54 protein-coding genes and 3 pseudogenes (2 of these 57 cut by a window edge) are annotated in these 57,671 nt (G+C 56.6%); 23 read left to right on the top strand and 34 right to left on the bottom strand.

Annotation, left to right across the window (positions count from 1 at the left end):
* On the top strand, positions 1–274 hold the 3' portion of the coding sequence (locus tag T9A_RS11820) for a hypothetical protein (protein WP_035248643.1). Its footprint begins 170 nt before the window's first position; only the last 274 of its 444 coding nucleotides appear in the window; its start codon lies beyond the left edge, outside the window; its stop codon occupies positions 272–274.
* Here the strand turns inward: T9A_RS11820 and T9A_RS11825 are convergent.
* Positions 265–714, bottom strand: a complete 450-nt coding sequence (locus tag T9A_RS11825) for a YaiI/YqxD family protein (protein ID WP_198030666.1) — start codon at positions 712–714, stop codon at positions 265–267. The genes T9A_RS11820 and T9A_RS11825 overlap by 10 nt on opposite strands.
* A gap of 170 nt (positions 715–884) precedes the next feature.
* Here T9A_RS11825 and hemW point away from each other — a divergent pair, with 170 nt between their 5' ends.
* Positions 885–2,033, top strand: a complete 1,149-nt coding sequence (gene hemW, locus T9A_RS11830; protein ID WP_035248649.1) for a radical SAM family heme chaperone HemW — start codon at positions 885–887, stop codon at positions 2,031–2,033.
* Between the two features lie 66 nt (positions 2,034–2,099).
* A complete protein-coding gene (locus T9A_RS11835; protein WP_035248651.1) occupies positions 2,100–2,855 on the top strand; it encodes a TetR/AcrR family transcriptional regulator in 756 nt (251 codons plus the stop codon).
* 184 nt (positions 2,856–3,039) lie between these two features.
* Here T9A_RS11835 and T9A_RS11840 read toward each other — a convergent pair whose 3' ends face one another.
* From T9A_RS11840 to mutM, 4 genes are all read right to left on the bottom strand, one after another.
* Positions 3,040–5,970, bottom strand: a complete 2,931-nt coding sequence (locus T9A_RS11840) for an Ig-like domain-containing protein (RefSeq protein WP_156964896.1) — start codon at positions 5,968–5,970, stop codon at positions 3,040–3,042.
* Between the two features lie 14 nt (positions 5,971–5,984).
* Complete coding sequence (locus T9A_RS11845) at positions 5,985–6,500, bottom strand: outer membrane beta-barrel protein (protein WP_035248657.1); 516 nt, start codon at positions 6,498–6,500, stop codon at positions 5,985–5,987.
* Positions 6,501–6,567: 67 nt separating this feature from the next.
* Positions 6,568–6,903 (bottom strand): hypothetical protein, encoded by a 336-nt coding sequence (locus T9A_RS11850; RefSeq protein WP_035248658.1) that lies wholly within the window; start codon positions 6,901–6,903, stop codon positions 6,568–6,570.
* A 176-nt stretch (positions 6,904–7,079) separates the two neighbouring features.
* Complete coding sequence (gene mutM, locus T9A_RS11855) at positions 7,080–7,889, bottom strand: bifunctional DNA-formamidopyrimidine glycosylase/DNA-(apurinic or apyrimidinic site) lyase (RefSeq protein ID WP_035248661.1); 810 nt, start codon at positions 7,887–7,889, stop codon at positions 7,080–7,082.
* A gap of 128 nt (positions 7,890–8,017) precedes the next feature.
* Between mutM and T9A_RS11860 the strand changes: the two genes are divergently transcribed.
* Together T9A_RS11860 and T9A_RS11865 are read left to right on the top strand one after the other, a co-directional pair.
* Positions 8,018–9,997, top strand: coding sequence for a hydantoinase/oxoprolinase family protein (locus T9A_RS11860; RefSeq protein ID WP_035248664.1), 1,980 nt, complete (start codon positions 8,018–8,020; stop codon positions 9,995–9,997).
* A 207-nt stretch (positions 9,998–10,204) separates the two neighbouring features.
* Entirely contained in the window at positions 10,205–11,398 is a 1,194-nt protein-coding gene (locus T9A_RS11865) for a DesA family fatty acid desaturase (RefSeq protein WP_035248666.1), read from the top strand.
* Between the two features lie 195 nt (positions 11,399–11,593).
* On the opposite strand, the gene T9A_RS11870 is transcribed toward T9A_RS11865, so the two are convergent.
* The 15 genes from T9A_RS11870 to T9A_RS16665 form a co-directional block, all read right to left on the bottom strand.
* Positions 11,594–13,351: a Tad domain-containing protein gene (locus tag T9A_RS11870; protein ID WP_035248669.1), complete on the bottom strand. Its 1,758-nt coding sequence runs from the start codon at positions 13,349–13,351 to the stop codon at positions 11,594–11,596.
* 22 nt (positions 13,352–13,373) lie between these two features.
* Positions 13,374–13,646: a hypothetical protein gene (locus tag T9A_RS11875; protein ID WP_035248672.1), complete on the bottom strand. Its 273-nt coding sequence runs from the start codon at positions 13,644–13,646 to the stop codon at positions 13,374–13,376.
* Entirely contained in the window at positions 13,643–14,314 is a 672-nt protein-coding gene (locus tag T9A_RS11880; protein ID WP_035248674.1) for a tetratricopeptide repeat protein, read from the bottom strand. The genes T9A_RS11875 and T9A_RS11880 overlap by 4 nt, the downstream gene beginning before the upstream one ends.
* 15 nt (positions 14,315–14,329) lie before the next feature.
* A complete protein-coding gene (locus T9A_RS11885; protein WP_035248676.1) occupies positions 14,330–15,199 on the bottom strand; it encodes a type II secretion system F family protein in 870 nt (289 codons plus the stop codon).
* Entirely contained in the window at positions 15,192–16,112 is a 921-nt protein-coding gene (locus tag T9A_RS11890) for a type II secretion system F family protein (RefSeq protein WP_035248678.1), read from the bottom strand. The genes T9A_RS11885 and T9A_RS11890 overlap by 8 nt, the downstream gene beginning before the upstream one ends.
* Positions 16,109–17,269 (bottom strand): TadA family conjugal transfer-associated ATPase, encoded by a 1,161-nt coding sequence (locus tag T9A_RS11895; RefSeq protein ID WP_035248681.1) that lies wholly within the window; start codon positions 17,267–17,269, stop codon positions 16,109–16,111. The genes T9A_RS11890 and T9A_RS11895 overlap by 4 nt, the downstream gene beginning before the upstream one ends.
* An 11-nt stretch (positions 17,270–17,280) precedes the next feature.
* A complete protein-coding gene (locus T9A_RS11900; protein WP_035248683.1) occupies positions 17,281–18,471 on the bottom strand; it encodes a CpaE/TadZ family protein in 1,191 nt (396 codons plus the stop codon).
* 4 nt (positions 18,472–18,475) lie between these two features.
* Positions 18,476–19,648, bottom strand: coding sequence for a type II and III secretion system protein family protein (locus T9A_RS11905; RefSeq protein WP_232222095.1), 1,173 nt, complete (start codon positions 19,646–19,648; stop codon positions 18,476–18,478).
* Entirely contained in the window at positions 19,638–20,480 is an 843-nt protein-coding gene (cpaB, locus tag T9A_RS11910) for a Flp pilus assembly protein CpaB (protein ID WP_035248685.1), read from the bottom strand. The genes T9A_RS11905 and cpaB overlap by 11 nt, the downstream gene beginning before the upstream one ends.
* A gap of 57 nt (positions 20,481–20,537) precedes the next feature.
* Positions 20,538–21,005 (bottom strand): TadE/TadG family type IV pilus assembly protein, encoded by a 468-nt coding sequence (locus T9A_RS11915; RefSeq protein WP_035248687.1) that lies wholly within the window; start codon positions 21,003–21,005, stop codon positions 20,538–20,540.
* Positions 21,006–21,023: 18 nt separating this feature from the next.
* Positions 21,024–21,251 carry a Flp family type IVb pilin gene (locus T9A_RS11920; protein ID WP_035248689.1) on the bottom strand — a complete coding sequence of 76 codons (228 nt, stop codon included), beginning with the start codon at positions 21,249–21,251 and terminating at the stop codon, positions 21,024–21,026.
* Between the two features lie 452 nt (positions 21,252–21,703).
* Positions 21,704–21,871: a 50S ribosomal protein L33 gene (gene rpmG / locus T9A_RS11925; protein WP_007151127.1), complete on the bottom strand. Its 168-nt coding sequence runs from the start codon at positions 21,869–21,871 to the stop codon at positions 21,704–21,706.
* Positions 21,872–21,892: 21 nt separating this feature from the next.
* Positions 21,893–22,129 carry a 50S ribosomal protein L28 gene (gene rpmB, locus T9A_RS11930; protein ID WP_035248690.1) on the bottom strand — a complete coding sequence of 79 codons (237 nt, stop codon included), beginning with the start codon at positions 22,127–22,129 and terminating at the stop codon, positions 21,893–21,895.
* Positions 22,130–22,323: 194 nt separating this feature from the next.
* The gene (gene radC / locus T9A_RS11935; protein ID WP_035248692.1) at positions 22,324–22,998 is read right to left on the bottom strand and encodes a RadC family protein; all 675 of its coding nucleotides are present in this window, start codon (positions 22,996–22,998) and stop codon (positions 22,324–22,326) included.
* Complete coding sequence (locus T9A_RS16665; RefSeq protein WP_052042915.1) at positions 22,989–23,291, bottom strand: four helix bundle protein; 303 nt, start codon at positions 23,289–23,291, stop codon at positions 22,989–22,991. The genes radC and T9A_RS16665 overlap by 10 nt, the downstream gene beginning before the upstream one ends.
* Positions 23,292–23,409: 118 nt before the next feature.
* On the opposite strand from T9A_RS16665, the gene coaBC reads away from it, so the two are divergent.
* The 5 genes from coaBC (at position 23,410) to slmA (ending at position 29,557) form a co-directional block, all read left to right on the top strand.
* Entirely contained in the window at positions 23,410–24,609 is a 1,200-nt protein-coding gene (gene coaBC / locus T9A_RS11945) for a bifunctional phosphopantothenoylcysteine decarboxylase/phosphopantothenate--cysteine ligase CoaBC (protein WP_035248694.1), read from the top strand.
* 87 nt (positions 24,610–24,696) lie between these two features.
* Positions 24,697–25,149 (top strand): dUTP diphosphatase, encoded by a 453-nt coding sequence (gene dut, locus T9A_RS11950; protein WP_035248696.1) that lies wholly within the window; start codon positions 24,697–24,699, stop codon positions 25,147–25,149.
* A 198-nt stretch (positions 25,150–25,347) separates the two neighbouring features.
* Positions 25,348–27,744 carry a phosphomannomutase/phosphoglucomutase gene (locus T9A_RS17370; protein WP_035248698.1) on the top strand — a complete coding sequence of 799 codons (2,397 nt, stop codon included), beginning with the start codon at positions 25,348–25,350 and terminating at the stop codon, positions 27,742–27,744.
* 215 nt (positions 27,745–27,959) lie between these two features.
* Positions 27,960–28,859, top strand: coding sequence for an acetylglutamate kinase (gene argB, locus T9A_RS11960; RefSeq protein ID WP_035248699.1), 900 nt, complete (start codon positions 27,960–27,962; stop codon positions 28,857–28,859).
* A gap of 110 nt (positions 28,860–28,969) precedes the next feature.
* Positions 28,970–29,557, top strand: a complete 588-nt coding sequence (gene slmA / locus T9A_RS11965) for a nucleoid occlusion factor SlmA (RefSeq protein ID WP_035248701.1) — start codon at positions 28,970–28,972, stop codon at positions 29,555–29,557.
* 49 nt (positions 29,558–29,606) lie between these two features.
* Here the strand turns inward: slmA and T9A_RS11970 are convergent, their stop codons facing one another.
* The 3 genes from T9A_RS11970 to rph are packed head-to-tail and all read right to left on the bottom strand — an operon-like array spanning position 29,607 to position 31,618.
* On the bottom strand, positions 29,607–30,227 hold the full coding sequence (locus T9A_RS11970) for a hypothetical protein (RefSeq protein WP_035248703.1): 621 nt from the start codon (positions 30,225–30,227) through the stop codon (positions 29,607–29,609).
* A 2-nt stretch (positions 30,228–30,229) separates the two neighbouring features.
* Positions 30,230–30,892, bottom strand: coding sequence for an orotate phosphoribosyltransferase (pyrE, locus tag T9A_RS11975; RefSeq protein ID WP_035248706.1), 663 nt, complete (start codon positions 30,890–30,892; stop codon positions 30,230–30,232).
* Between the two features lie 9 nt (positions 30,893–30,901).
* Entirely contained in the window at positions 30,902–31,618 is a 717-nt protein-coding gene (gene rph, locus T9A_RS11980) for a ribonuclease PH (RefSeq protein ID WP_035248709.1), read from the bottom strand.
* A gap of 158 nt (positions 31,619–31,776) precedes the next feature.
* Here rph and T9A_RS11985 point away from each other — a divergent pair, with 158 nt between their 5' ends.
* From T9A_RS11985 to T9A_RS12000, 5 genes and pseudogenes are all read left to right on the top strand, one after another.
* Positions 31,777–32,628 carry a YicC/YloC family endoribonuclease gene (locus T9A_RS11985; protein WP_232222096.1) on the top strand — a complete coding sequence of 284 codons (852 nt, stop codon included), beginning with the start codon at positions 31,777–31,779 and terminating at the stop codon, positions 32,626–32,628.
* A 292-nt stretch (positions 32,629–32,920) separates the two neighbouring features.
* A complete protein-coding gene (locus tag T9A_RS17430) occupies positions 32,921–33,670 on the top strand; it encodes a tyrosine-type recombinase/integrase (RefSeq protein ID WP_232222097.1) in 750 nt (249 codons plus the stop codon).
* Between the two features lie 15 nt (positions 33,671–33,685).
* Positions 33,686–34,138: pseudogene (locus T9A_RS17435) on the top strand (tyrosine-type recombinase/integrase); the annotation flags it as partial.
* Positions 34,139–34,587: 449 nt separating this feature from the next.
* Positions 34,588–34,902 (top strand): helix-turn-helix domain-containing protein, encoded by a 315-nt coding sequence (locus T9A_RS11995; protein ID WP_052042919.1) that lies wholly within the window; start codon positions 34,588–34,590, stop codon positions 34,900–34,902.
* 233 nt (positions 34,903–35,135) lie between these two features.
* Positions 35,136–36,059 carry an alpha/beta hydrolase gene (locus T9A_RS12000; protein ID WP_035248713.1) on the top strand — a complete coding sequence of 308 codons (924 nt, stop codon included), beginning with the start codon at positions 35,136–35,138 and terminating at the stop codon, positions 36,057–36,059.
* Positions 36,060–36,133: 74 nt separating this feature from the next.
* On the opposite strand, the gene T9A_RS12005 is transcribed toward T9A_RS12000, so the two are convergent.
* The 6 genes and pseudogenes from T9A_RS12005 to T9A_RS12025 all read right to left on the bottom strand — a co-directional run bounded on the left by T9A_RS12005 (position 36,134) and on the right by T9A_RS12025 (position 43,342).
* A complete protein-coding gene (locus T9A_RS12005) occupies positions 36,134–37,021 on the bottom strand; it encodes a LysR family transcriptional regulator (protein ID WP_035248714.1) in 888 nt (295 codons plus the stop codon).
* Between the two features lie 194 nt (positions 37,022–37,215).
* Positions 37,216–37,377, bottom strand: a pseudogene (locus T9A_RS16895) (integrase core domain-containing protein); the annotation flags it as partial.
* Positions 37,378–37,396: 19 nt separating this feature from the next.
* Positions 37,397–37,771: pseudogene (locus tag T9A_RS12010) on the bottom strand (hypothetical protein); the annotation flags it as partial.
* Between the two features lie 148 nt (positions 37,772–37,919).
* Entirely contained in the window at positions 37,920–39,101 is a 1,182-nt protein-coding gene (locus T9A_RS12015; RefSeq protein ID WP_035248717.1) for a lipid-transfer protein, read from the bottom strand.
* Positions 39,102–39,124: 23 nt separating this feature from the next.
* Positions 39,125–42,112: a peroxisomal multifunctional enzyme type 2 gene (locus T9A_RS12020; RefSeq protein WP_052042931.1), complete on the bottom strand. Its 2,988-nt coding sequence runs from the start codon at positions 42,110–42,112 to the stop codon at positions 39,125–39,127.
* Positions 42,113–42,166: 54 nt separating this feature from the next.
* Positions 42,167–43,342, bottom strand: a complete 1,176-nt coding sequence (locus T9A_RS12025) for an acyl-CoA dehydrogenase family protein (RefSeq protein WP_052042934.1) — start codon at positions 43,340–43,342, stop codon at positions 42,167–42,169.
* A gap of 162 nt (positions 43,343–43,504) precedes the next feature.
* Between T9A_RS12025 and T9A_RS12030 the strand changes: the two genes are divergently transcribed.
* Positions 43,505–44,170, top strand: coding sequence for a TetR/AcrR family transcriptional regulator (locus T9A_RS12030; RefSeq protein ID WP_035248720.1), 666 nt, complete (start codon positions 43,505–43,507; stop codon positions 44,168–44,170).
* A gap of 681 nt (positions 44,171–44,851) precedes the next feature.
* On the opposite strand, the gene T9A_RS12035 is transcribed toward T9A_RS12030, so the two are convergent.
* The 4 genes from T9A_RS12035 to T9A_RS12050 form a co-directional block, all read right to left on the bottom strand.
* Positions 44,852–46,084, bottom strand: coding sequence for an NAD(P)/FAD-dependent oxidoreductase (locus tag T9A_RS12035; RefSeq protein ID WP_035248721.1), 1,233 nt, complete (start codon positions 46,082–46,084; stop codon positions 44,852–44,854).
* Positions 46,085–46,181: 97 nt separating this feature from the next.
* Positions 46,182–47,837, bottom strand: a complete 1,656-nt coding sequence (locus T9A_RS12040; RefSeq protein ID WP_035248722.1) for a GMC family oxidoreductase — start codon at positions 47,835–47,837, stop codon at positions 46,182–46,184.
* The gene (locus tag T9A_RS12045; RefSeq protein WP_035248723.1) at positions 47,837–49,249 is read right to left on the bottom strand and encodes a cytochrome P450; all 1,413 of its coding nucleotides are present in this window, start codon (positions 49,247–49,249) and stop codon (positions 47,837–47,839) included. Before T9A_RS12045 ends, T9A_RS12040 begins: the two co-directional genes overlap by 1 nt.
* A gap of 14 nt (positions 49,250–49,263) precedes the next feature.
* On the bottom strand, positions 49,264–49,584 hold the full coding sequence (locus T9A_RS12050) for a 2Fe-2S iron-sulfur cluster-binding protein (protein WP_008930234.1): 321 nt from the start codon (positions 49,582–49,584) through the stop codon (positions 49,264–49,266).
* Between the two features lie 122 nt (positions 49,585–49,706).
* Between T9A_RS12050 and T9A_RS12055 the strand changes: the two genes are divergently transcribed.
* Positions 49,707–50,750, top strand: coding sequence for a transcriptional regulator CypR (locus T9A_RS12055; protein ID WP_035248724.1), 1,044 nt, complete (start codon positions 49,707–49,709; stop codon positions 50,748–50,750).
* 69 nt (positions 50,751–50,819) lie between these two features.
* Here the strand turns inward: T9A_RS12055 and T9A_RS12060 are convergent, their stop codons facing one another.
* Positions 50,820–51,425 carry a TetR/AcrR family transcriptional regulator gene (locus tag T9A_RS12060; RefSeq protein ID WP_007151233.1) on the bottom strand — a complete coding sequence of 202 codons (606 nt, stop codon included), beginning with the start codon at positions 51,423–51,425 and terminating at the stop codon, positions 50,820–50,822.
* Between the two features lie 181 nt (positions 51,426–51,606).
* Here T9A_RS12060 and T9A_RS12065 point away from each other — a divergent pair, with 181 nt between their 5' ends.
* The 6 genes from T9A_RS12065 to T9A_RS12090 all read left to right on the top strand — a co-directional run.
* Positions 51,607–52,551, top strand: a complete 945-nt coding sequence (locus T9A_RS12065; RefSeq protein ID WP_035248725.1) for a metal-dependent hydrolase — start codon at positions 51,607–51,609, stop codon at positions 52,549–52,551.
* Positions 52,548–53,375: an SDR family NAD(P)-dependent oxidoreductase gene (locus tag T9A_RS12070; protein WP_156964897.1), complete on the top strand. Its 828-nt coding sequence runs from the start codon at positions 52,548–52,550 to the stop codon at positions 53,373–53,375. The genes T9A_RS12065 and T9A_RS12070 overlap by 4 nt, the downstream gene beginning before the upstream one ends.
* A gap of 38 nt (positions 53,376–53,413) precedes the next feature.
* Positions 53,414–54,373: an alpha/beta hydrolase gene (locus T9A_RS12075; RefSeq protein ID WP_035248729.1), complete on the top strand. Its 960-nt coding sequence runs from the start codon at positions 53,414–53,416 to the stop codon at positions 54,371–54,373.
* Positions 54,370–55,992 carry a flavin-containing monooxygenase gene (locus tag T9A_RS12080; RefSeq protein ID WP_052042936.1) on the top strand — a complete coding sequence of 541 codons (1,623 nt, stop codon included), beginning with the start codon at positions 54,370–54,372 and terminating at the stop codon, positions 55,990–55,992. Before T9A_RS12075 ends, T9A_RS12080 begins: the two co-directional genes overlap by 4 nt.
* 255 nt (positions 55,993–56,247) lie before the next feature.
* Positions 56,248–57,606: an OmpP1/FadL family transporter gene (locus tag T9A_RS12085; protein ID WP_035248732.1), complete on the top strand. Its 1,359-nt coding sequence runs from the start codon at positions 56,248–56,250 to the stop codon at positions 57,604–57,606.
* Positions 57,607–57,640: 34 nt separating this feature from the next.
* Positions 57,641–57,671 carry the 5' end (the start) of an Ig-like domain-containing domain gene (locus tag T9A_RS12090; RefSeq protein WP_052042939.1) on the top strand. Its footprint extends 3,050 nt past the window's final position, so the window shows 31 of its 3,081 coding nt (coding positions 1–31); its start codon is at positions 57,641–57,643; its stop codon lies beyond the right edge, outside the window.

The raw sequence follows: 57,671 nt of genomic DNA on the forward strand, positions 1-57,671 counted from the left end.
CGCTTTCTATGCTCTGACACTGCACGCCCGGAGAGAACTGGCCCCCGATTGGACCGGTAAACTTCATATCACCCAGACCTACGATGACGGCTATGCCAGTGAGGATTACAACGGCCCGAATCACAGGGAGGTGGGCGCTCATTTACTCTGGGACGTACTGCCGGCACTGGAACTGCATGCGGGCTGGCAACATAGCTGGGCCGGGGAAGACGTACGCCGGGACGGCGGTAATGACCTCAGCTGGGGCCAGATCGGCCTGACCAGCTATTTCTGAACACGAGCCAGCCAGCGATCCAGGGCATTGGCGAATCTCGCCTTGTCCTGACCCGAATAACTGCTGGGGCCGCCGGTCTGCATACCGGCCGAGCGCATCTCTTCCATGAAATCGCGCATATTCAACCGCTCGCGCACGGTATCCTTGTCCAACCAATGCCCGTGTGGCGTTACCGCCTCCGCCCCCTTGGCGACCACCTCTGCCGCCAGCGGGATATCCTGGGTCACCACCAGGTCCCCCGGCTCGCAGCGGCGCACAATCTCGTTATCGGCCACGTCAAAGCCCTGTCTCACCTGAATGGCACGGATCAACGCAGAGCGCGGCACTGCCACCGGTTGATTGGCCACCAGAGTGCACGGAACCTGCACCCGCTGAGCCGCCCGAAACAACACCTCTTTCACCGGCCGCGGACACGCGTCGGCATCTACCCAGATATGCACCATATAAACCAGTTGATAATTGACAGTGAACAGTTGACAGCGAAAACCCTGGAAGCCCCATAGCTCGACGCAACTCTTTGTTTTTCCCTGTCAATTGTCAACTATCAACTGTCAACTATTCTGCTACCATGCCCACACTTTCCCATTGCTACAGCGCTCCTCCAACTCTCATGCCCCTCAAGAACCCACCCCTCTCCCTGTACATCCACACTCCCTGGTGTGTGCGCAAATGCCCCTATTGCGATTTCAATTCCCATGAGCGGGGTGAATTGCCAGAGGCGGCTTATCTGCAGGCATTGCTGAAGGATCTGGATCAGGATCTATCGCTGATCGGGGATCGGCCAGTGGAAACCGTGTTTATTGGTGGCGGCACGCCGAGTTTGCTGTCCGGGGATTTTTATCAACAATTGTTTCAGGGTATCCGGCAACGGCTATGCCTGACCGATCAGGCTGAAATCACTCTAGAGGCCAATCCTGGCACGGTGGAAGCGGGTCGCTTTGCCGGCTTTCGGGAGGCTGGCATCAACCGGCTGTCTATCGGGGTGCAGAGCTTTAACAATGCGCACCTTCAAGCCCTGGGCCGCATCCATGATGCCAGTACCGCCATTGATGCCGCCCGCCAGGCCCGGGAGGCCGGCTTCACCACCTTCAACCTGGATATCATGCATGCCCTGCCCGGCCAGAGCCGGGCCCAGGCCCTGGATGACCTGCAACAGGCCATTGCGCTGCAGCCGACACATCTGAGCTGGTACGAGCTAACCATCGAGCCGAACACCGTCTTCTACCGCTCCCCCCCCGACCAGCCCGCACCCGACAGCATGGCCGATACCGAAGAGGCCGGCTTTGCCCTGCTGGCCAGCGAGGGGTTTCAGCGCTATGAGGTTTCTGCCTTTTCCCTGGACGGCCATGCCTGTCGGCATAACCTGAATTACTGGCAATTCGGCGATTACCTGGGTATCGGCGCAGGCGCCCACGGCAAGATCACCGATGCCGCCCGGGGCACCATCCACCGCTACCAGAAAACCCGTAAGCCGGAAGACTATCTGGCCCACCCGGAACAGGCCCGCCGCCAGTTCCAGCCAGTGACAGAAGATGACCGCTTGTTCGAATCCCTGATGAACGGCCTGCGACTCGTGGAGGGTATCCGGTTACAGACTGTAGAGGACAACACCGGCCTTCCTGCGGCACAATGGATAAAGAATCTGGGGGAACTCCGGCAACAGGGACTGCTGGAGGTCACCGCTCAGCGACTGCATTGCACCGACAAGGGCATGCACCACCTGAACGGGGTATTGGCGAAGCTGGCAGAGGCGCTATGACAAAGCGCTTGAACCACTCCCCAATGCTATCCACACTGTTTCCATGCATCACAACAGATACCGACTATGATCAAGACACGGAGCGGGCGCGAACAGGCGCTGGCAGAGCGCGAACAACTGTTTATCGAAGCCACCCGCCAGCAATTGTGCAACGAAGGCCTGCTCGGCATCCAGATGGCTGCCATTGCCCGGAGATGTAATTTCGCTACCGGCACGCTGTACCACCACTTTGCCTCGAAAGAGGATCTGCTTATCGCGGTCTGCACGGAGTTGACCACGACTCGCCGGGACTACTTCCAGCGCGTCGCCGACTCCGAGCTCAGCACCCGTGACAAGATGCTGGCCTTCGCCGTGGCCTATGCCCTGTTTGCCCAGCACTACCCGGAACACTTCCGGCTGGAACAATATGTAATGACCGAAGTGGTCTGGCACGCAGCGTCTGCCAATCGCCGCGAACAAATGCTGGAAGCAACCCAACCCATCGGCCGCATGGTGGAGCAGGTAGTCAAGGACGCCATGGAAAATGGCGAACTGGAAACCCACGGCCTGGCGCCGCTGGCTTTCAGCATCGGCCAATGGTCCATGAGCATGGGCATGCACACCCTGATCCATGCGGAAGGGATTCTGGACATGTATGACCTGAAAGACCCCTACCGGATGCTGCTGCGCAATATCCAGCTACAGCTCAATGCCATGAAGTGGCAGCCGCTGGCTGGCGATCCCTTTGACGATGCTGAACTCGACCAGAAAGTGGATGACTTGTGCAGAACGCTCTTCAGTGATCTGTGCAGTGAAAAGAAGCATTGCCTGGCTCTGGGATAATTCACCTACCCACTACTAGTGGCAGACTCTCCCCCACAGGCCCAAGCGACCAGTTTGGGCTGCATACTATATGTTACAACAAGCACAGACCCCAACCCGCCCTCGCAATCTGAATACTTGAACCCATAAAAAACGGCCTAGGCACTTAGACACCTAGACCGTTTCAAAAACCGCAACTATTGAATCAGTTTACTGGCACGATCCGGCTTATTGCGCGACCAGTAGGCGGATCCACCGTAATCACCAGCGGCAAGAAATTTTGCCCCTCGGGGTTTTTGGTGAATGCGAATGAGCAGAATTCTGGCTCGGAAGTCGAACCAATCGTACATTCTGTTGCACCTGCCGATAGCAGCATATCCCCAGGATCGACCGAAATGGTTGTGCCCTCCTCAGGAGCGTTACCGTTCAGATCTGCCACCATTGGAGAAATGGTAAAACCACCCACATCGGCATAAGTGACGCTTTGAATAAACCCTTCTGAGGATACGGTTACCCCGCTCACTGGGCTGCCTGCTACAGAATCAACAAAAAGCGCGTCAGCCCACCCTTGCGGGGAATCGTTACTTCCACTGGCAAGCCAGGCCTGCTCAGAAACCCATTCGGCGCTGCTCAAATCCGCATTGGCCATAAAAGGATACAGCTGAACATTTGCGGTAGAAGATACGATCACCAGCTGTCGTCTTACGTAGATCCGGCAATCCCCTCCCTGAGCACAATCGCCATTGATGCCGTTATACTCACCATTACGCTGCTGGTAGCTTCCTGCATTTTCAATATTGAAGAAAACATTATTAGGCGGAGCACCATACAACCCGGTTTCATTGGCATCCACGAATGGGTCTGGCAAATCCACATAGACCCGATCACTATTATCCGCCGCCGTTCCCCAGATTGAATCACCATTGGTGTCGATAAAAGATTCGACGCCAGGCGTATAAGCGAGAACCGTACTACGACCAAAACGATCATGGAAACCACACCCAAATCGGGCCACACCATACTGAGAGACAAACTCTCCAGGCTGCGCAGTCACACAGGTCCGCCCTTTCTTAGAGGCATCGAACTTTTCTTCTCGCAAACCCTGGCTGGTCCAGGTTACCGAACAGGTACCATCTACTGTCTGACAACTGGATCCAATTTTTCCCAACTCGGACACAAACTGAACATTAGTGCCATCCGGCACAGGGTTGCCGAATTGATCAGCCGCACTGGCGATCACCTGAGTCGGTGTATTTAGAATACTGCCACCAGCAGGAGATGGGTTTTGTGAACCAACAGCAATTCGAAAGTTCTCCTGTACCGGCAGCCCGGCACTGATTGATAGCGCATTTGTACTAGTGGTGACTGCAGGGAGAGCGGTGAGCGTCGCCTGGACTGCCAACGAGGTGGGCACAGTACCGGAGTTCACCTGTACACTGACCTCACCCTGGGAATTGCTCTGACGGACAATTTCCGTCTGGCCACCGGCAAATACAATACCGCCGATGGTCGTGGAGAGGGTAAACGTCACATCCGCAGGGGAGGTGAGCGGCGTACCGTTCTCGTCTTTCAGCAGGAATAGCAAGGTAGCACTTTCCTGGCCACCCACAGATGCAGAGCCCTTGATGCTCAGCTGACCGTCAGCCGGATCCGAACCAAGATATTCGATGGAAGACGGCGCCGCATTCTCGATGGCGATTGTGCCGGACTGGGCTTGAAGCTGCTCGCCGTTCACGGTTGCAAACGCACGGATACTGTCAGAATCACAACCCGCACCGGCAGTATAGGTCACCGTGACGACGCCGCTGCGAGCAATCTTGCTGGCCTCCACCTGAGAGGTACCACAATTTACGCTCTGGAAAGTCACTTCCGTTTCGTCGGTGTAGGCTGTACCCGCAGTCACATTACGAAGGTTACCGGTGACGGTAATCGTGCTACCGGCAGCAATGTCATCGTTGCTGAGGCCCAATACCCCTTCCTGAAAGCTGGCGCCATCATCGAAACCAAATTGCACTTCATCCTGAACCGCATTGAAAACCCGCTCTTCGACCACGGTCTGGTTATCAAAATCAGTGGTTGCCTGAAGCGTACCCGCACCAGAATCATTGCCGATATCCAGTGACACCGTTGCCTGTCCTGACGCATTGGTCAGCACTTTACCGGTAGAGGGCGACAGAGTGCCCAGATCGGTGGAGAAAACCACGATCTTGTTCTGCTGGGTCGCCCCCGAGGAATTCCTCACCTCAACCGTAATATTTTCGGGCTGAGAAGAATTGATCTCCGTGGGCATCTGCACAAACGAAATGGTGCCAACCTGCACATCACTGCCGGAACCATCGGTAACGAAATTGACCGTAGCGTTCAAATTGCCATAGGAGGCGGCGGCGGCGGCGGCACCCGCGGAAGAACCCGCCGAGAGATTCGCGCTGGCACAGCCATTATTCTGTGTAAGGGCGGTACCGGAGGCTGGAGAAATCACCCCCAGGGAAGTCTGGAAGAAGATGACTTCACCCGGTACCGGGTCACCCTCCGAGTCCACCAGGCAGGCTTTTAACAACCCTAATTGATCACGACTGACTTCGGAGATGTTCACCGTATCATTCTGGTCACGCAGCACCAGGGACAACGCATTACTATTATCCACCGTTCCACCGCCGCCAGTCGCATCGCCCAGGGTTTCAAAGTTCACAATGCCCAGCGAGTCGGTGTTCGGAATACCTGCCACCAGTTGACCGGCGCCTTCTACATCACCAGCGCGAAGAACAATGGTCGCGACACCACTGGCATTCGTCAAAGCTGTACCGCCTTCTGGCGACAGCTCGCCCAGTGATGCCTGGAACTCGACAATGACACCTTCCTGGGGCACCCCATTTTGCGCAACAAATGCTCTTGCCCTTGCCGGGTTATCCGCTGAAATAGGGTTCATCGCGCTGCCAATGGCACCACCAGAAAGATCATTCAGACTAACGGATATGGAGAACCCGGACCCATCATCACTACCGGGGGTTCCTCCGTTTCCGGGGATCAGATCCTGGCTACTACCACCACCGCCACAGGCGGCCAGCATTAGCACCAACAGGCCCATCATAAAGCCTGGCAACAACCGCAAGGACGCCGCCTTATTCATCTCAGACATTTCCTTCCCCCACTTCAGAACTGATGAACCAGGCCTACTGATGGGCCTTTATAAGTTACATCCCCGATATCGTAATACTGGGTATATTCCACATTGACACCGAGACGTTCACCAAATATAAAATCGGCCCCTACACCATAGGAGACATCCTCAATGGTATTCTTGAAAGACCAGGATGCTCCTTCAAACTCTTCCTCCCCTGCGGTGAAACCGACTAATGCATAGGGACGAACCAAACCAAGCTGATAACCAAGAGACAGATACCCGCCGGCATGGTAGTTAAAGCGATATTCCGCATTGTTTTCAGAATGATCCGACAGGGTTGTGCCGAGCCGCATTTCAGCACTGACATACTCGTTAATATGTGCACCCAAACGAACAAAGATCTCACCGGTGTCGAAACGGTCACCCCGGAAGAAACGGTCATCCTGCTCCAGCTGGGTATAATTGATCCCGATAAAACCATCATCCGCTACTGACAAAGATGGCATCAGTACCAGCAAGGCGGCGGCCCCCGCAAATACTCTCATTGTTCTCTCCTTGGCGTCCAAACCAGGATCTGGACGTTTCTTTTTTTAAGGTCTGTCAGGTCGCTAGCTAGCGATCCATAGCGTTCTGTGCCGGAGTGCAACCCAGGCAGCGCAGGAATGTAGAGCGAGCCGGGGTTTTCACCAACACTTCAGCGGCTTCGTCTTCATTTTTTCCCAAAAGCGTGAAAGGCAAAGACACCGTGTAAACAGCGGTACCAACAATCGTCGCTCCCAGCATCAACGGACGCACCAGCAAAGTATCGGCGATCATGGCGATTTCACCTGGCCGGTTCCCTTCAATGTCGTCCATCTGACGAGCCTGTGCAGCAAGCGGAGACAGCGCCCCAAAGGCCATGCTGATCGCGAGTGCGGATGCCACTACCGGGCGCTTTGCTCGCTTCATGGTGATTCCCTCTTCGAGTCTTGATTCTTGTAGTTAAAGTATCGCTGACATTGTTCCAGCTAAGTCGTTAATATTCCGACAATTGCATCACAATCTACACCTTTGTTCGTAGCCCAGCAATAGGCTGAATGATCAATTCATGACCAGCGGCACCCGACTGCGGACCAGGTCTCATACTAGCGTTGGCATTGCGGGCAATAGCTGGTGCTGCGCTGGCCATGACGATCTGCCTTGAGCAACGCCTCGCATTGCGGGCAGGGCTGGCCGGCCCGACCATAGACATTCAGGGACTGGGCAAAATAGCCTGGCTGACCATCTGCACTGGTAAAGTCTTTCAGGGTCGTGCCGCCCGCCTCGATTGCCCTGGCCAGCACCACCCGGATGGCATTCGCCAACCGCTTGTAACGCTCCCGGGAAATCCGACCTGCCGCCCGGGAAGGATGGATTCCAGCAATAAACAGACTTTCCTGCGCGTAGATATTACCCACCCCGACCACCGTGGCGTTATCCATGATGAAGCTCTTCACCGCCACCTTGCGCCCCCGCGAGCGGGCAAACAGCCAGTCACCATGGAAGTCCTCACCCAAGGGTTCCGGGCCAAGTGCCGCCAGTAACGCATGGGGCTCGCCTCCAGGCTGATACAACACGCTGCCGAAACGTCGCGGATCGTTAAACCGCAGCACCTTGCCACTGTCGAGCAGCAGATCCACATGATCATGCTTGCGCAGAGGCAGAGCGGCCTCCACCACTCGCAAAGTCCCAGACATGCCGAGATGAATCATTACCTGGCCCGCCTCGAGCTCAATCAGCAGGTATTTAGCCCGTCGCCGCAGGGCAATGACCGGGCAATCCTTCAGCGCATACAGGGCGTCACTGACCGGCCATCGTAACCGTGACTCACGCACGGTAACGGCTTTCAGGGTGCGCCCTTCCAGGTGGGGGCGAATGCCTCTGAGGGTGGTTTCCACTTCGGGTAATTCGGGCATAGGAAAGTCAGTTGACAGTTGATAGTGGACAATTGACAGCTAAGGGCGTGCTGGCGCCAGCTATGTTACCTTGCTGCCAGTTTTTTTGTCTTTCGCTGTCAACTTTCAACTGTTAACTGTCAACTGATATGTCCGTTTCCTACTGGCTCGGCGTCGACACCGGCGGCACGTTTACCGATTTTGTGCTGCTCGGGGACGGCGAGCCGCGTATTCACAAGGTACTGTCCACTCCAACAGCTCCCGAACAGGCGATCCTGCAAGGCATTGGTGAGCTTGGGCTCGATGACGCCATGGCCGCGGGCCAGCTGGCCATCGTCCATGGCACTACGGTGGCTACCAACGCGGCGCTGGAAGGCAAAGGCGTCCACACGGTGCTGGTCACCAACCAGGGGCTGGAAGACATTCTGCGCATCGGCCGGCAGAACCGGGCAGAGCTTTATAACCTGACACCGACACCGCCCCCCTCAGTGCTGGAGACCTTGCCCGTTGCCGGCACATCTTGCCGGCTTGATGCCCAGGGCCAGGAAGTGACACCACTCAGTGAAGCGAGCCTGTCACAACTGGTGGAGGAGGTGCTTGCCCACCAGCCGCAATCTGTGGCCCTGTGTCTGCTGTTTTCCTATCTGAATCCGGCCCATGAGCAACGGATCCGCGAGGCCCTGGAAGTCACCGGCCTGCCGGTCAGTGCCTCCCACACCATTCTGCCCACCCGGGGTGAGTACGAACGTGGCATAGCCACTTGGCTGAATGCCTGGCTGGCCCCCAAGGTAGCCAACTATCTGCAGCGCCTTCAGCAGGCGACAAGCCCCGCGCCACTGGCAATTATGCAATCCCACGGCGGCACCATTGCCTCCGAGCAGGCCGCCGATCTGGCGGTAAACCTGCTGCTATCCGGCCCTGCCGGCGGCCTTGCCGCCGCCAAGCGACTGGGCGAACAGCTCCAGCAGCCGCAACTGATGACCTTTGATATGGGCGGCACCTCCACGGACGTTGCCCTGCTGGACGGCGACCTGCGACTCACCCAGCAGGGCCACATAGGCCCCTATCCAGTGGCGGTTCCCATGGTGGACATGCATACCATCGGCGCCGGTGGCGGCTCACTGGCCTATGTGGATGATGCGGGCCTGCTCCACGTGGGGCCGCATTCCGCTGGCGCCGACCCTGGGCCAGCCTGTTATGGACGTGGCGGTGACAGGGTCACGGTCACCGACGCCAATGTAGTGCTCGGCCGTCTGCAACCGGATTTCGCCCTGGGCGGCTCCCTGACACTGGATGTGGCCTCCGCGAAAAATGCCATGCAGCAGCTGGCAACACAGCTTGGGCTCGGCATGGAGGAAACGGCAGAAGGGGTATTGGCACTGGCCAATGAACACATGACCCAGGCACTACGGGTGATTTCCATTCAGAAAGGCTTCGATCCAGCGGATTTTGCCCTGCTCAGTTTTGGCGGTGCCGGCGGTCTTCACGTCTGCGCCCTGGCAGACAATCTGGGCATGCAGAGGGCCATTGTTCCCCGTCGTGCAGGTGTCCTTTCTGCCGAGGGGCTGGTGTATGCACCCCGTAAACGCGAACACCTCCAGGCGCTGCCCGAGGCCTCTGACGACACGACACTGCAATCCCTGATCACAGCCCTGCAACAACAGGGCAGCGAAGAACTGATTCAAGAAGGGGTCCCGGAGCGCGACATTCAGCACCAAGTCTTTGTGGATATGTGTTACCAGGGCCAGTCATCCGTATTACAGATTCCCTGGCAGAGCGCCGCCGCAGAGCGAGAAAAACGGTTTCACGCGGCCCATGAGCAGCGTTTCGGTCACCGCCTGGCACTGCCGGTACAACAGGTGAATATCAGGGTACAAAGCCTGGCCACCACCTATCCACCTCCCCAGCCGCCCCTGCCTGCGCGAACCGGCCAGGCAAATCGCCAAGCGCAGCTGCCCGGCGTGGACCCGCTGGTGACAGTTTATGACCGCGAGACCCTGGGCGCAGACCAGACCCTACATGGCCCGGCATTGATCAGTGAAGCGGTGGGAACGACCTGGCTCGCCCAGGGCTGGCAGGCCTCGGTGGACCAGTCCGGCCATTTGTTGCTGGACCGCTCTGACGCCTGACACCAATCACTGTAGTCGCCCTGAGTCCAGCACGCTGGTTTTGCTTATTTTGCGTCCTGCGTCAGGCCCAGGCGCTCTTTTTCCTACCGCTCATCCCCCCCTGGCCAACCCCTGGCCCAAAAGTCCGAATATGACCCGTTCGGCACCTTCTTCCTGTCATCCTGACTGGGCACAATAGGACTTCCGTTTTTACCTTGTGCGACTTTCATGCTGAATTATCTGAGCAACGGCCTGCTGGCCCCTAGCCTGGGTGTCCTGATTCTGATCACCTTGGCCATGACCCACATCACTATTGTCGGCGTCACTGTATACTTGCACCGCTATTCCGCCCACCGGGCCCTGGAATTGCATCCGGTGCTGAAACATTTTTTCCGCTTCTGGCTGTGGCTGACCACCGCCCAGAACACCCTTGAGTGGACCGCCATCCACCGCAAGCACCACGCCAAATGCGAAACCGAAGACGACCCGCACAGCCCGCAGGTCAAAGGCATCAAAAAAGTCCTCAGCGAAGGGGCCGAGCTTTATCGTGAAGAAGCGGAAAATCAGGAAACCCTGAAAAAGTATGGCGCCGGCTGCCCGGACGACTGGGTTGAGCGCAATATCTATTCCCGCTTCCCCATGGGCGGCGTGACTCTGATGGCGGTGATCGACCTGCTGCTGTTTGGTGCCGCCGGTATCACCGTGTGGGCGATTCAGATGATGTGGATTCCACTGTTCGCTGCCGGGGTCATCAACGGCATCGGTCATTACTGGGGCTATCGCAACTTCGAGTGCGCCGATGCCTCCCGTAACATTTCGCCGTGGGGCATCCTGATCGGCGGTGAAGAACTGCATAACAATCACCACACCTACCCCAACTCCGCGAAACTTTCCGTACGCCGCTTTGAGTTTGATATGGGCTGGGCCTGGATTCGTCTGTTTGAAATGCTGGGTATGGCCAAGGTGAAAAAAGTCGCTCCCAAACCGGCCTTCGAGAAAAGCGCCAGCAAAGTAGACCTGGATGCCCTGCGCGGCATCATGCAACATCGTTTCCAGGTAATGGCCACCTATCGCAAGACCGTCATCGTGCCGGTGTTCAAGCAGGAGCAGGCCCGCGCCTGTGACGCTACCCGCGATTTGTATGCCCGTGCCCACGCCCTTTTCCATCGGGACATAAGCCTGATCAAGCCCGGCCAGAAAAAGCGGCTGCAGAAGCTGACCGAAAGCAACGAAACCCTGGATGCCATCTACCAGTTTCGGTTACGCCTGCAGGACATCTGGACCCAGACCAGCCGTAATTCTTCGGAGATGGTAGAAGCTCTGGAGCAGTGGTATCACGATGCCCGAGAGTCAGGCATTGCGGCCCTGCAGGAGTTTGCCGACCAGCTGACTCGCTATCGGCCAGCGACTGTGTCGCACTGATTTTCAGTTGTCGAGCACCACAAAAAAGGCCGCATTTTTGCGGCCTTTTTTTGTGGTGCCAGGTTGGCAGTCTTCGAAGAACACGAAACTCAATATCCAGGCTGAAGCAGAGGAGAGGGCGCGAATAGGCAGAGTACTCCAGTGCCAACATCACCTCTGATTAGCCGTTTCCTAAAAGAGCGACCGAAAGGGCCATCACTGATCCGGCTGCTCAACCGCAATATTCTCGATCAGTTGGATACCATCCTGGTTGGCCGCACTGACATTAACGCTAATACCCCCCAGCCCAACACCCAGGGTTCGTAGCAAAGGATTGATAACAGCCTCCGCGAGGCTTGATATGACATCATTCAAAAGCACAAGCACCGGATCCACAATAGGGGTCAATAGCGGCGTCAGGTTAATCAAGCCAAAATTGCTCCTGAGAAGCGAAGCCTCATGAACCGTTATATCCAGATCCAGACCAGACAACCCATCACCCAGATCGTTGTGTTGTGACTGATCGCATCCTTCAATTGGATCACAATACAAATTATAGCGAGGGTCCATGAACACCGTTTCTTCAACACCGGGAACCTCCCCCTCCACTTCCGCGTTCAGATAAAGTATGCCTTCGATGGGGGGAAGCAGCCCAGACAACAGCGACAATCTACCAACATTTGCTTCCAATCGCTCTGGCAGTAACTCGCCCCCCGGCCCCAACCGCCCGGTTACAATACGAGCCACTTCCCGCTCAAGATTAACGCCAAACTCCACCGAGTTTGAGCGCCCTCTAGCGCAATCAGCGGAAATTAATTGGCCTTCGCCGCCGCCTGCATTGACGGCCAGAGGGACCGTTAAATCCGCAAGAGAAAATGTCAGCAGGGGACCCAGGCTTATCGGCAACAATTCTACCTGTGCGGATAACTGCAACGTCACATCCGGCGCATAAAAACGGGTGACCCATTCCCCATCCGCGTCCTGACGAGCAGGACCGACAGCTACAGTCGGTGGCTCACCCACGTTCAAGCCAAGGTCCACCGAATTAATATTGGCGATAAGCGGGACAGACAGGTTGTTGATAGTTAGCGGCAACGACAGCAGGCCGCCGGCTCCAGCCTGCTGCTGCTCAGCCAGATTGAGCACCAGGCTGATGACTAGATCATAGACAGGAAACTCACTGGAAGCAGGAACAGAGGCATTTTCCACCACATTGATAATGTCTCCCACTTTGACAGTATCGATTCCTTGGGCCGTTACAATATCATCCAATAGATCGGCAACCGGCGCCGTAACGTCTCCAACATCACCAATGGCCGCCGCTAATTCGGACGCATCAAGCGCCAGGAGATCCACCAGGTCATCAACACCGACTGCTGTCAACAAATCGCCTAATTGCACGGTGGTATTTTCTAGGCTGTTGAGGTCAGTCGGATCAAGACTGAACCCCGGCTGATTGAGAACAACGCCTAGCAAACTGCCCAGCAAGGTGGCATCACCGCCCACGCCTGCAGTGCTGCCAGCCGCACTGACGGTTGCCACCACCTCCTTGCGCACAGCAGCATTGACGGAAATATCAATGCCCCCGAACACCGATTGCGGCAACAGCATGGAAATCGGTTCTGTGCGGGTATAGCTCACCAGCACCGCATTACTTTGTTCGATAATATTGACGGGAGCGAAAGCCACCACACCATCATTATCGGTATCATCAATCACACCGAGCTGCACTTCCAGCTCTTCAGCAGCACCCTGAAAGCCTTGGGCGGCTGCCGCCGCCAATGCGCGCTGCTGGACAAGGGCAGTGCTGGGTGCTTGCCCACCACAGGCCTGAGCCTCTCCTGCTGCAGCCTGGGCCGCCACATTCACTTGAGCCTGCATATCACTGCGCAAACTGTAAAGGCGCGCACCATCCAGCGCCATGACCGTGAGGGTAATGACGATCAACAGCAACAGCGGGGTAATGACTGACAAGGCCCCGCGTTGCCGGAGACGGTTAATTGTCGTCTCGGGTCTGTTCACCGAAGCTTTCCGGAATCGCGGTACGGAAGGAGTCTGCCAGTCGGCGCTGGGTATCTACATAAAGCGGCGCTGACAGCTCACTCTGCCCTGCCGGGCGGGAGTCACGCTGCTGGTTAAGCAACCAGTCAGTCACTGTCTCGGATTCATTACTGACAACCTGCCCGGAAACACCAAAGCTATAGGTTTGCTGGGGCTCCGCTGCCAGAACCGCTCCAGGCAACACGAGTATCAAGGCCAGTTTTTTCATTGTCGGGTCCTCCCGAACTGTTCACTGAGTTTCTCGGCATAGGCGATTTCATCCTCCGAGAACCCATAATTGGACTGTAACGCTTGCAGCCCCTCACGGTCATCGGTCATCAGATAGGCCACTGCCAGGTTCTGACGAACCGGTCCCTTGCCATTCGCCAGCTCCAGAGCGGTTCGCAACTCGAAGGCAGCATCTTCATAGCGCCCCACCAGCATCAACGCATAGCCATAATCATTACGCACCTGAGAGGTGGCGGGCGCAAGGCTTCGTGCACGCTCCAGATGCGACAGTGCCGCCATGACCTCATGCCGCTTTAGCAGAACCATACCCAGCCCATGGCGGCTGCGACCATCATCACAGCGGTTGGCCAGGGTCCGGTATACCTGTTCGGCCTCATCAAGCTTGCCGGAAGCTGCCAGCAACTGGCCGTATCGCAACCAGTGGTCGATTGCGCCCATCGGCTTGCTTTCCAGCTGTGCCAGAGCCGCATAATTGCGCCCCTTGGCCATCAGAGTATCAACCATTTCCAGATCCACGCGCTGCTCTGGCTGCAATGCGTCCTTGCAGGCAATTGCTGATACATCCACTGTGCCGGGGGCCGACTCCGGCACTGACTGGTGGGCACAACCCGCCAGCAATACCAGTGCTCCCCAAACCATGCCACGCATGTTGTTACTCCCTTGTTATCGTGCCAATGCATCGGCGATGGAAATCACCGCCGGTCCGCCGATCAAGATAAACAGTGCTGGCAGCATGAACGCCATCATTACCACCGTCATCTTGGCGCCGATCCGGTTAGTTTCCTCCCGGATGCGGCTACGTTCCACGTTCTGGGCTTCTTCAATAATCTGATCCAGGCTAGCTGAGACACCCGCCCCCAGTTGGCTGCTTTGCTTCATCAGCACCACATAGCTACGCAACACTGGAATACGCTTGTTTTCACCCAGTTCATCCAGCGCCTGTGTGCGCTCCGCACCAGACTTCATCAGCCGGTTAAAACGATCTATCCGCATAATGAGGATGGGTAGAAGTGGTCGACCCTGGCGGCCGATGATACGCAGCACTCGTTCCAGCGAGAGACCCGCCTCCATCAGCATCCGCGTCATATGACAAAGCTCCACGGCTTCCAGATTCTGTCGCAATTCGGCCTGAGCGCCCATGCCGCGAATCATCCGCCGCGGCACAATAAATCCCGCTGCCGATGCCAGCAGGCCACCCAACAGACCGAACACCAGAAATCCCACTAGAGCCACCAGGCCCGGCAACAGCCAGCAGGACAGCAGGTAGATAACCTGGGATTGTTCGCGGCTTTTGCCCATGCCTGCCAACGCCTGGCGAATCTCCTGATAATCGCCGGAAGCGACAGAGGAGTCCGTCAATGCACTGGAAAGCTTCCAAAGCCAGAACCCCCGATCCTCATCGTCCCGATGACTGCCGCTATCCTGCAAACGCTGACTAACGCGCGCACGCAGCGCCCAGTCCCGGGTCTTGTATACCAGCCACAAGGACAACGCAGACAGAAGAATGGCGACTATCAGCAGCGCATTATTCACGGCCCACCCCCTGGATCATTCGCCAGATCACCAGCACGCCCACACCCTGCAGGATGCCGGCGATCATCAGCATGGTATGGCCGGTATCCGTGTTCAGCAGAACCTCGGCATACTTCTCGTTGATCAGCATCATGTACGCAGCCATACCCAGTGGCAGCAGGGTAAAGGCACCGGCTGTAAAACGGGTTTCAGCCGTTGAGGCAAGAAATTCCCGACGCAGCTCCTGCTGGGAGCGAAGCGAGGTGGCCACCTGCTCAAGTACCGGCCTAATGGAGGAACCAAACCGGGCAGAAGTGCGTAATGCAATGGAAACCAGCACCAGAGACGACACCTGGTAAAGTCTGGAAAAATCTTCAAACAGGCCGGTGTAATCCCGTCCCGATTCAATGGCACTGCGCAACCGGAAGGTCAACGGCGCAAACACGGGTGGCGCATCCTGAAAAGATTCCAGCAGGGACGCTTCCAGAGACCGGCCCGCACTCATATAGCGCAAAGTGGATTCCATGATTCCAGGCAGGGACTCAAAAATCATGCGTCGCTGTTGCTGGAAGCGAAACCGCCAATACATCCACAGGCTCGCCGCCAACAGGGCCAGCACTACAGCAGCCGCAATGAACCCCGAAGATGCCAGCACCAGCACCACGATCAGGAAGATAACAATACCGAGTAACGACAACTGTACTCTGGACAGGCGGATATCGGCCCGCAATAACAGCCGCTCCAGCGGCCCCGCCACCACTCGCACCTGTCCCGGCTCACCACCGATTTCCATCCGCTGCTGCAAACGCTGGCGCACCCGCTCGGTGAGCAGGCTACGTTGCCGGTAGCGAAACCAGACGAGCTGCATCAGCACGGTCAGCACGGCAATAATGCCGAGCATCTGCGCCATGCCGAGCAACTCCACTGCACTCATGCCTGACTCCTGTACAGGTAATCCATGTGATAGAGATCATTTTCCGTAGGCGTCAGCGCCACCACCTCGCTGACGCGACGGCGACCATCGGGCAACCTTTCCAGCTGAATGATGATATCCAGCGCCGAGCCGATCAGTCGGCCGATAGCGGTTTCGCTGGCTTCATAGCCACTGACCGCCAGCAAGGTTTCGATCCTCACCAGAGCATCGCGGGTGCTATTGGCATGAATGGTGCTCATGGAACCATCATGGCCGGTGTTCATGGCCTGGAGCAATTCGATGATCTCGTTGGAACGTACCTCACCGAGGATAATCCGGTCCGGGCGCATCCGCAGGGCGTTGATGACCAACTCCCGGGCACTGATTCGGCCCCTACCCTCTGTGTTGGCCGGGCGGGTTTCCAGACGAACCACATGGGGATGGTTGAGCACCAGTTCGGCAGAATCCTCAATGGTGAGGATGCGCTCCTGGCGAGGAATATACTGGCTGATCAGGTTCAGCATGGTGGTCTTACCAGTACCCGTACCGCCACTAATAATGATATTTCGCTGCGATTCCACTGCCTTGACCATGGTGTCCAGGCACGCTTCGGTCAGGGAGCCGCTGTCAATCAGCTCCTGTGCGCTCAGATGGTTACCGGTGAATTTACGGATACTGATACTGGGGCCGTCCAGAGCCAGCGGCGGAATGATCGCATTGACCCGGGAACCATCCGGCAGCCGGGCATCCACCATGGGGCTGGATTCATCCAGCCGGCGCCCCAGGGGAGCCAGCATGCGACGAATCACCCGTACTACATGGTCATCATTGATGAACCGCACCGATGCCTTTTGTAGCACCCCGGCCACCTCAATAAAGACGCTGTCCGGACCATTGACCAGAATATCGTTGATCCGCGGGTCTGCCAGCAAAGGCTCCAGCGGCCCGTAGCCGGTCACTTCGTCCAGCGTATCGCGCACCAGCTGATTAAGGTCCTGGGTGGACAGGGGCACCCGGTTAAGAGCGATATGCTGCCCTGCGGCGGTTCGGACAAAATCCGCAAGCTGATCTCGGCCGGTATTACCTACCTCGATGCCTTCTTCATCCAGCCGCTCCACCACCCAGCGATGAGTGCGATCCTTGAGGTGCTGGTACTCCGCGTCGATTCGTCCCGCCACAAGTGCTCCTGCTATCCGTTGCTACGCAGTCGTTGCCACCAGCTCTCGCCGATACTGTTTTCCTGCTGGGACTCCAGTTTGTTCATCAACGTCTGCAAGCTACGACTGTAACGACAGCGGGAAGATTGCTCCTGAATCGGCAGTCCACTGTTCATGGCCATCAGGCGATGACGCCAGTCCATGGGCAATCCACCCAGCAGGCTCACTCCGGCGGTCTCCGACAGCTCATCCAGCCCCGGTGGCACCTTGCCTTCCATGCCATCCACAACAAGATGAACCTGGCTATCGCGGCCAAGGTGAGAGCGCCATTCATTGCCCAGGGTCCGCACGGCATGGGCCTGGTCCACCAGCGGCTGCATGGTGATCAGCAGATGGCGGGCATGAATACCCAGCGCCCGCACCCAGTGACGGCTCTCCAGAGTGCCCACATTGATCACGATGCGATCGAACATCTGCATCAGGTGGTTGAGCGCGATAAACAGATCTGCGCTGCGATCTCCCTCCAGCTCGCGGCTATCGATACCGCCGGCCAGCAATCGTAGCCCTGGCCGGTACTCTTCCAAAGCGGTGCCGATCAGGGTTTCATCCAGGGTTTCCGGGCTCGCCAACAAGTTCTCCAGGGTGTATTCGTTATGCACATCCAGATAGAAAATACCGCGCTCGGCGGGCTGGGTATCGATGGCCAGGCAGCGCTCATTGGGGAACAGGCGGTTCAACCCCAACGCCACGTTCTGAGCCAGAAAACGGGTGTCCACCGTGGGGCTCGCTGCTGCAACCAGGGTCAGATTATTGGTGGCCGAACGGGCCTGATCATCATAGTGACCGACTCGCAGCAGCTGATGGCGACGCAAGCGATCACGGACATCGCCGGCTTCACTGCCTGCCACAAAACAATCCCGGGCACCGGCGCGCATGGACTGCAGCAGCAATTCCTGATTGGCGCGGGCACAAACGGTAATCACGGTTACCCAGGGGCGAGCACTGGTCAGGGCAGTGATAATCGCCAGTGACTGGTCCATATCCACTTCGGAAATTTCCACCATCACGACATGGGCCGTAGTGGCTTCCAACAACCGCAGCACCCGGGTCAGGTCACTGCGGCTGACCTGCTCCAGACGGAAGGGTTCATCCACCACCCGTTCCAGCCAGGCCTCGATGCCTTCATCGTCAACGACGGAAAGAACAATGTCATGATCACTCATAGCATCACCAGCTCAGGCCGTGACGAATGGGCTGAGAACCACGGCGGCTTTCCGTGGCCATATCCAGCCAGCCCATACTGCTGCTGTGGTAGCCCGCGCCAGGCAGGGTCACCGGAGGTTCGGTGCTTTGCTGTGGCGTCACCAGATGAGGCGTCACCACCATCACCAGCTCCTTGTCACTTTTCTCGATACGCGAAGAACGGAAAAAGGCACCCAGCAGCGGGATATTGCCGATACCCGGCAGTCGATTGCTGTTATTGATAGTGTTGCGGCTGACCAGACCACTAATGATAAAAGTCTCTCCCGGCGCCAGAGACACGGTGGTCTCAGCACGCCGCACCCGCAGGCCCGGCACCGCCACGCCACCGGTTTCCACACCGGCAGAGAAATCCAGTTCGGATACTTCCGGCGCCACCTTGAGAATAATCTGTCCGGCATCAATCACCGTAGGGGTCAGACTCAGGCCAATACCGAATTCCTTGAACTCAATCTGTATCCCGGTGTTATCACTGCGAATCGGAACGGGAAACTCACCGCCTGACAGAAAACTGGCGCTCTGTCCGGACAGGCTGGTCAGAGAGGGCTCTGCCAGGGTGTACGCAAAGCCGCCGGCCTCGAGGGCATTAATGGCCAACACTGAATTGGGGCCAAAGCCGAACAGATTGAAGCCGTCTGAACTCAACGGCGCCGGCACCACTCCCGGCACCTGGAAGCCAGCCCCGGGAGGGGCAATCCCCACGGCAGACTGGCCATCATTAAAGACATTGCTATAGCTCATACCCAGTTGATTGAGCTCGGAACGGCTTACCTCGAGCACGCGGATATCCGTTTGCACCTGAGTACCAAATGGCAATGCGGATCCCAACGTTGTTGCAACTACCACGGTGCTGCGAAGTGGCTTTGACTCGCCACGCAACCATACCGATATCACCGCCGAGCCCTCAGCCTTGGCCGTCAGCAACAGCTCTTCACTGCCGGTCACGGTTAGCGCTGCCACCTTCGGGTCGGAAGTCGCTACCTTGGCCACAGCGGCCGGAAAGTTCAGAACTTTCTGATCTCCAGGCGCAACTCGCATGGTGCCTTGAAGGGTTTCCGCCTGCGCCACCATGGCAAGCGACAGGGATAACCACAGTGCCAGGCAGGTCCCGGCCCCCTTCCACAACCACTTAACGCACATAAGTGCTCCTTGACTCTGATCCCTCATACACTTCCACTTTCTGGCCCGGTGTCGCCCGTGGTGCAGGTGCGCGGGCCGCCGGGAACAGATCCTTGTAATAAACCGGTTTGGCTTTATTTTCTTCGTCGCTGTCGTCAGCAGCCTTGTCTTGGCTGGCCACCACCGCCAATCGCAACGTACCCTCTTCCGAGGCAAGCAACAGTGTCGGCACCTTCTCTTTCGGTACCGCCAGTACCACGGTGTTGTTGCGGCGCTGGGCCTCGCGATCCTGGTCACTGCTAGCCGCAGCCATGGCACCCTTCACGGCAAGCACCTGAAGGCTGCGCAACAACACCATGGCAGCCGGGTTGTCCCGTTCCGATTTGCGAAAAGACACCGCCACATCCACCAGATCGCCAGGTTGTAGCAAACCTCCGGCCATGACCACATCATCCACCCCTACCGCCACGGCGCGGAAGCCGGAGGGCAGAGTGCTGGGCAGGGTGCCACCAGGCTCAAGATGGTTTCGGGAAAGTAGCTCGCCCGGGCGGGCGTATTGACGTAATTCCTTGCCGACCACCTTTTCATCAGCAGTCAGCACATTGGGGATGGGCGCCGGCGAAGATACTACCGCCAGAGCCTCTTCATCCAGGGAGTCACCGATATTGAGACTTTCAGTAACGACCCAATAGCGGTAACTGGGCGTTTCCTGATCGCGCACTTCCTCGCCGGAGGCGTTATCGCGGACTACCAGCGACGGTGCCGGGTCGCGACTTAATCCCACCAGCGCCAGTATCAGCGCAACCAATGCCACCGCCAACGCCGGCAGCATGTAGAGCAGTCTTGATCCCATGTTCTCTCCGGAACATCCCTGTCAAATATTGATTCTTTTGCCGATCCGCATCCTAAATCAAAACGCGGCCCGGGCATCCACATCCAGTTGTGCCGGCAGTGGGGGGAAATCCCCCAGCATGCCAAAACTCAACACCGGCACAATCGGGTTGGTTTGATAGTTGGGGTATACCAGACTGCAGCGAAGCACTTCCACCCCCCCCGCAATGGTTTCCAGCCCACAGGCCGAAGCCGTATTCAGATTATCTCTCAGACTTTCCGGTAACTGCGCCACCAGGCCAGCCAGAGCCGTGTTGGCCCTCTGTGATACCGCTGTGCCGATGTTACTGGCCTGGTTTTCGGACCGGTCCACATACAGCGCCGTTGATACTGCGGTATCCACGGCGGCCTGCATCCGATACTGGGCAAAGAAAGTCAGGCCGTAGACCGCCGCGCCATAGAGCATGGCAATCACAAAAGGGAACAGCATCAGAAACTCCAATGCTACCGCCCCAGTCCATCTCCGGCGAGTCAGCATACTTTGCATCCGAATGGCGATTAAACTCTACGAGCCACCAGCGTTGGAAGCGTCGGTAAACAGATCTGTAAATGCCGTATTAATGGTGGTCTGGACAGTCTCATTCGTTGCCAAAACACCAATAATGATAATCAGTGCCGCAGCCAGCACAATATATTCAAGCGCACTAGCGCCACGCTGGTTACGTGCTCGCCCCGGCAATTGGGTGTACAGGCGGATCATCAACAAACGAAACATATTTTTAAAGGTACTCATAGTGCTCTCCGTTGCACGTTCCTTGATGTGAACATTGCGTAAATTCATATGCGAAAAAGTGAATTACTCATTTAATGCTATGCATCCGTGAAGTGCATCACAACTTTCACTGCGTAGTGTTTTGTTGCGATGTACCGCTTTCTGTAAACGTAGCACCAGAGTACCGGCAGCAGCATGGCAAAAGCCCCATTCGGGCCTGAAAGGTGACGAACGGTGTTTCAAAAGCACAGAATTGCACGTATGCGACAGACAAAGGTTGTGACTTTGTGATATCGATTTGAATATCGGCAAACTATTGCCTCCCCGCAGAAGGAAATTTGCCGCAACCATCCGGCAAAAGGCACCTTAACCAACTTTTTTGACCTTCCCGGCAAGATTTCGGACATAAAAAAACCCGGAACAGAATCCCGGGTTTTTTTATGTCCGTTGCCAGGCAGGCAGGAAGAAAATCGTTACTTGATCTTCGCTTCCTTGTAGGCCACGTGCTTGCGCACGACCGGATCATACTTCTTGGTTTCCATCTTTTCAGGATGGAGACGCTTGTTCTTGGTGGTAGTGTAGAAGTGCCCCGTGCCAGCAGAGGACACCAGGCGGATTTTTTCACGAATAGGACCGGCCATGGGTTAGCTCCTTAATTAGCCTTAAACACGCTCGCCGCGAGAACGGATATCAGCCAGCACGGCATCAATCCCTTTCTTGTCGATAATACGCATGCCCTTGGAGGTCACACGCAGGCGCACAAAGCGCTTCTCGGACTCAACCCAGAAACGATGGTGGTGCAGATTCGGCTCGAAACGACGCTTGGTCTTGATGTTCGAGTGAGAAACTCTGTTGCCCGTTACAGGGCGCTTACCGGTCACCTGGCAAACCTTGGACATTGTCTTGCTCCGTAAATCTTCTTGCGGGGGGACGGTAGAGCCCCGGAAAAGGCGCGTTTTATACCAATCCGCCGGTCAAGTTTCAAGCTAAATCTTGGATATTCGACCGGAAGGGCCAGGATTCAGGGACTTACCTCCGCCTTGCCAAGACCTGGCAGGGCGAAAATACCCCGCAGAGAATCTTCGCAACGCCACTATAAGGCCCCTCTCGAGGCCAGCGACACCCAGCCACCTTCACCGATCACCAGATGATCCAGCACCCGAATCTCCATCAGCCCCAGCGCCTCCACCAGCCGCCGGGTGATGGCATGGTCGGACTGGCTGGGTTCCGCCACACCGGAGGGGTGATTGTGAGCCAGAATCACTGCCGCCGCATTGTGCTCCATGGCCCGGCGCACCACCTCCCGCGGATACACCGCTGCCGCATCGATAGTGCCCTGAAACAACTGCTCAAAGGCAATCAGCCGATGCTTGTTGTCCAGAAACAGGCAGGCAAACACCTCGTAAGGCAACCCGCGCAGGCGAGCAGTGAGTAACTGCCCGGCCTTGTCCGGATTATCCAGCGGCAAGCCCCGCTCCAGAGGTTCAGCCAGATAACGCCGCCCCAGCTCCAGGGCCGCCAGCAACAAAGCCCGCCGGGCAGTGCCCATGCCCGGCAGACGGGCCATACGCTCCGGCCCGGCATCCAGCAAGGCGCGCAGCCCGCCCCCTGCCAACAACTGTGTTCTGGCCAGATCCACCGCTGTCATACCCTGCTGCCCGGTGCGCAAGAAAATCGCCAGCAGCTCCGCATCACTCAGTGATTCCGCCCCTCTTGCCAGCAACTTTTCCCTGGGCCGCTCATCCGTCGGCCAGTCAGTTATCGCCACAGGAACGCTCCACACGGCATGGAACCACGCAACATGGAATAATCAGACATCACGCCGCCTCCAGCTTTCTCAGCACGCCCATAGCCCTGGGCGATATTGGACGGTATTCCCAGCGCCGCTTTTTGCATCTGGCCAGCCAGCCCAGAGCGTTTTTCTCTCGGCCACCACTTGGTCATCCCATATACCGCTTCGGCCAATTCCACCGCTCCCAGCCAAACTCGCAAATTTCTATAGCGCCGATTCTCTCTCTCCACCTTTTCGCCCCTGATCTTTTCCGTGTTGCGTGCTTGCATGCTGCGTGCCGCGCCTCTTTTACAGTGCTACCCTATGCGCCTCGATTAATAGCATTCCGGGGGCAGCATCGGCAGACGAGATTTGCCATGATTGCCGTCAGCCAATAAGGGTTCTCGCATGCATCGTCTGGTGAACAAACGCATCCTTCTGGGAGTCACGGGCGGGATTGCCGCTTATAAAGCCGCCGATCTGGTTCGTCGCCTGCAGGATGTGGGTGCCCAGGTGCGGGTGGTGATGACCCAGGGAGCCTGCGAATTCATTACCCCATTGACCATGCAGGCCCTGTCCGGGCATCCGGTCCATACCACCTTGCTGGACCCCAACGCGGAAGCCGCCATGGGCCATATCGAGCTGGCCCGATGGGCGGATCTGGTACTGATTGCCCCGGCCTCAGCCAACTTCATGGCGCGTCTCGCTCATGGCCATGGCAACGATCTGCTCGCCACCCTCTGCCTGGCCACCGGCGCCCCCATCGCCATCGCTCCGGCCATGAATCAGCAGATGTGGGCGGACACCAGCACCCAGAAAAACCTGCTGATCCTGCAGGAAAAGGGCATCAAGGTATTCGGCCCCGGCAGCGGCAGCCAGGCCTGCGGCGAAATCGGCGCAGGGCGGATGCTTGAGCCGCTGGAGATCCTCCAGCATGCCGCCGAGGTATTCGATTACCAGCTACTCACCGGCAAACATGTGGTGATTACCGCCGGCCCTACCCGCGAGGCCATCGACCCGGTGCGCTATATCACCAACAAGAGTTCCGGGAAAATGGGCTTCGCCCTGGCCGAGGCCGCCGCCGAAGCCGGTGCGCGGGTCACCCTGATCGCCGGGCCGGTCAATCTGCCGACCCCGTCGCGGGTAGACCGGGTGGACGTGAGCCGGGCGGTGGACATGTTCGATGCCTGCATGAAAACCGTGGACGAGGGCTGTGATGTGTTCATTGCCACTGCCGCCGTGGCCGACTACCGCCCCACCGTCACCGCCGACCACAAGATCAAAAAATCCACCGAGGAAATTCACCTCACCCTGGTGAAAAACCCGGACATCGTGGCGTCGGTGGCAGAACACGACAAACGCCCCTTCACTGTGGGCTTCGCCGCTGAAACCCGGGATGTGGTGGCCTACGCCCAGGCCAAACTGGTGAACAAGAAACTGGATATGATCGCCACCAATGATGTGTCCGGCAGCAACGTGGGCTTCAACAGCGACAACAACGCCCTCACCGTCATCTGGCCCGGTGGCCACAAGGTGTTGCCGCTGGCCTCCAAGGCCCAGATTGCCAAACAACTGATCGAACTGATTGCGATACGGTATAAAGATTAATAACGCCTGACGCCTGACGCCAGATGCCAGACGCTCAGCGCGTCCGGCGTTCAGCGTCAGGTGTCCGGCCAATCAGGAACTGATTCCATGAAACTGCAATACCGCGTTCTCGACACCCGACTGGGCGACGCAATTCCACTGCCCCATTACGCCACCGACGGCTCCGCCGGCCTGGACCTGCGTGCCATGGTCAAAGAACCACTGACACTGGCACCGGGGCAGACCGAATTACTGCCCACCGGCATGGCCATCCACATCAGCGATCCCGGCTATGCGGGCATGATCCTGCCGCGCTCCGGACTGGGCCACAAACACGGCATAGTGCTGGGCAATCTGGTGGGGCTGATTGATTCTGACTACCAGGGCGAGCTGATGGTGTCCTGCTGGAACCGGGGCAACCAGCCATTCACCGTGGAACCCGGCGAGCGAATCGCCCAGCTGGTGATCGTACCGGTGATGCAGGTGCAACTGGAACAGGTGGAGACTTTCACCAACACTGAGCGGGGCAGCGGCGGTTTCGGCCACAGCGGCCGTCACTGAGCCTAACCTGAAGCCATGACTTCAGCGCGGATGGATGGCATAAAAATTTGTTGTCACAGCGAGCTTTCTGAAGAAGTCTCGTATCAGAGAGTACGATTGACTGAAGACTTTTCTTCAGAAAAAACGGGTCTGTGGCGGCAAAGGCTTGTGTCAGACGCCGCGCCGCCATCACGGATTCAGGTCTAATCCGGAGGGGATATGGGGAACAACAAGAAGAACAATAAAGGCGCCGACGTCAGCGTATTCAAGCCACTGGCGCCCCTGCTGATTGCCGCCCTGGCGGCCATCCTGGTGGCCGGCAGTGCAACCTGGTTTTACCAGACGAGGGTGGCAGACGCGGCACAACAACAGCAAGCCGCCACGCAGCTTGCTCAGTCCATCGCCAACCTGGCCCAGAGCCATATCAAGGCACACCAGCAGCAGCTGGCATTGCTGGCCACCCGTAACGATATCGACCAGGCACTATCCACTGACACCGTCGCCAACTTCAACGCCCATCATCACCAATGGCTGCCGGATGCCAGCCTGCGCCTGGTGCCACGCCGTGGCGCGAACACCGACGATTTCAGCTATACCGCACAGCAACTGCTCAAGGAAGTGCGTCTGGGCCAGTCACCGGGCCCGGCCATCATCGCCGGCCAGCCCCCCACCCTGATTCTGGTGAAAGCCACCCGCACCCAGAGTGGCGCCCTGCTACTACAAGTGCCTCTGAGCGTATTGGCAAAAAGCCTGCAAGACCTGGCGCCCGCCGGTAGCCAACTGCAGGTAACATTCGCTGGCAGCAACCTCTTCAGCCAGCCCGACAACAATAATGGCACCCGTGTCGACGCCACTTCTGGCCAGGTGCTTGTCCAACTGACGCTGCCCCCCACCGACAGCAATCTGCTGATGATCAGCACCATCGTTGTAGCCCTGGGCATCGTGTTGTTATTACTCGGCACCTTGTTGGTCAACCGCTTGCTGGCCCGGTTTCTCAAGCAAGACTGCGCCGAACTGATTCGTTACTGCGATGAACTGGCGCGCCAGCCCGGCGTCAGCGCCCGCAATCACTTCCATTTTCCGCTTTTCAGCACCGTCAACGACGCCCAGGCACGCATGGCAACCAAGCTTCGTGAGCGGGGCGGCCCACACCGCTCTGCTGTCAAAAAACAGTCGGAAGACCTGGTCGTGGTGGAAGAAAATGACGACAGCATTCTGCTGATGGACGAGAAACAAGGCGAGACCCTCCCGGACAGCATCTTTCGTGCCTACGACATCCGTGGCGTGGCCGGCGACACACTCACCGCCCAGGGTGTGTATCTGCTCGGCCGCGCCATCGGCACCGAAGCTGGCGACGCCGGCCAGCAAAGCGTACTGGTGGCCCGGGACGGGCGCCTGTCCAGCCCGGAGCTGAGTCGCTCTCTGATCAAGGGCCTGCTGGAATCCGGTCGTGATGTCATCAATCTGGGGCTGGTGCCCACCCCGGTGCTCTACTACGCCACCGAAGTGCTGGAAACCCGTAGCGGCGTCATGCTCACCGGCAGCCACAATCCGACCAGCCACAACGGCCTGAAGATCGTTATCAATGGCGACACTCTCTACGGCGAACGCATCACTGCCTTGCAGGAACGCATCCGCAACAAGGCCTTCAGTGAAGGCAAGGGCCGCGAGGAGGAACGCGATATCGCCGATCGTTATCTGGACGATATTCTCAGCGATATCGTGCTGGCACGATCCCTCAGAGTCGCCATAGACTGCGGTAACGGCGCTGGCGGCGAACTGGCGCCACGCCTTTTCCAGCAACTTGGCTGTGAAGTAACCTCTTTATACACCGATATCGACGGCAACTTCCCCAATCACGCCCCCGACCCGGGCAATCCGGACAACCTGGCCGACCTGATCCGCATCGTGCAAGAGGAAAATCTGGATCTTGGCCTGGCCTTTGATGGCGACGCTGACCGGGTTGCAGTGGTCACCAACAGCGGCGAAATCATCTGGCCCGACCGCCTGTTGATGCTGTTCGCCAAGGATCTGCTGGGGCGCAGCCCGGGCGCAGACATTCTCTTTGACGTAAAATGCAGCCGGGCTCTGCCGGCCATTATCCGCAAGAACGGTGGCCGCCCGATGATGTACAAGACCGGGCATTCACTAATCAAGGCCAAAATGAAAGAGTGCGGTGCGCCACTGGCCGGCGAGATCAGTGGCCACATCTTCTTCGCCGACCGCTGGTTCGGCTGCGATGACGGCCTGTACGCCGGCGCTCGTCTGCTGGAAATCCTCTCACTGCAGGATGACAGCGCCGGGCAGGTGTTCGACGGCCTGAAAACCGGTCTCACCACCCCGGCCCTCTACATCGATGTGAGCGAAGAAAACAAGTTTGCCCTTGTGGACGCCCTTGCCGCTCGCGCCGAACAATTCGCTGGCGGCCGGCCCACTACCATCGATGGTTTGCGGGTGGACTTCCCGGACGGCTGGGGCCTGGTGCGCGCCTCAAACACCACGCCGTCGTTGGTGGCCCGCTTCGAAGGCCGCGACGAGGAAGCCCTGGAAAGGGTCAAGGAACAGTTCCGCAAGCACCTTCAGGCCGTGGACGACAGCCTGGAATTGCCATTTTGAGTTAGAATCAAGCAGTCGAGGAGTTGAAAGTTCAAAGTGCAAAGTTGAAAAGCGTGGGCAAGGCATTTTGTATTCGGCAAGGTCGCACCCGCGTTCGCGCCAAGGATGAAGCGCGGAGCAAAATATTTTCGGTTAGCGTGGTGCCATCTTCACGTTTCAACTTTGAACTTTAAACTTTCAACTCCCCGGCTAACGCTAATACCCTAGGAGATCCAATGGACACCAACAGTGCCCACGACACTGCCCGGATTCTGATCGAGGCGCTGCCCTACATTCAGCGCTTTTCCGGTGCCACCGTGGTGATCAAGTACGGCGGCAACGCCATGGAAAACGACGAGCTGAAAAACAGCTTCGCTCGCGACGTGGTGATGCTGAAACAGGTTGGCCTCAACCCGGTGATCGTTCACGGCGGCGGCCCACAGATCGGCAGCCTGCTGGAACGCCTGGGCAAGGAATCCAAGTTTGTTCAGGGCATGCGCGTCACTGATCAGGAAACCATGGACGTGGTGCAGATGGTGCTCGGCGGCCTGGTCAACAAGGACATCGTCAACCTGATCCAGCACAACGGCGGCCAGGCCATCGGTCTCACCGGCAAGGACGGACGCCTGATCAAGGCCCGCAAGATGCTGCTCAAGGCACAGGACAAAAACGACCCGGCCCTGCAGACGTCGGAAATTATCGACATCGGCCATGTGGGCGAAGTGCAGGGTATTGATACCACCATCATCGACCTGATTGCCGGCAGTGACTTTATTCCGGTAATCGCCCCCATCGGCGTGGATAAAGATGGCGTTAGCTACAATATCAATGCGGATCTGGTGGCCGGCAAAATGGCCGAGGTGTTGCGCGCCGAAAAATTGATCCTGCTCACCAATGTGGCGGGCCTGAAAGATAAACAGGGTAAAGTACTCACCGGCCTTAGCGCCGAACGGGTCGATGAACTAATCAAGGACGGCACCATCCACGGCGGCATGCTGCCCAAGATCGGCTGCGCCCTGGAAGCGGTAAAAAACGGCGTACACACCGCTCACATCATCGATGGGCGGGTATCCCACGCGGTGCTGCTGGAAATCCTTACCGATCAGGGGATCGGGACCCTGATCAGCAAGGACTGAGACTGTAGGAACCATGCTCGCATGGCGAACATGGCAATGCCCTTCAGGACTTCGCCATGCAAGCATAGCTCCTACGAAGGCTGACAATATAACAACGGGAACGACGCTACATGACCGAAAAAAAACCGTCGCGCAAAGAGCAGATTCTGCAGTCGCTCGCCCATATGCTGGAAGCCGGCCCCGGGGGACGTATCACCACCGCCGGCCTGGCTCGGGAAGTGGGAGTTTCAGAGGCGGCGCTGTACCGGCATTTTCCCAGCAAGGCGAAGATGTTCGAGGGGCTGATCGAGTTTATTGAAGAGGCGATCTTCTCCCGCATTAATCGCATTACCGAAGAAGGAAATGCCACTGGCCAGGTGGAACAGATCCTGACCCTGATGCTGGCTTTTACCGAGCGCAACCCGGGGATTACCAGGCTGCTCACCGGTGATGCCCTGACCGGCGAGAATGAACGACTGCACCAGCGCATCCAGCAGTTCTATGATCGGGTGGAAAGCCAGCTCAAGCAGGTACTGCGCGACGCAGAGCTGAAGGAAGGGCTGCGCACCCGGACCACCCCCACCATTACTGCCAACCTGTTGCTGGCAGTGGTTGAGGGCCGTATTGCCCAATTCGTTCGCTCAGGCTTCAAAGCCCGTCCCAGCCAGGACTGGCAGACGCAGTGGGAATTGCTGATCCCAACCCTGTTCCGGGAATAGTCCTGTAGCCGCCAGCCTGCAGGCAGGCGGCTACAGCAAAGGGGCAAGGTTAACGTTCTGTCTTCTCGATTTCCTTCAGTCGCTGGATAATAGGCGCATATTCCTTTTTCGCCGCGTCGATATCGGTTTCGAACTCCACCAGCTTTTCTTCTGTCAGCTCAATCTGGCGCTTCAGGCGCTCAATGGCCTCCTGAACGCCATCCGGCACATCGCGACCGGCTCGCTCATTCCGGGCCGCTACTGCAATCTCGTCATCAAGCTTCATCTGTAGCTGGGCCAGGCTGTTTTCTTCATAGCTGATGCTAAGCTCCAGGGCATCGATCTTGCGATCCATGGCACGTACCGCATCTTCCGGCCCCGCATACAGGCGCACGAGCTCCTTGTCTTCACGGGCCTGACGAGCCCGCTGCAGACGAACCTCCCGGGCCTCTTCGTCATTCAGATTAACGCCGTCCACATCTTCCAGGACCCGCCCGTGCTGATCCAGCAGCTGATAACCGCTACGCATGGCGTCAGTGGTCAGAGTACGGTTCAGGTGAACCACTCCATCGGCAGTCACATGCCGAAAATAGGCCCCGTCCGGCATGCGCTCACTGGCGCGTTGTCCAAATCGCGCAGCCAGTGTTGGCGCCGACAGAATCAACACCAGAATCAGAGCAATACATCTCATTATTATTCCACTCCATAACGCTCCCGGTACTGCCGCATACGGTACACCATGGGCTCGCTATCCGGTTGCTGTTCCAGCCAGTGGATAATATCGTTCATCGCCACGATACTGCCCACCGGCACCCCCAACGATTGCTCCACTTCCTGAATCGCCGACAGCCCCCTCCCTGCTTCGGAAGGCTCCTTGCCGCATTCCTGACGATCCAGTGCCACCATGACCCCCGCCATGGTGGCATCGGTCTTCTCGAACAGCGCCGCCACTTCACGGATCGCAGTACCCGCAGTGATCACATCATCAATTACCAGCACCCGGCCCTGTAAGGGCGCCCCTACCAGCCAGCCGCCTTCGCCATGATCCTTGGCTTCCTTGCGGTTGAAGGCCCAGGGCAAATCGCGACCATGGTGTTCGGCCAGCGCCACCGCCACCGCTGCCACCAGTGGAATGCCTTTATAGGCCGGCCCGAACAGCATATCGAATTCCTGCCCGGAGGCGACGATGGCGTCCGCATAATAGCGACCCAGCCGCGCCAGGGCCTCACCGGTATTGAAGGTGCCCGCGTTGAAGAAGTACGGGCTCTTGCGACCGGACTTGAGGGTGAATTCGCCGAATTTCAGCGCTTCACGCTCCTGGGCAAAACGCAGAAAATGCTTCTTGTAGTTCTTCATTGTCTGTCCTTACCAGCCCAGCACCTGCTGTTGGGCCTGAATGATTTCACCAATGCCCTTTTCCGCCAGCCCCAGCAGAGTGTCGGACTGTTCGCGGGTAAAGGGAGCCCCTTCGGCAGAGCCCTGGATTTCGATAAAGCCGCCTTGCTGAGTCATGACCACGTTCATGTCGGTACCAGCATTGGAATCTTCGGCATAGTCCAGATCCAGCACCGGCTCGTCCTTGTAGACCCCCACGGATACTGCGCCGACCAGACCGGTGAGCGGGTCATCCTTGATCTTCTTGGTTTCCAGCAAATGGGAAAAGGCATCCACCAGGGCCACGCAGGCACCGGAAATGGATGCGGTGCGGGTGCCGCCATCAGCCTGCAGTACATCACAATCCAGGAAGATGGTGCGCTCACCCAGCTTTTTCATATCTACGGCAGCACGCAGGGAACGACCGATCAGACGCTGGATTTCAAGGGTACGGCCACCCTGCTTGCCCCGGGAAGCCTCGCGACCGGAGCGGGTGTGGGTGGAACGGGGCAGCATGCCGTACTCGGCAGTGATCCAGCCCTGGCCCTTGCCCTTCAGAAAGCGCGGCACACCTTCCTCTACGGACGCGGTACACAGCACCTTGGTATCCCCGAAAGCGACCAGCACACTGCCCTCGGCGTGAACGGTGTAGTTGCGGGTGAAGCTCAGTTCACGCAGCTGATCGTGGGCTCGGCCGGAAGGACGCATGGAAACTCCTGAAGTGTCTTGAATGCAAAAGGGCCGCCATTGTAGCAAAGGCAGGGGCGGTTATGCCTGCCTGGTGGGTCATTAGGCCCGATGGGCCCTCGTGGTCTAGACTAAGGGGCCTTTCCAACAGCTGTTTCGAGGTTCACATGATCTGCAGTATGACCGCTTTCGCCCGCGCCGACCGTCATCTGGAAGGCTACAGCCTGGTCTGGGAGATCAAAGCCGTGAATCATCGCTACCTCGAGGTGAGCCCGCGTCTGCCCGATGCCTTGCGCGCCCTGGAAAACGGCGTGCGCGAGAAATGCCGCAAGGCGCTGGCCCGGGGCAAGGTGGAAGTGACCCTGCGCTACCAGCAGGACGATAGCGAGGTCTCCCTGGAGCTCAACGAAGAACTGGTGAAGCAACTTTCCGAGGTATCCCGTCGAGTCGGCGACCTGGTCCAGCATCCAGGTCAGGTCAACCCCATGGAAATCCTGCGCCACCCTGGCGTACTCAGCACCCGCAAGCTGGATGTGGAACTGCTGCAGAACGAATCCCAGTCCCTGCTGGATGAAGCCCTCGATGCCCTTATCGACACCCGCCGCCGGGAAGGCGAGCAACTGGGCCAGCTGATTGTCGACCGGCTGGATGGCATCGGCACCCAGATCGATATCGTCAAAGCCGCCATCCCCCGCATCAAGGAAGCCCAGCGCGAACGCCTGCGTACCCGCATTCAGGATGTGATCGAGTCCCCGGACCCGGACCGGCTGGAGCAGGAGCTGGTGATGCTGGCCCAGAAAATGGACGTGGACGAAGAGCTGGATCGCCTGGTTACCCACGTCAGCGAAGTGCGCCGCATTCTCAAGAAAGGCGGCCACATCGGCCGCCGCCTGGATTTCCTGATGCAGGAACTCAACCGCGAAGCCAACACCCTGGCAAGTAAATCCGTGGACAGCGAGACCACCGCGGCAGCGGTGGAACTGAAAGTGCTGATCGAGCAGATGCGGGAACAGATCCAGAATATCGAGTAAAATCCAGGTAAGTCCATAATCGTATTTAATACGTTGTTTTTAAAGAATTAAATTCGAAACTCAATCCATGGAAATCCACTGCCATCCACCACTATCCAGACAAAAGTGGTGGGCAAAATGGTGGGCAAAAACGTGACTTTTCCCTCCCTGACACCTATATTGACCTGAAATGGTGGGCAGCCATCAAGAGACTGCCTGCATACCATTGATAACAGAGAATTTTTCTCTTTAATCAACAAAAAAAAAGTGGTGGGCAGCCTGTTTTTATAGGCTCAAACGCCACAAGGTCAAAATGAGCAAACTCAGCGCCACTCAGATCAAGTCCCTGGCAAAGCAGGCCCCCAAGAAGCATACCGATGGTGGCGGCCTCTATTTCTGCGTGCGCAAGTCAGGCACGCCCTACTGGATGCTGCGCTACAGCGCCCAAGGCAAGCGCCACGAGATTACCTTGGGCCAATACCCCCAGATGTCCCTGGGTGACGCCCGGGAAGCCGCTGTGCTGACCAAGCAAGGCATCCGAACGGGCACCGACCCAATCCAGGAAAGGGCCAAAGTTGTCCAGCCCGACATCCGCACCGTCAAAGACCTCTTCCAGGACTGGCATGAGACCGATCTGTCCCGGCGCCTGAAACACCCCAACATCCCCAAGCGCATCTACCAGAAAGAAATCCACCCGGTGATCGGCCTCTACCCGATTGCCGACGTCACCCCAAGGGATATCCGGGCAGTCCTGCAGCGCGTTCAGCGCAGCAACCGCCCCACCATCGCCAATGACACCCTGATGTACATGAAGCAGCTGTTTCGTCATGGCATCAAACTGGACCTGTGCCAGAACAACCCGGCCAGTCCCTTCACCGTCAGCGACGCCGGCGGCGTCGAAGCCAGCCGGGAGCGCACCCTGACGCTGGAAGAAATCGAACATTCCTTTGGGGTCTTCCGGGAGCACATCAGCAGCTTTGGTCGAGACAACTATCGGGCCTGCTGCTTGTTCCTGGTGCTAGGCGTGAGAAAAAGCGAGCTATGCGAGGCCCGCTGGGAATAATTCGACCTCGAGGCCGGAATCTGGGATCTCTCCAAAGAGCGCAGCAAGACTGGCGCATCGATCACCATCCCTCTGCCAACCCAAGCCATTGAGTGGCTAAAGGTACAGCAAGGCCATGCCTGCGGCTCCCCCTATGTGTTCCCTGCCAGGCGCGCCAGCAAACGCCCCCACATGGGCCCTGACACCCTGAACCGCGCCATTTCCAAGCTATTTGGCCGAGAGGCTGGCCGGAAGGTGCAGCCACCCAACAAAATGGACGACTTGGAACACTTCACCATCCACGACCTGCGACGCACCTTCCGCAGCCTCGCAGCTGCGGAAGGTGTGCCGAGCCATGTGGCGGAGAGGTGTTTGAATCACAAGCTGAAGGGGGTTGAGGGGATTTATGATCGGTATGATTATTTTGAGGAGCGAAAAATAGCTCACCAGCGAGTAGCCAACGCCATAGAAGCCTTAATACACCTATGATGTACAGGTGTGTTTAGGCTGTATTTATTGACTATCGACAACCATAAGCCAAGACCCTGAACTACAACCTATACAAAGAATCGGGATTTTGATGGACTCGCTTGGACACCTCTGGACAATCAGCAGCCTGCATCACACAACAGCAAATGTGGCCACGAATCGCTGTCCTGCTACCCTGCGCCGCCCAATGGCTTATGCATAATCTTTTAACCTGATCCAGCTCCCTAGCGCCACAGGTTGTCGCTTCTGCCTCGGATTCATTTTTGCCAGCCAGGTTGTTTAGTCAATCTATAACCGCTCAAGATACTGGCCGCTTGCGAAAAGATGGCGCCGCTTATACGCAGGGAAATTTGTTGGAGCCTGTTGTGCTCGCCGCTGGGGGGGGGCGGCGGCGTTACACCAAATCGGCAGAAAGACAGCGACATCACTCGCATCGGTCGGGTCACGACTTGGATGCATGCGAATTATCAAAAGTCTTTCAAAGTCGGGGAGCTGACCGCTATGCCGAATATAAGCCCCGCGTTTTTCATCGGCATTTCAAGACCATCAGCCAGCTAACCCAGGTGCAGTTCCAGGAGCGGGTGCGTTTGCAGGAAGCCTGGCGGCTGCTATTCAGCGAGCAGGACGTGGCCAGCGTTGATTACCTGGTCGGTTATGAAAGCCCGTCCCAGTTCAGCCGCGACTACCACAAGCTTTTTGGTGCTCCGTCAGATCGAGACAAGGCGATGATGCGGTCTAGTTTGGCGATTGAGAGTGGGGTTTAGGTGCTCGTAGACATGGAGCTGGCCTACCCCCCTTTGGGGTACGAAATAAGAGATCTGGGAAGATATTGCATCATGCAGTAAAGCGCAGTGTCGAAAATGTAGTACTGCCTTAATTCATTGGCTAAGCTAATAACCCCTTCCTTAAATTGCCATCTAATCAGAACAATCCCCGCTTGCTACCGTGAATCCCATAGTCACTGACCAACCTAATGGATTCACAAGAGGGTAAGACCATGAAAGCTGTGAGCTTCAAGAACCGTAATGTCGATGTGGCCGCCAATCTGTACTTCCCGGAAGGCTTTGATGCGTCCCGGCAGTACCCCACGATTATCTGTGCGCACCCGATCAGTAGCTGCAAGGAGCAGACCTCCGGTGCGATCTATGCCGCCCGGCTGGCGAAAATGGGGTATGTGACGCTGGCGTTTGATGCGTCCTTCCAGGGGGAAAGTGGTGGCGAGCCCCGTTTTCTGGAAGACCCGGCGACCCGGGTGGAGGACTTCCGCTGTGCGGTGGACTATCTGGTGACCCAGGATTTTGTGGATGAGAGCCGCATCGGGGTGCTGGGTATTTGTGGCGGTGGCGGTTATGCCGTGCATGCGGCCATGACGGAGCGTCGTATCAAGGCGGTGGGCACGGTGGTGGCGGCCAACTATGGGCGGCTGATGCGCGAGGGGGATATGTCCCCGAATGCAGCGATCCAGACCCTGGAGGCCATTGGCCAGCAGCGTACCGCCGAGGCCCGTGGGGCGGAGCCGCTGATCACCGGCTATATTCCCAACTCGAAAGACGAGTGTGAGCAGGCAGGCATTACCGATATTGATGTGGTGGAAGCGGTGGATTACTACACCACGCCGCGCGGGCAGCAGCCGGGTTCCCCCAACAAGCTGCGTTTCTCAGGGCTGGCACCGGCAGTGGCCTTCGATGCGTTCCATCTGGCTGAGCATCTGCTGACCCAGCCGCTGCAAGTCATCATCGGCAGCAAGACCGGGGCCTTCGGTTCTCACCGGGATGGCTACGAGCTGTATGGCCGTGCGGCGTCGAAAAACAAGGATCTGCTGGTGGTCGATGGTGCCAGCCATTATGACCTGTACGATCAGCCGCAAGCGGTGGATCAGGCGTTGGCAAAACTGCAGCAGTTTTATCAGGATCACTTGTAACACATCGCGACAGCATCAAGGGCGGCCAGGTTGGTCGCCCTTTTTTATATTCGGTCGATTGGTTTCGAGAGCTCTCAGGTAAGGCGCAAGGCATCAACCACCATGGCAAAGGCAGTGGAGGCCTTGCGGCGGCTGGTGTAATAGAGGTGATAGCCGGGAAAGGTGTGGCTATAGCGATCCAGCACGGAGATCAGGCTGCCGTCGTCCAGTCCCGGCTGGGCCAGGGCTTCTGGAAGGTAGGCCAGGCCCATGCCGTCTTTGGCCGCTTGCAGCACTTGCAGGATGCTGTTGAATACCAGTTGTCCTTCCGTGTGGGTTTTCACTTCTTTCTTGCGTACCTGAAACAGCCAGGGGAAAACGCCGCCCTGGGTGGGCAGGCGCAGGTTGATGGCGTTGTGTGCCACCAGGTCCTGGGGTTTTTGCGGTGGCGTGTGTCGGTTGAAGTAGTCCGGTGAGCCCACCACGACCATGCGGATCGGCGGGCAGATCGGTACTGCAATCATGTCCTTGGCAATCAGTCCGGCGCGGCGTACCCCGGCATCGAATCGTTCCTTGGCAATATCCACCAGTCCATAGTCCACGCTTAGTTCCACCTTGATATCCGGGTGGTCACGCAGCAGGGGCTGCAGGGCTGGCCACAGCACGGTGGAGACGGCAAATTCATCGGCGGTGATGCGTACGGTGCCGGCGGGTTTGCCCTTGAGCGAGTGCAGCTCCGCCAGCCCGGCGTCGATATCGTCCAGCGCCGGCCCTACCAGTTCCAGCAGCCGGTCGCCGGCTTCCGTGGTGGTGACGCTGCGGGTGGTGCGGTTGAGCAGCTTCAGGTCCAGCCGCTCCTCCAGGTTACGCAGGGTCTGACTGAGGGCGGACTGGGACACACCCAGCCCGGCGGCGGCGCGGGTAAAGCTCTGTTCCCGAGCCACGGCCATAAAGGCGATCAGGTCGTTCAGGTTCTCTTTCATGACTAATTAGCTGCGCTAATGGCTGATTCGGTATTGATCATGAAAGCATGAAGCGCGGAGGGGTGCCAGATTTAGTGATTCATGCGTGTCACCGACGTCTATCACGGAAAGCAGAATCGTTCTACGGGCTCACTGAGGAAGCAATCCATGAAGGTGTAATCCACCCATTTTTCATCGCTCGTTTGAGTATAGAGTCACTGTAGCAATCGGGCCGGAGGCACTCCGCCAATGGCCGAATTGGGCCATCCGTTATTGTATTGCCACCGCCACTGTGTGGTTAATAGCTGGGCATGGGCAACGCAGGTGAACTCGTGGAGATCCAGCCACTCGCGCCATGTCGTTCGATTAAATCGTTGTCCCCGTTTCCACAAAACCTCAGGCCTGCATCTTCTTCAACAGTGCCTCACACACCGTCTGATTCATATAGCGCGGTACCGCATAAATGAAATGCGCTTCCTGCAATGCAGCCCTGGCAATGTCGGGAACATCTTCGCTGCGCAATGCGTCCAGCTTCTCGGGAATGCCAAGCTCCTGTTTCAGTTCGCGGACACGTTTGATGAATTTTCCTGCCAGCGCTTCATCGGTTTCACCGCCCTGCTCCAGGCCGCTGACGCGGGCCAGTTCGGCCAGGCGCTCAATGCAGGCGGGGGCGGAATATTCGAGTACGTGAGGCAGCACAATGGCATTCGCCAGGCCATGGGGCGTGTGATAGTGGGCGCCGAAGTTGTGGGCAATGCCGTGGGCGTAGCCAAGACCGGCGCGGTGAGAAGCTGGCCTTTACTACCTTGCTTTTACTTTTTGTCGTTACCGCATTCATCCCGGACCTCCTTAACAGGGAAGCCGGCCTGCGAACCGGCAGGCCGGCACCCTGTATGTGACAGTTCAGTCTTTACGGTACTCAGTCATTGCGATACATGGTTACCACACAGGCACCACCCAGACCGAGGTTATGCTGCAAGGCCACCCGTGCACCGTCTACCTGACGCTTGTCCGCCTGACCGCGCAACTGCCACACCAGCTCAGTACATTGCGCCAGCCCGGTGGCGCCCAACGGATGGCCCTTGGACAGCAGGCCACCGGATGGATTGGTCACATACTTGCCGCCATAGGTGTTGTCACCATCCCAGATGAATTGCTCCGCACCGCCTTCCGGGCACAGACCCAGGCCTTCATAAGTGAGCAGCTCATTGGCGGTAAAACAGTCATGCAACTCGACCACATTGATGTCTTGCGGACCAATGCCGGCCTGCTCGTACACACTCTCTGCAGCCGCGCGTGTCATGTCGTAGCCGACCATCTTGATCATGGATTTTTCGTCAAAGCTGCTGGCGAAATCCGTGGTCATGGCCTGGGCGGCGATATACACCGGATTCTCAATGCCATGCTTTTTCGCGAACTCGTCCGAGCACAGGATCGCCGCACCGGCACCACAGGTGGGAGGACAGCACTGGAAGCGGGTGAGCGGATCAAACACCTCGTCGGACGCCATGATTTCTTCCAGCGACAGCACCTGGTTGAACAGCGCGTAGGGGTTGTTGGCGGCATGGCGGCGCGCCTTCTCGGCGATCTTGCCGAAGGTTTCCCGTTTGGTGCCGTGCTGCCACCGGTACTCGCGGCCCGCGCCACCGAACATCTGTGCCGCCGGCGGCGCCTGGTTGAAACCCTGCGCATCCATCATCACCTGCGCATGCTGACTCATGGGGTTTTCGCGATCATTGAACTTGGAGCCCAGCGCCCCGCGTTCCATTTTCTCGAAACCGAGCGCAATCACACATTCGGCCAAGCCGCCCTCGATGGCCTGGCGGGCCAGGAACAGGGCCGACGACCCGGTGGAGCAGTTGTTGTTCACATTGACCACAGGAATACCGGTCAATCCCAGCTCATACACGGCGCGCTGACCACAAGTGGAATCGCCGTAGACATAACCGCAGAACGCCTGCTCCACATCGCTGTACTGGATGCCGGCATCCTTCATGGCGGCGAGGCCTGCAGCCTTTGCCATCACATGGTAATCATCGCTGGCACCGGGCTTGGCAAACTTGGTCATCCCGACACCGATTACATTCACTCTACGTTTCATTGTCGTTTCTCCGAATTCGGGTGTTACAGGATTTGTTCGAGTTTGCGTACCAGCGACAGATCACCGTCCACGCGCATGTCGCCTTTCTGGTACAAGGCCCGCAAGGCCACCTTGCCGGTAATCAGATCGGCCAGCTTGCCGTCGTCCAGTGTCATCACCGCCACGGCGTCTTTTTCGCCGCTGGAGACAGCAGGCGACGAATCGGACAGGTCGATAAACCAGGTACTGTCAGGGCGTTGTACCTTGATCTGCAATACACCGCCCTGCCCGCCGATGGCCGACAGTTTTTCCGCCAGCTGCTGCAGCACTTTTTCCGCCTGCGGTTCCTTCTGCTTTTTCGGTGGCGCGGCGGCGGTGTCCGGCTGGCCGGAGGCCAGTCTCTTGTCCCGCGCCTGTTCCACCAGCTTCGGGTCCATGTCCTGCAATACGGTGAGCTTGTTGGAGGCCATCACATTGCCACCGATCTTCAGCTCGCCACCGAAGAACAGTTTCTGCACGGCAGCAAGGTCACCGCCAAACAGTGTCGGTGCATGCCTGGTATCCAGTTCCAGCGTCACATCCGCCTTGTCCAGCTGGCCCGGACCGGCAGAACCCGGCGCGTTCTTCAAATCGATAAAGAAATCCTGATCCGGGTTGCTGAACGCAAACTGGAAGCTGGTGCCGGTCTTCTCGATCAGGTCCGGGTTATCGGCAATGAAGTGGCCGATGGCACTGAACACATCCGCCATGGTCGGTTCCTGCGATTCGGCCGGTGCTGCGGCAACCTGTGAACCACCACCGGCAGCCACACGCTTGTCGCGTTCCTGTTCGGCCAGTTTCGGGTCCATGTCCTGCAACACGGTCAACTTGTTGGAGGCCATCACGTTGCCGGAGATTTTCAGCTCACCACCGAAGAACAGTTTCTGCACGGCAGCGAGATCGCCACCAAACACGGTGGAAAGGTGCTCGCTGTCCAGTGCCAGGGTCACGTCCGGTTTGTCAATCGTGCCCGGCCCTGCCGCGCCCGGTGCATTTTTCAGGTCAATAAAGAACTGCTGATCCGGATTGCTGAACTCGAACAGGAAACTGGTGCCGGTCTGGTCGACCAGTTCCGGCTTCTGCTCGATGTAGGTCGCCACTGCCGCGAACACATCGTCGGGCGTCACCGCCTGCTCCACCTGTGGTGCAGACACTTCCTCGGCGGACACCCGCTCCGGCACCGGCGCTTCTGCCGGAATCTCCGAGAACAACTCGATGGCGGCATTCTTCAGCACCACCTCGTTACGCTCTTTCACCCAGGTTTCGAAGATGATGCGGTTATCGGATTCCTTCCACATGCGTGTTTCCAGGGTTTCACCCGGGAACACCGTCTTGGCAAAGCGCACCTTGATGCTCTTGAAGTAACGGCCATCGTTATTGCTGAACGCCTTGATCACATGGCGGCCCGCGTAACCAAAGGTACAAAGCCCGTGCAGGATCGGTTTGTCATAGCCAAAGGCCTTGGCAAACGCCGGGTCCGCATGCAGCGGGTTCCAGTCACCGCACAGGCGGTACAGCAATGTCTGGTTGGCGTCGGTTTTTTCCTCGATCACCGCATCCGGTTCGCGGGCGGGCGGCACATTGATCTCGCCGGAATCGCCACGCTCACCGCCCCAGCCACCGGCACCTTTCACGAACGAGGTCATCTCGTTGTAGGCCACCTCGTTACCGTTCTCGTCGGTGGAAGTAATGGCGAAGGTGACGACTGCGTTCGGGTCCTTGTCCAGCGCCTTCTTGAATTTGAAGGTGTGTTTCAGCTTGGCATGCGGCGGCAGTGGCCGCTTGATCTCGGTGTACTGCTCACCATGCAGTAAGCGGTCAAAACCAAAGTTCATCCCCGGCAAGGTCAGCGCACCTTCCTTCGCCGCTTTCAGCATCGCGCCGATCTGCGGCATGACGCCATAGGTGGGCAACGCCTGGAAATTGCCGCCCAGCTCGTAGACGAATTTCAGTTCATCTTTATCGAGCGGGTCACGGGCGGCGCCAACACTCAGCGCGTACAGCGACAAATCATTTTCATCATAGGCCGATTCCAGCTCGACGCTTTCCTTGCTGGCCACATCCAGATCGATGAATTCGTTGCCACCCAAAGACGGATTATTGATGTTGTCGAGGATCGGCGAGAAGGATTCGTTGACGTTGGAGGGATGGTTCGCATCCGTAAAATCGGTGATCTTGTCCCAGCGACGGGCCACGTCATCAACGCTGAAGGCCTTGCCGAGCGGGAAGTTGTTGCCCTGGGTGCGCTCCCAGCGCAACTTACTGATGTAGCCGGCACCCACTTCGAAGATGCCCTTGGTCTCTTCGCAGTCTTCATGACACAACCAGGCCACCAGCGGACTGACCGCTTCCGGCTTCAGGTTTTCCAGCAGGTTCGGCGGCATGATGGTTTCTGTCAGCCGTGAAGCGGCGATCGGCGCAATGGTATTCACATGAATGTTCTTGCTGCGCCCTTCCTCGGCCAGACAGTTGGCCAGCCCGGCCAAACCAAGCTTGGCGGCACAGTAGTTGGCCTGGCCGAAGTTGCCGTACAGGCCCGCCGCCGAGGTGGTCATGATGATGCGGCCATAGCCCTTCTCGCGCATGATCGGCCAGGCCGCATGGGTGACGCTCATGGAGCCTTCAAGGTGGACTTTCAGCACCAGGTCCCAGTCCTTCTTCGTCATCTTGGCGAAGCTCACATCACGGAGGATGCCGGCATTGTTGATCACGATATCCACGGTGCCGAAGTGATCCAGCGCGGTCTGCACTATCGACTCGCCGTTTTCCACCGAGTCATAGTTGGCAACCGCTTCTCCCCCCATGGCCCGGATCTCTTCCACCACCTTGTCTGCGGCGGACGATGACTTGCCGTCACCGTGGGCACTACCACCCAGATCGTTAACCACCACCTTGCAGCCGCGCTCGGCCAGGGTCAGTGCATGCTGGCGGCCCAACCCGCCCCCGGCACCGGTAACGATGGCCACACGATCATCAAAACGACGTTCTGCCATGATGCTTTCCTCCTTTTATTCCCGGGCCCACTGCACGCGAGCCCGGAGGAATCTTTAGATAGAACGGGAAATGAGTTCTTTCATGATTTCGTTGGTGCCGCCGTAGATACGGTTGGCACGAGTGTCGATATAGGCGCGGGCGATGGGGTACTCGAGCATGTAGCCGTAACCACCGTGTAGCTGCACACAACGATCCACTACCTTGCTGAGCAAATCGGACACCCAGTACTTGGCCGCACAGGCCGCCTCGGGGGACAGGGCATTGCGCACCACCAGCTCCATACAGCGATCCACATAGACCCGCGCAATCTGGATTTCAGAACGCATCTCGGCCAGTTCAAAGCGGGTGTTCTGGAACGCCGCCACCGGCTTGCCAAACGCCTGGCGCTGTTTCACATATTCCACGGTGGTTGCCAGCGCATGCTCGGCAGCTGACGCACAGATGATGGCGATCATCATTCGTTCCCAGGCCAGCTCCTTCATCAAGGCAATAAAGCCCATGCCCTCGGCGCCCAGCAGGTTTTCCCTGGGCACCTTGACGTTGTCGAAGAACAACTCGCAGGTGTCCTGCCCGCGCATGCCTACTTTCTTCAGTGGCTTGCCCTTGGAGAAGCCCTCGCGATCCGCCTCAATAATCATCAGGGACACACTTTGTGCTCCCAACTCAGCCGGCCCGGTTCGCACCGCCACCACCGCCATGTCACAGAGGTAACCGTTGGTGATAAAGATTTTCGAGCCATTCACCACATAGTGATCACCCTCAAGGGTGGCAGTGGTCTTGATGCGCTGCAGATCGGAACCGGTACCCGGCTCGGTCATGGCCACGGCAGTGACCGCTTCACCGGTGGCCATTTTGGGCAACCACTGGCTTTTCTGTTCATGGGAGCCAAAGTTGTTGATGTAGTTGGCAACAATGTCCGAATGCAGCGCAAAGCCGCTGGCCGAATCACCCACCCGGGCCTGCTCTTCCATAAGAATCATCGAGTAGAGGCGGTCAACGCCGCAGCCACCGTATTCCTCGGGCATGGTGGCACACAGCAGCCCAAACTCACCCGCCTTGTTCCACAGCTCGCGATCGAGATGCTGCTGCTCTTCCCACTTCTCGTGATAAGGGGCAATTTCCGTCTCGAAGAAACGTCGAGCGGTGGCGCGAAACGCTTCATGGTCTTCATTGAACAGGGTACGGGGAATCATTGGCGACACATCCGCCGGTACATGCACGTCACTCATTACAGGTTTTCCACTGTTGATTCATAAACATGACAAGAACTCTATAACTTACAATACGTACGTTCAACTTGTTTTTAATCGTTCGCGCGCATAAGCTATATATCGTTTAGAATCAGCATCCTACGCCAGAGAAAGCAAACCCGACAACAGGCAGATAACGTCATGAAGGCACAGCGACGAACCCAGGAACAACGTAGCGATGCCATGCGAGAACGCATCATCCAGGCGGTACTCACGTGTCTTGAGAAGGACGGATTTGCAGGCACGACAGTGAGTCGCATCATCGAGGTCGCTGGCGTTTCCCGGGGAGCACCGCTACACCATTTCCACAGCAAAGCCGCCATGATTGCCGCTGCTGCCGAGCAACTGATTCGCCAGCAATATATTCAACTGGGCAAAGCCATTGCCAAGCTGCACGGCTCTGAGGACCGACTGGAAGAGCTGATCTTTGGCGCCTGGAAAAATGTCTTTGATCAACCGGAATACATCCCGTTGATGCAGCTACTGACCGCCAGCCAGCACGATCAGGAACTCGCCGCCATTTTGCAGCGCGTCTGGACATCCAGTTATTTCATCGTGGGTAACGCAGCCGATCACTACCTGGAGGCCACCAAGGAAGATACCGATGTGCGCTCGATGATGATGTTGACGCAATGGCTATTGCGCGGCATGGCACAGGACCTGCACATCGTTGCGGACAAGGCGCTGTTTGACCGTTATCTGAAGCTTTGGTGTGACACGCTTGCCCTTCACTTGCGAGCTAGGGCGGGCGTAACGACACCGCCCCCTTATCCACCCAGGTGGGATCTACCGCTGACTGATGTTTGACGGTAGCTATCTCAGCACGCCATGTTTATGTCAACGTATCGCTTATCCAATACTCGATATGTCACAGCATTTCGCCCCTGGCTAGCAGCGATAATGGCAGACAGGGGTATCCTCAGTTGAGCATACGCCAATAATACAAAGGTACCCGAGTATCGCTACGACTGATGCACAGGTGTTTATGGGCAAAGTCAGTGGAATTTCCAAGACAGGGAAGAGGCTGGCTACACCAATTACTACACTTTCAGTACGGTTACAGAAGCCGGACTGAAATACAGCCTAACCAGCTGATTTAAATAAAAGTACAAAGTCGAAAAAGGTGTTGCCCAACACGGTTAGCCCATCAAAAATAACCTGAAGATGGGGCCCGAACCCCTAGCGAGTAGCAGTGTATCGCAGCCCTCACGACAAGTCATCGAACGATGGAAAATCGCCAGCACAGCCAGGATCGTCCCACTGAAGAGACTCCAACACTCTATAATATTTTCCTTTCCACACAGGCATCCACCTTAGGCCCCAATGAGTGATCGTACATTCAGATGTAGTGTCAAATTAACTATCTCACTACAATTTACCCAGCCGATGCTCTCAAGGAGGCCATGCCAGTGGATCCCTCCTTTAAACCGGAATCTCTATTGGGATACCACGAAAGGATGACCGGTTACTGATCGCACTTCGCATGCTTCAGATTAAAGACTTCAGCTCGATATCCGTATTACTCAATGCGTCAGCGCTAACGCTCTTGCGTTGCTGGACCAACTGCTTGCCCACCATGAAAGCAATGGGCAGATTGACCGCGTCAACAGCAATGACAGAGCCCTCGAGCAGATAGAACACCGCAAATCCCTTATCATTGGTGGTGCCGCGCAGCACCCGCTGATCATGATTTTGCGACAGCCCAACCATCTGTAAGCGGACGTCATATTGGTTCGACCAGAACCATGGTGCGCTATCGTAGGGCATCTCCTCGCCCATCAAGGTCGCCGCCGCCGTACGCGCTTGATCAACCGCGTTGGCAACAGACTCAAGCCGTTGCATCTTTTCGAAAAAAAGATTCCGGTGGCGGGTACAGTCGCCGATTGCCAAGATGTCGCGATCATCAGTGCGGGTAAATTCATCCACGACAATACCGTCATCGCAGAGTAGGCCAGCGTTCTCGGCCAATGTAGTTTCCGGTATGACACCTATTGATACGAGCACGATATCAGCCGGAACATTGCCACCATCGGCCAAGGTCACGCCTGCCACACGCCCCTTATCACCCGCTTCGAAGCCAGTTACCGCCGTGCCAAGACGCACATCAACGCCAGCAGCAGTGTGCTTGGCGTAGAAAAACGTGGACATTTCTGGCCCCGTAACACGCTGCATCAAGCGTTCGGCGGCTTCCAGGACCGTGACATTAACACCTTTCTTGATAGCGCTGGCAGCCACTTCAAGGCCAATATAACCGCCGCCCACGATGACCAGGCGTTTACCCGGCACTAATTGATTGCGCAGAGCATCGGTGTCAGCGATATCATGCAGATAGTGTATTCCTTTCAAATCTGATCCGGGCGCTTTAAGGCGACGAACATGTGACCCCGTCGCCAGAACCAATCGATCGTATTTCAATGTGCTTTGATCCGACAACTTGATGCTTTTCGCGTATCGGTCGATCCCTTCGACGCGCACACCGAGCCGCAACTGCTGCCCCGCATTCTCATACACCGAACGCGGCTTCAGGTACAGAGACGACTGATCAACCTCTCCTGCAAGATAACTTTTGGACAAAGGTGGACGCTGGTAGGGAGGATGAGGCTCATCGCTCACCAGTACTACCTCATGCTGATATTTCTTTTGCAGCAAGGCTGTCAAGAGCGTACCGGCTGCATGTCCACCACCAACGATGACTGTCGTATCTTTCTTTTTGTTAACCATAGGTTGTCTCTTTTGTGCGCCTTGGAAGCGTATTTTCATATCCCAACACCGCAGGTGAGCAAGAGGCCGCGATATCGATCGCGCACGCACAGGATGCCTAACTGCTGAGCATCTCAGCATCCTCAAGTATCATCGCGGCTCCCTTCTCGCCGATCATGGTTGCCGGCTGGTTGGTGTTACCGCCGACCAGTGTCGGCATGATAGAGGCATCAACTACCCTCAAGGATCGCAGGCCGTGCACTCGCAGACGCGAATCGACCACCGCCATCGGATCCACACCCATCTTACAGGTTCCGACTGGATGGTAGGCGGACTCGCCGCTACGCCGCACCCATGCGGCCAGGTCCTCATCATTCTGCAGCTCCGACCCTGGCGACATCTCGACTTCGTGGTGCAAGCAGAATGCAGGCTGCGCCAAGATCTTACGCACCAGACGTACCCCGCGAACGAGCTGCTCGACGTCGGCGGATTCGGCCATGTAGTTGGGATCTATCAACGGGGCAGTGAACGGATCAGCACTGTGCAAACCAATCCGCCCACGCGACAATGGCCTAAGTCCGTAGATCATCACTATGTAGCCATAACCACTCATTGCGACCTTCATGTCCCTCCCGTGATCGGCGTACAGCATAGGGCCAAAGTGTAGTTGCAGGTCGGGTATCGCCTCCTCCGGCCGGGAGCGGATGAACCCGCCTGCCTCGGCGCCGTTGCTGGACAGCACACCGCGCCGACCGATCAGGTATTGCAGCAGTGCCCCCAGGCCCTTTAGCCAGTAGCTAGGATGCATCGAGATACTCTGGCGGCTGCGCGTTCTGGCGCGCACGAACACGTCGATATGGTCCTGTAGATTCTGTCCAACGCCCTCCAGGACATGACGCAATTCAATGCCATGCCGGTACAGCTCCTCACGCGGACCGATGCCGGATAACATTAGCAATTGCGGCGAGTTGAACGTTCCGCCGCAGAGCACAACTTCGCGCCCGGCACTGACCTGCACCAGCCCCTTAGCGCTTCGGTACTCGACACCGGTGGCACGGGTGCCATCAAGCAGCACACGGGTAACATGCGCGCCGCTGCGAACCGTCAGGTTGGAACGCTCCTCGGCGGGTTCGAGATAGGCGCGCGCATTACTGCACCGCATGCCGTCTTTCTGATAAGCGTAGTAGAACCCCACTCCCTCCTGCTCACTACCGTTGAAGTCCCTATTGAGCCGGTACCCTGCCTGCCTCGCTGCCTCAACGAAGGTCGCACTTAACGGGTTGGTGTAACGGCGCTCGGCAACATTGAGCGGACCTCCGAGGCCATGAAATTCAACCTCGGCCGGGTTCAGCTTCGGCTCGAAATGTTCGGATCTACGAAAGTAAGGTAGAACATCAGTGTATGACCACCCATCACAGCCCTGCCGCGCCCATTCGTCGTAGTCCCAGGCATGCCCGCGGATGTAGACCTGCGCGTTCATGCCACTAGAACCACCAAGCATTCTGCCCCGCGGCTGGAACAAGACACGGTCATGCATATGGGGCTGCGGTTCGGTATTGAACTGCCAATTGAATCGGCGGCTGAACATCAGCTGCAGGAAACCCAACGGCATGTTCACAAAAGGGTTACCGCGGCTCTCAGGTCCGGCTTCAAGCAGCAGCACCGAATAGCGGCCGCTCTCGGACAAACGGCTTGCAACCGCACACCCAGCAGAGCCCGCGCCGACCACCACATAATCGAATGCTTCAGGCGACACCCCGCTCAGACATTTCATTAACTTTTTGCCGTCAGCTTGACCATCAATTTGGAATAGCCCCGCACGAAGTTAGACTGCACACGCTCGGGCTCGCCAACAACTTCAATATTCTCGAAGCGTTTCAGTAACTCTTCCCACAGAATGCGAAGTTGCAGCTCGGCCAAGCGGTTACCCATGCAACGGTGAATGCCGTAACCAAAAGAGATATGGTTTCGCGCGTCCTTGCGATCAATAATAAGTTGATCAGGGTTTTCGAACTTGCGTTCGTCCCGGTTTCCCGAGGCATACCACATTAACACCCGGTCCCCTTTCTTGATGGTCTGACCACGAAGCTCAACATCCTGGGTAGCAACCCTGCGCATATTCGCCAACGGGGTTTGCCAACGGATGATTTCCGAAACCATATTCGGAATCAACTCCGGTTTTGCCTTCAGTTTTCTAAATTCCTCGGGAAACTGATTCAAAGCCAGCACGCCACCACTCATCGAGTTGCGAGTGGTATCATTTCCACCAACAATAAGCAGCGCCAGATTCCCGATAAACTCCATCGGCCGATTGATCAGGTCTTTTGTATCTTCGTTGCTCTGCAGCATACTGATCAAATCGAAACCGGGTTCTTCGCCGGAAGCACGTCGCGCCTCCTTGTCTCGCCACAGCCTGGAGAACGCCCTCGCCATATCTGCCGCGTCATCAAACATGACATCTTCGTCGGTAAATTCTCCACCCGTGGCGGATGCCGCGCCAGACAAACGATCAGACCATTCAACGAGTTTGTGACGATCCTCATAAGGGAAATCCAGCAACGTAGCGAGCATACGGCCAGTCAGTTCTTTGGACACCGCCGGCACCCAATCGAAAGGTTTATCCAGAGGCAAGCTGTCTAGCACTTCCGCCGCACGAGAACGAATCAGCCCTTCCATTTCTTTAAGGTTTTTCGGAGCAACGACGCCCTGCACCGCTCGGCGCTGTACATCATGTTTGGGCGGATCCATGGCGATAAACATTTCCACCGATAGTCCGTCCGGTGGATCACCCAGAATAATTTGCGGCTCAGAGGAAAACAGTTCATGGCTCTTGTCGACGAACAAAATATCTTCATAGCGCGTTATTGACCAGAAAGGCCCGAATGGACTGTTCTTCTGGTAATGTACCGGAGCTTCATCTCGTAACCGCTTAAAATAGGCGCGCCACTGATCTTGTCGATACAGAAAAGGGTTGCTGGTGTCGATATCTTCCAGTGCCAAGGTGCTAACATCAGGCAGGGGAGTTTCGACAAACTCCATTTGTGTGGAGCGAGAACCCACGGCCTTTCTCTTTGCCTTCATCAACATTTTCATGGTTTTAATCTGAAAATGCATTGGCACCACTTTCGACGAAACGTTGAAAACCTTGGTCTGCAAACTGTTGCTTGAGCTTGTTTTTGTTGACATAGCTTTCTCCCTGCTTACATCTGGAATTCAGGCAAATGCACGGTCATACCGTCCATCGCCTCAGTAATTTCTACCTGGCAGCCCAGACGCGAGGTTCTCGCCCGCTCCGGGGTCATGGACAGCATCTGTTCTTCCGCGTCACCAACCGTTCCGGTATTGCCGAACCACTCATCGGCAACAATCATGTGGCAGGTACCACAGGCGCACTCGCCGCCACAATCACCATCGATACCTGGCACGGCGTTATCAACCGCAACTTGCATAAGCGTAGAACCCGCCCTGAATTCCGTCACATGCTCGGTATCGTCATGTTCAATAAAGATAATTTTTCCCACAGCGCGTCTCCTAGTATTTATGTCTAACCTGAAGATTGGCTATATAGCGGCATGCCAGCGAGGACATTTCTTGACAGGACGGGGACATTTAAAGACAGTAATGACTTTCCGAGGAGAGGCTAATGGCAATAACTACGCAGAGTGATAGCTTGCAAAGCGTGGATGCTGATATCCCATCGAACTACTCACGCCTTATCGCCCGTGAACTTGGTCTGAGTGCACGAGAGCTGCCCCGACTCCTGCGCAAAACAGATGTGGATGTTACGCAATTACTCAAAGATGAGAGTCGACTCACCGCAACCCAACAGATGCAGATCTTGCGTAATGCTTTGGATCTATCCGGTAAACCAGAGTTCGGCTTGCGGTTGGGCAGGCGCCTCACCCCGGCAACCCATGGGGTGATGGGCTTTGTTGCTAACAGCAGCCCCGACCTTTATACCGCGCTGCAAGCCGTTCACACTTTCCTGCCTACGCGAGCAAGCTTTATTCAGGTGAACCTGCAAAACACTGAGGATTATCTGGAATGTGTTGTGAGCTTTCAGGTAGCGATGGACAACGACGTGGAGCGCTGCTTGGCAGATACTGTGATCAAGGCTTTTTTCGAAATCGGCGAGTTCATCGTAGGCCGCCCTCTATATGAATCTGAAGTCCACTTCCCTCATCCAGCTCCCGTCTACCAGGGCATGTACCGTGAGTATTTACCAGGCAAGGTTTACTTTAACTCCGATCACTTCAAGCTAAAATTGGCAATGGGGTTGTGTCGAAAACCGAACGCATCGGCCAATCATGAAAGCTATCATCTAGCCTTTCAGCAGTGCGAATCCATGCTTGCGCGTCTTCAGAGTCCTGAACCGGACTATCGGACTCGGTTACAGAAAATGATGCTGTCCCGGCCACCCGGAACACTTAGTGAAGAAGAGGCGGCTGCCTCTCTCTTTATAAGCAAGCGCACCCTGGCACGGAAACTCAAAAATGAGAACAGCAGTTTCAGGAAGATTCGCGAGGAGGTACTATCGAAGCAAGCAGTAAGCTATTTGTGCAATAGCCAGCTGTCCGTCGAAGCCACCGCCACACTGTTGAATTATCACGACACGGCGAGCTTCAGACGGGCATTTAAACGCTGGTTTGGTCAGACACCCGATCAATACAGGCAGCATGCAGGTTAGTGTTTATAAACAGACTGCACTCACAATCAGCAGCGAGTACGGCCATCAGTTCTCACTGAATAGCAACGTCTACCGCTTGAGCACACCATCCTTAATTACCGTCCACACAAAATCTCCGACATCCTTCACCGTATATCGCCCCCCCTCATTGAACCACGTTGCTACCCAGTTCAACGCGCCCAGCCCGATAAGACGCAAAAGATCACGATCCACATCAGCACGAATCAGGCCCTGAGAGGACAAAGATTGCAACATGGCAGACCAAAGAAGCTCGTATTTGTCTCGTAGATCAATCATTTCCTGGCGGGACTCACCATGCAAGGAGCGCCATTCAAAAAGGAGGACATAGACCATATCCGACCCACCAACCAGCAACTCAAGGTGAGCATTGATCCCCTGACGCAACTGCTCAAGCGGCTCACTTTCCCCCCGAATGGCCTCAGACAAGGCCGTAGACGCTTGCTCAAGCGCAAGGCGCATCAAGTCGACCAGAATGCTTTCCTTGGAGGGGTAACGGTAATGCAAGCTGCCAGGCAGCATGCCACAAGCCTCGGCGATTTCTTTAACGGTGGTTTTATCGAACCCCTTTTGACGAAATAGACGAGCTGCAGCACCGAGCACAAACACTCGATCCGCCTCCGCCACCGGCGTTACCTGATTTTTCTTTCTTCCCACAAGGCACTCCCATGCTGTAAGCCTTTGATTCTAGCATTCCTTTTAAAGTCGGCCCAGCTTTGAAGGCCGATAGCAATATCGGGAATATACAGATTAAAGTTCGCTGTTTACCCTAAAATCTTGAATTTGGTTGGTCATACAAATAAAGTCCAGTGAATGCACTTTACTTGGGAGCGACCCAATGGCTCTGGCAAACCGCAAGATTGGTTACGACGAGGTTGTAACCCGTGACATTCACTTTCCCATGAACATCGAAAACGTGGCCCGCCACTGGTTTCGCAACGACCCGTGGTCCACTCACTGGATGAACGCCATTCTCGCCGCCGTCCCCGACGGTGAACGCTGGGTCATGAATTCCGCAAGACGGCAGCTTGGCAAACTTGACGATCCTGAAGTGCTGAACGCAGCTAAGGAATTCATTCGTCAGGAGCGCATTCATGCTCGTGAGCACGATGAAATGAACGCCATCGGCGTGCAACACGGGGTTCCCATCGACAAGGTTGAAGGCGTGTTCAAGCTGATCCGTAAGCAACTCCAACACCGCCTCAGTGACGATATGCAGAGCTCCATCGCGGCGGCGTTTGAGCACTTCACGGCCATCATTTCCGCGGTGCTACTTGAGCACCCGGAACTGTTTGACGAAACCCACCCTGATTTGCGTGCCATGCTCTACTGGCATTTTGTCGAAGAAACCGAGCACAAGAGCGTCAGTTATGACGTGTTCGTCGATGCCAGTGGTGGCGGCTATCGCAGTTACCGACTGCGTGTCAGTGGCATGCTACTGGCTATTGCCCTGGGCTTCCCCATTATGATCGGCAACCAGACCTATCTGCTCTACAAAGATCGTCAAATTCTGAATTTGCGCTCAGCCGCCAAAATGACCAAGGTGCTGTTCTGGCGTCCCGGCATTATCTCCAAGGTTCTGGCTGGCGTGCCCCCCTATTTCTCTCCCACTTTCCACCCCTGGGATGACGATAACCGTGACGTGATCCGGATCTGGAAACGCGCCTACGAAAGAACTGGCGACCCTCATAAGGCCTATCAAGCGCTCAGAGACCACCGCGCCAACAATGTACACGGCACATCCGAAACGCCACAACCTGAACCCGCATGGGGGCAGGCATGAAAAAGACACCCTTGCCCCCGTCAACTCAGGCGGCAGCTGTCATCACCGGGGCGGGTAGTGGCATCGGTCGTAGCTTTGCTTACGAAGTTGCCCGTCGAGGCGGTTCGGTACTGTGTGTCGATATCAATGAAGAGCGCGCCGAACAGGTGGCGATCAGCCTGCGAGCACTCGGTACTCACGCGGTAGCCCTGGGGTGTGATGTAGGCGATGAGAAACAGATGGCATACCTGGCGGAAAATGCCGAGCCTTTGCTCGGCAGGCCGGTAACCCTGGTGATCAACAACGCCGGCGTCGGCCTCGGCGGCCCAATCGGCGAGGTGTCACTTGAAGATTGGCACTGGTGCATGAACGTCAATCTATGGGGGGTTATTCACGGCTGCCATTATTTTGCCCCTCAGCTTCGCGATCTGGGCTATGGAGGCATCATCAATGTGGCCTCTGCTGCCGCATTCGGGTCCGCCCCGGAAATGGCCGCCTACAACGTCACCAAGGCGGGGGTGCTGGCCCTGTCCGAAACGCTGTCTTCTGAACTGACCGGAACCGGCGTAAAAATCACGGCCCTGTGCCCAACCGTGGTCCCGACCAATATCGTCGAGAATGGGCGCCTGCCTGAGCGTCGCCGTGACTTTGCCCGTTCAGCGATGACCCGCTATGCCCTCACCAACGCCGACCAGGTGGCCCGACAGACCCTCAATGCACTGGATCGTGGTGAGCTTTACATGCTGCCACAAATTGACGGCCGGCTTGCCTGGCGGTTGAAACGCCTGACGCCACGACTATACGCCCGCGCGATTGGCGAAGCTTACAGAATGCTGGTTGATTAAACCGCATTAGTGGAAACGGAACACGCAAGGAACCCAAGATGGCCTCCATTCCTACAACAATCATGAAGCTGCTTTTTCGCACCGGCATGAAGCGGGATATACGCGATCCAAACAAACTGGTAAAACACTTGCGAAGAGTCATGAACGCGCCTTTGGCCCCCTCTCTGCTGCCACGAGGAGTGCAGCTCAAGCGAGGCAAGGTTGCTGGAATACCTGGCCACTGGCTAGGCACTACAGACCCACACATCACCATACTCTACCTGCATGGTGGTGCCTTCATCGGCGGGCGGCTTGATACCTATCACCACTTTTGTGGTCGTTTGGCTCACGCGCTGAACGCGCGGGTATTTCTCCCGGATTACCGGCTTGCCCCCGAGCACCCTTTCCCGGCAGCAACGGATGACGCCTTTCACGTGTATCGCGAACTGATAGCTGACCCTCGGCCCATGGTGATTGCAGGAGACTCGGCAGGTGGAAACCTGACGTTAGTCACACTTCTACGCGCCCGTGATCATCAGCTAAAAATGCCAGCCTGCGCCCTTGCCATTTCACCGGCATCGGATGCTCGAGGGACCCTGATGTCTAGACAGGCAAATAGCGACAGTGATGCCATGTTATCCCATGACATAATTAAGATGGCTACGGATATCTATCTGGCCGGGGCTGATCCCGATCACCCGTATGCCTCACCAATCACCGCAGATTTCACCGGCTTACCTCCTCTGCTTTTCACTGTCAGCAGCGAAGAGTGCTTACGCGACGACACCCATGCAGCCGCACAGTGCGCCCGGGACGCGGGTGTACCTGTGCAGATTCTGGAGCGCGATGATATGCCGCACGTTTGGCCCGTATTCACCTTTCTGCTGCCTGAGGCAAAACAGGACCTCCCCTCCATCATCCGCTTTCTGGAAAAAAACCTGACCAGCACTCAAGTCAGCAAGGCACCAACCCAAACGGCCAACGCTGGCACTGGAGCAATTGCGGAAATTTCGTCATGAACATAGCTGCTGTCGCAATCCATTCCCCTCGCCCCAGCGTGACCCCCGATCATGAAGTCATCATCATCGGCGCGGGCATTTCTGGAATTGGTGCGGCAATCCAACTACGTGCCGATGGTATCAAAGACATCCTAATCCTTGAGCGAAGCGAGGACGTGGGAGGCACATGGCGCGATAATCGTTATCCCGGGATTGCTGTCGACATTACCTCGTTTACCTATTCATTTTCCTTCGAACAAAACGCAAATTGGTCTCGCGTTTTTGCACCGGGAAACGAGCTTTACCAGTATACAAGGCAGGTAACGAGCAAGTATGGAATCTACCCACTGATTCGCTTTGGTGTCGAAGTCAGTCGCGCCCGTTTTGATCTCGACAACCATGTCTGGTTTATCGATCTTACGGATGGCAGGCGACTTAGTGCACGCCATATTGTCTCCGCCTGTGGCGGTTTGATATCACCCAAGATGCCAGATATTGAAGGGCTTGATACGTTCGAGGGCAATGTCATTCACACTGCACGCTGGCCAGATGACCTTGATCTTAGTGACAAGCGAGTAGCAGTAATAGGCACTGGCGCCACCGCAGTGCAACTGATTCCGAAAATTGCCCGCCAGGCTCGTCAACTGAACGTCTACCAGCGCACCCCTATCTGGGTGTTGAAAAAGCCCGATCAGACTCTACCTGGCTGGCTCAAGGTATTGTTTCGAACCGTACCGGGCCTGCAACGCAGCCTTCGCGCTGCCACCGACACCGTCAGCGAAACCCTGATGGTGCTTTCCGCCATTTATTACCGCCAGGCCCCCTGGCTGGTCCGCATGTGTGAAAAGGCGGGCATTAGCAACCTGCGTGAACAGCTCCCCAACCGCAAAGACCTGTGGGAAAAGCTGACCCCCAAATACGGCTTCGGCTGCAAAAGACCGACGTTCTCAAACGACTATTTCCGAACCTTTGCCCGAAACAACGTTGAGCTTGTCACGACCTCGATCAAGCGTATTACGTCCCGCGGCATCACCACCCAGGACGGCCGCTCACGGCGTATCGATACCTTGATCCTCGCCACCGGTTACAAAACCTTTGAGAAAGGAAATATCCCCTCGTTCGACGTCATCGGCAGCAACAACATTAGCCTGGGTGACTTCTGGCATGACCATCGCTACCAGGCCTATGAAGGCCTGACGATTCCTGGCTACCCGAACTTCTACATCATGCTCGGCCCTTATGCCCTTATCGGAACCTCTTACTTCAAAATGGTTGAAGGAAATTCCATTCACCTTTCACGCTGCATTCGCGAAGCCAATCAGCGTGGCGCCACCCAGGTTGAAATTCGGCAGTCAGCCCATGACAGTTATTTCCTAAATATTCAGAAACGTCAGCAGAACACCGTATTCCTTAATCACAACTGCGCGCTGTCGAACAGTTACTACTTCGATCACCATGGTGACGCGCCAATGCTGCGCCCCTCTACCTCTCTGGAAATGCTGTGGCGGGCCAAACATTTACCGATGGAGCACTACCGGTTCAGTGAACTGGGCAACCATGCTGGCTTCGGGACACAAACTAGTGAGTCACATAACCAACTGACATCCAGCGAGGACCATTTCGGAAAAACATACAGATGACGTCTATCTATGAGTGTGCCTGGAACTCATGCACAGCAGGCATTACTTCAGACGGTGGCCTCATCCCTAATCGGCAATAGGGCACTGCATCTCGTCATAGGCGACTGCGGTGTAATACGCATTAATGCGGGAAATATCGGAGCGACAAAGCAAGAAGTCTGCACAGTCATAGATACACCAATCAAAGCTTTCGATAATTTTGGTTGCTCAACCAAACATACTAAGAACTAGAACAACATATTTCAGGAGCTCATAATGTCTTCAACAAAAACAAAACAATTGCCTTTTCTTTTTTTCGCTTGCGGAGCCGCACTAGTCCCCGGTTTAAGCATTGCGGGAGCTGGCGACGGAGCAACTAATTATGGGCTAGGCCCTATGAATGCCGGCACCGCCTTGGCGTTCAGCCCTTTTGCATCCAACAGCTGGTCGGTTTATTACAACCCAGCAGCCATGGCCGGCTCACCGGAAGGCGAGCTGAGCGCCATCGTGCAATATGGTGACCAGGAATTACGTGCTAAATCCCTGGGGGGAGCCGCGCCTTTAGCACGCGAGAACGATGTGCTCTCCGATACCAGTTCCGAACTATTATTAATCGGTTTCAAAAGTCGCATAGCCGGCATCTCAAGTATCGACAAGCCCATATATTTCGGGCTTAACGTTGGCGTCGACGAATACTCATCCAACCTGCTGCCATACCAAGCGAACACTAGCCAGGAAGGGCAGTTTCTACGCTATGAATCGCAGCCACTTTATCTCGCGTTTGGTGGTGCCATTAGTAATATCCTGAGAGGCATCGACGTCGGCGCATCTGCGCGCCTGACCCTGCAAGCCAAAGCAAACCTGGAAACAGTCTCCGACCTTGGCGGCAACACTGATTCAGAAAAGCTTTCTCTCGAAGCATCTCCGTCACTATCGCCGGCCCTGGGAATAAACATCCGCTCTGGCGAAATGTTTTGCGGTACCAGTCAGTGCATGCCTTTCGGCATGGACAAGTTGGAATTCGCACTATTTTGGCGCGGTGAAAGTAGTTACGAAGTTTCAGTCGATGCCAATGTGGTTGTGCCAGGGGTTATACCCGAACCAGGTCTGAGTCTGGCACTGAGTACAATCGACACTTATCAGCCCGAGGTTCTCGGTGCAGCCTTTTTGCTTCCAGTAGGACAATTCGAACTGACGGCAGGCATCGAGCAGCACAAATGGTCTGCGCTCGGACGCGAGTTTGCGAGTGACACTGTTCGAGACCAGGCCAATCTCGCGTTTGACGACATCACTATTCCCCGTATTGGCATCAGTTATCAGTGGTCGGAATCCATGAAGCTCTTTGCTGGCGCAGCCTTGGAGGAGTCACCCTTAAAGTCCACCCGCTCCCAAGACGTCAATTATTTGGACACAGATAAAAAAGTTTTCGGGCTAGGCGCAAGCTATCGGATAGCCAGTGCCCCGGTAATTAATATGCCGCTGGAGGTTGCCTTCGCTTACCAGTATCAAATGCTGGATGAGGCTGATTTCGAATTAAGCTCCATTAACTCTCCCACCGATCCGTCACCTTACGAGACTGTACGGGCCGATGGTGAAATAAACGTATTTTCTTCCTCCCTATCGCTGAAATTTTAACAGCATGCATGCGATTAATACCTGGAGAAGAGCAATGAATAAAAAATCACACATCATTAGCACAC

This window comes from Alcanivorax jadensis T9 (assembly GCF_000756655.1).
Taxonomy (GTDB): Bacteria; Pseudomonadota; Gammaproteobacteria; order Pseudomonadales; family Alcanivoracaceae; genus Alcanivorax; species Alcanivorax jadensis.

Coding starts and splice junctions, on each gene's coding strand:
- rpmB (WP_035248690.1), bottom strand. CDS start 22,129: ATGTCCAAGGTTTGCCAGGTGACCGGTAAGCGCCCTGTAACGGGCAAC.
- T9A_RS12035 (WP_035248721.1), bottom strand. CDS start 46,084: ATGGTTAACAAAAAGAAAGATACGACAGTCATCGTTGGTGGTGGACAT.
- pyrE (WP_035248706.1), bottom strand. CDS start 30,892: ATGAAGAACTACAAGAAGCATTTTCTGCGTTTTGCCCAGGAGCGTGAA.
- T9A_RS12065 (WP_035248725.1), top strand. CDS start 51,607: ATGGCTCTGGCAAACCGCAAGATTGGTTACGACGAGGTTGTAACCCGT.
- T9A_RS11865 (WP_035248666.1), top strand. CDS start 10,205: ATGCTGAATTATCTGAGCAACGGCCTGCTGGCCCCTAGCCTGGGTGTC.
- T9A_RS11835 (WP_035248651.1), top strand. CDS start 2,100: ATGATCAAGACACGGAGCGGGCGCGAACAGGCGCTGGCAGAGCGCGAA.
- rph (WP_035248709.1), bottom strand. CDS start 31,618: ATGCGTCCTTCCGGCCGAGCCCACGATCAGCTGCGTGAACTGAGCTTC.
- dut (WP_035248696.1), top strand. CDS start 24,697: ATGAAACTGCAATACCGCGTTCTCGACACCCGACTGGGCGACGCAATT.
- coaBC (WP_035248694.1), top strand. CDS start 23,410: ATGCATCGTCTGGTGAACAAACGCATCCTTCTGGGAGTCACGGGCGGG.
- cpaB (WP_035248685.1), bottom strand. CDS start 20,480: ATGGGATCAAGACTGCTCTACATGCTGCCGGCGTTGGCGGTGGCATTG.
- T9A_RS11890 (WP_035248678.1), bottom strand. CDS start 16,112: ATGAGTGCAGTGGAGTTGCTCGGCATGGCGCAGATGCTCGGCATTATT.
- T9A_RS12015 (WP_035248717.1), bottom strand. CDS start 39,101: ATGAAACGTAGAGTGAATGTAATCGGTGTCGGGATGACCAAGTTTGCC.
- T9A_RS11840 (WP_156964896.1), bottom strand. CDS start 5,970: ATGTCTGAGATGAATAAGGCGGCGTCCTTGCGGTTGTTGCCAGGCTTT.
- T9A_RS11850 (WP_035248658.1), bottom strand. CDS start 6,903: ATGAAGCGAGCAAAGCGCCCGGTAGTGGCATCCGCACTCGCGATCAGC.
- T9A_RS11900 (WP_035248683.1), bottom strand. CDS start 18,471: ATGAGTGATCATGACATTGTTCTTTCCGTCGTTGACGATGAAGGCATC.
- slmA (WP_035248701.1), top strand. CDS start 28,970: ATGACCGAAAAAAAACCGTCGCGCAAAGAGCAGATTCTGCAGTCGCTC.
- hemW (WP_035248649.1), top strand. CDS start 885: ATGCCCCTCAAGAACCCACCCCTCTCCCTGTACATCCACACTCCCTGG.
- T9A_RS12020 (WP_052042931.1), bottom strand. CDS start 42,112: ATGGCAGAACGTCGTTTTGATGATCGTGTGGCCATCGTTACCGGTGCC.
- T9A_RS12045 (WP_035248723.1), bottom strand. CDS start 49,249: ATGTCAACAAAAACAAGCTCAAGCAACAGTTTGCAGACCAAGGTTTTC.
- T9A_RS12080 (WP_052042936.1), top strand. CDS start 54,370: ATGAACATAGCTGCTGTCGCAATCCATTCCCCTCGCCCCAGCGTGACC.
- T9A_RS17370 (WP_035248698.1), top strand. CDS start 25,348: ATGGGGAACAACAAGAAGAACAATAAAGGCGCCGACGTCAGCGTATTC.
- T9A_RS11860 (WP_035248664.1), top strand. CDS start 8,018: ATGTCCGTTTCCTACTGGCTCGGCGTCGACACCGGCGGCACGTTTACC.
- T9A_RS11845 (WP_035248657.1), bottom strand. CDS start 6,500: ATGAGAGTATTTGCGGGGGCCGCCGCCTTGCTGGTACTGATGCCATCT.
- T9A_RS11905 (WP_232222095.1), bottom strand. CDS start 19,648: ATGTGCGTTAAGTGGTTGTGGAAGGGGGCCGGGACCTGCCTGGCACTG.
- T9A_RS11915 (WP_035248687.1), bottom strand. CDS start 21,005: ATGCAAAGTATGCTGACTCGCCGGAGATGGACTGGGGCGGTAGCATTG.
- T9A_RS11920 (WP_035248689.1), bottom strand. CDS start 21,251: ATGAGTACCTTTAAAAATATGTTTCGTTTGTTGATGATCCGCCTGTAC.
- T9A_RS12000 (WP_035248713.1), top strand. CDS start 35,136: ATGAAAGCTGTGAGCTTCAAGAACCGTAATGTCGATGTGGCCGCCAAT.
- T9A_RS16665 (WP_052042915.1), bottom strand. CDS start 23,291: ATGCAAGCACGCAACACGGAAAAGATCAGGGGCGAAAAGGTGGAGAGA.
- T9A_RS12005 (WP_035248714.1), bottom strand. CDS start 37,021: ATGAAAGAGAACCTGAACGACCTGATCGCCTTTATGGCCGTGGCTCGG.
- mutM (WP_035248661.1), bottom strand. CDS start 7,889: ATGCCCGAATTACCCGAAGTGGAAACCACCCTCAGAGGCATTCGCCCC.
- T9A_RS11970 (WP_035248703.1), bottom strand. CDS start 30,227: ATGAGATGTATTGCTCTGATTCTGGTGTTGATTCTGTCGGCGCCAACA.
- T9A_RS11875 (WP_035248672.1), bottom strand. CDS start 13,646: ATGAAAAAACTGGCCTTGATACTCGTGTTGCCTGGAGCGGTTCTGGCA.
- T9A_RS12085 (WP_035248732.1), top strand. CDS start 56,248: ATGTCTTCAACAAAAACAAAACAATTGCCTTTTCTTTTTTTCGCTTGC.
- T9A_RS17430 (WP_232222097.1), top strand. CDS start 32,921: ATGAGCAAACTCAGCGCCACTCAGATCAAGTCCCTGGCAAAGCAGGCC.
- T9A_RS12025 (WP_052042934.1), bottom strand. CDS start 43,342: ATGAGTGACGTGCATGTACCGGCGGATGTGTCGCCAATGATTCCCCGT.
- T9A_RS12070 (WP_156964897.1), top strand. CDS start 52,548: ATGAAAAAGACACCCTTGCCCCCGTCAACTCAGGCGGCAGCTGTCATC.
- T9A_RS12030 (WP_035248720.1), top strand. CDS start 43,505: ATGAAGGCACAGCGACGAACCCAGGAACAACGTAGCGATGCCATGCGA.
- T9A_RS12040 (WP_035248722.1), bottom strand. CDS start 47,837: ATGAAATGTCTGAGCGGGGTGTCGCCTGAAGCATTCGATTATGTGGTG.
- T9A_RS12055 (WP_035248724.1), top strand. CDS start 49,707: ATGGCAATAACTACGCAGAGTGATAGCTTGCAAAGCGTGGATGCTGAT.
- T9A_RS11985 (WP_232222096.1), top strand. CDS start 31,777: ATGACCGCTTTCGCCCGCGCCGACCGTCATCTGGAAGGCTACAGCCTG.
- argB (WP_035248699.1), top strand. CDS start 27,960: ATGGACACCAACAGTGCCCACGACACTGCCCGGATTCTGATCGAGGCG.
- T9A_RS11880 (WP_035248674.1), bottom strand. CDS start 14,314: ATGCGTGGCATGGTTTGGGGAGCACTGGTATTGCTGGCGGGTTGTGCC.
- T9A_RS12075 (WP_035248729.1), top strand. CDS start 53,414: ATGGCCTCCATTCCTACAACAATCATGAAGCTGCTTTTTCGCACCGGC.
- rpmG (WP_007151127.1), bottom strand. CDS start 21,871: ATGGCCGGTCCTATTCGTGAAAAAATCCGCCTGGTGTCCTCTGCTGGC.